We start from the raw sequence: 56517 nt of genomic DNA on the forward strand, positions 1-56517 counted from the left end.
CGGGAATAGCTCAGTTGGTAGAGCGCAACCTTGCCAAGGTTGAGGTCGCGAGTTCGAGACTCGTTTCCCGCTCCATTAAATCATGCATCCGAATACGCGGGAATAGCTCAGTTGGTAGAGCGCAACCTTGCCAAGGTTGAGGTCGCGAGTTCGAGACTCGTTTCCCGCTCCAGTTTCAATACTACAAACACTCCAAAGTAGTTTATTTGGCGAGATAGCAAAGTGGTTATGCAGCGGATTGCAAATCCGTCTACGCCGGTTCGATTCCGACTCTCGCCTCCATCCCTTTCATGGCGGGGTGGCAGAGTGTTTATGCTATAAGGGGTGCAACCCTTATACAGGCCGGTTCAAATCCGCGCCCCCGCCTCCAATTTATCAATTTATTGTCTACGCCCGGGTGGTGAAATAGGTAGACACAACGGACTTAAAATCCGTCGGCCCTAAACCGGCCGTGCCGGTTCGATTCCGGCTCCGGGCACCAATAAATATCTGAACTTATTGAAAAACCTAAGATTCTAAATTTCTAATTGACAGCTTATTTGTAAGTCTGTCTTTTTTGTTTGTGCCTGATTTGTGTCTAACTTGCCCCATTTGTGTCAAATGTGACAAGCTCGTGCAAAACTTGAGCATGTTGATGAAGATGCTCAGGAGCCAAATGTGCGTATCTCTGCACCATCCTTAACGTCTTCCAACCACCCATTTCTTGCAACACTCTCCGCTGAACTAACCAACTTGCCCAAGTGTGCCTTAAATCGTGCCAAATAAAGTCTTCTATTTCTGCCAGTTCTAACGTCTTCTTCCAATATCGGCTGTTAATGCCGCTAATTGGTTTATTCCACTTATTCACAAAAACAAATTTCTTATGCTTGCCTATCTGCCGCTTTAATACTTCAACAGCAGTATCATTCAAAGCAACACCCAGTACATTTCCAGCTTTCATTTCATCAGGATGATACCAACAGACCTTCCTATCTAAATCAACCTGATTCCATGTCAAACCCAAACCATTTGCCTGTCGCAAGCCGGTATTTATACTAAATAATTAATTATCATATCAATACTCAAAATTGAAAATGTTTGAAGGTAGTAAAATTGACTTTTCCTCCTTTTTATATTTGCCTATCAATATACCTTTTTGGACAACTACGCTTTATGGCCCGCTGGCTCGATGGCATTAAACAAAGGCCGTCTGAAACGGTTTTTCTATTTTCAGACGGCCTTTTGAATTCATACAAGCTATGGCTTGGCTTGCTTATATTTATAATTGGCTAAATTTCCAATAATCTCGTCCTTCAATTTTCCAGTAACAGAATTCGTCCGGTATTAAATACCCAAAATCCATTGCCTTTGAAAACCAGCCATCATAGACATAATCTTCATGACATCTGTCCCAATCCATATGCAGATACACTTCCGTATCAAAATTGATATAGAACAAAGGCAGCCTCGAAGAAATCTGATTGATTTTTAAGAAATCACTTTGCTGGCCAGAGTCTGAGATAGGATCATTGTACGACAGCTTGTTCTCGACAACGGAATATAACCTTACCGCTTCATCAGAAGTAAACCCCTGAAACATCAGTTCCTTCAATTCATCTTTTTTTAATACAATGACTGAATCTGATTGAAGATAGCTTTCAAAATTGTCCTTTGTTAACTGCCAGATACCGTTTCGGTAATAATAACTATTCATTTCATCCTGATATTGTTCTAACGTAATATTACCGTTTTTAAAATCCAAATCTAGATCTAATTTCATGTTTAATATGAAATTTTCTTTATAATCAATCAAATAATATATCTTTTTCTTATAGACAAAAATAGATATGCATTGAGTATATTGAAAGATGGCATTTAATAATTCAGATTTAAATTTCTCAATTTTTTCCATATTTGACAAATTCCTTAATAACTTTATCTTCAGCAAGTCGTAGCCCACATTAAATCTGCAGCGAAGGTGTGCGCGGTACGCACGCGGGCTTTGAGTGTGATAAAAAAGATCGTCTGAAACATTTTTCCAGCTTTCAGACGACCTTTTGCCAAATATTATCGGCAGCGGCTCAATGCCAACTTTAAACCTGCTCCTATTTCTTCAGGACTGTTATCCAATGATAAAATTACATCGTCTGCATCAATGGCATCCCACGCTTCCAGCTTGACATGGCGGCTCGGGCTGATTTTCAGGCAGCCGTTGTGCAGCCAAATATCCACGCTCATCATGTTTTTAAATAGGGCGCGTCTGGTTTTATAGCCCAAGTTCCCGCATAGGTTGGCAACCCAATCCTCATAACGTGGTTTAAAACTTTCCTGTTTTAAAAAATCAATACGTTCAGCTTCGTTGTCTAACGTCCTGCTGTTCGCCAATGCTTGTAAGACTGTCGTGCCTAAAGTTCCATTGTCGATATCCAATGGCAGGATATGGGGGGGATATAGGTGGTCTATTGCCGTTAACCCCAAACCTGAACATGTTTGAACAATCAGAGCTTCTTCATTAGCATAAAAAACTGCCCAATAATTTTGATCCTGTTTAAAAATCATTATTTGATCTCCGTAATTTTGACTGTAATGTTTTGACTCTTGCCATACTCTACCACACGTTGTAACTGCAATCTTTACTCCTTATTAGTTTGTGCGGGTATGGCCAGATGGATTTCGCGCTGTTTGATCATGTCGTCCCTTAATGTCATACCCGAAAGGCTATGACGTTCAAAATTTGTCGTCTTAGAGTTGTCTCTACACCGCTTCGGATGGTGGTTTTGCCGGCCGGGCTGCCGATATGGGTGTGGCGGCGGGTTGCTTTTGTCTGATTGCTGTGGTGGCTTGTTGAAAGAAAGGCCGTCTGAAACCGTATTTGTTGTTTCAGACGGCCTCTTAGCTCAAACCTTGAGAACCGCATGCGTGCGTTCCGCACACATCCTACTTGTTGAGTTTAGGTTTCATATGGGCTACAGCTTGCTTAACGCTCTATCGGCTTGGGTTGTGGCAAACATACTCCAAGCCATATCAGAACTCCCTGCTCCCCAAACGAGTCCTAATCCTGAATCCTAGGCGGTAATGACGACGGATAGTTTTACAAAAGTTTCGGCCTACAATTTATAGGTTTATAATAATAAAAATATCCATCAAAAAAATGTGATTTTTCTTTTTTTAAAAGTTGCATCTTGCCATTCTTGTAATCACATTCGTAATATTCAACATTTTTCAAATCTGAATCAAATAGATATTGAGGTAAAACATTCCCTTCCCTATCTAGTTCTATTAATTCCTCAAAAACTATCTTACTTTTATGATAAAAAACAATTTTTTGGAAATCTGTATTAATTATATACAGTTTTACATAATCCCAATTAAAATTCGTTATATCACTAATTAAGAATTCTTTTTTATTATAATTAAAACTTATTTTTCTTATTACATTCTTTTCAAATATAAAGAAAATAACAATAGTGATTAATAAAGAAAATATATAAAGTATATTTTTATTCATCTTTTATCTTCTCCATTGTCTGGCTGAAATTTGTGCTCTAATTTGTTTTCTCCTCTGCTGAATTTTAAATCCGGCACCAGTATTATCTAAGTGAATCAATATATTGCTTGTATTTTGGTAATCTTTTTCAGATAATCTTTTTCTTACAACATCATAATTTCCATTACTGTTTCTTTCTGCTTGATAAAAACCATTATTTTTATAAGTTTCCAGAATTAATCCAACTAACTCTTTTGTGTTTAACCTATTGGTATTTAATGCTATTTCTCTTCCTATTTCGTTATTTAGTTGATCAATAATTTCATCTGCTTTATCTAATGAAAGATTACGTCTTATAGAATAATTAATTTTTTCCCCACTTTCATGACTATTTCCTACTTTAACAGCAATATCTTTGCCAAATTCTCGTGTGATGATTGCTTGCCATAAAACGTGCCTGAATGCATTGCCAACTCCACCTTCACCACCAAATTCACTATTAGGAAATAAATTTAATTGAAAAGTTGAAGTAATTGTTGAAATATTAGGCTCTAATGTAGAGCCAGGATCTTTATGTACAGATCCAATTGCAATAGCAATTCTAGGGTGCCTAAGAGCAAATTTCACTTGCTCTACAGTATCATTGTATTTGTTGTTTCAGACGACCCTCTTGGCTTAAACCCTGAGAACTGCATGCGTACGTTCCGTACACATGCTACTTGTTGAGTTTAAGTTTTATATGGGTTACGGCTTGCTTAATTGGCTTTGGGGAGTTTTAAGCCTGTGTACGTAATGTAATTAGGGTTTACTTACTCTAAAATATAATTAAATTTTTCTTCGAATCCATAATCCTCATCTTGTTTCTTAACTCTTTCTAGAACCTTTACTATTTCAATAAATATATTTTCTAATTGATTTTTTGAGAACATAGCATCTTTCCATACCAAAGTAATCGGTCGTTCTAAATTTGTGCTTAATAAATCCCACAGAGCATCAAGATTGTTCCCATAATAATCATGTATAGAAAATATTTTTGAAATTTGATTATGAAAATCTTGTTCCGTATAAATTTTACTGCCGATAATCTCTAATTGCATAAGTTATACTCCTATTTCCAAGTTCCAATTTGTATTGCAGAGATATAATGATCAGTTGTTATATAGCAATCCATCATTGGAATATAACAATCTAGTACCAGCCTGATTCGATCTTGACATAGTGTTTATTAAGCTAATGTTCGCTTCATACCATATCCTACCCTGTTTAGCAGGTAAAATATTTGTAGAATTTACAAAATATCTCCCCTATGTTGCCTATATGGATGTGGAGGTAGGCTGCTTTTGTCTGATTGCTGTGGCAACTTATTAAAAGAAAGGTATTTGTTGTTTCAGACGGCCTTTTGGCTCAAACCTTGAGAACCGCATGCGTGCGTTCTGCACACATGCTACTTGTTGAGTTTAAGTTTTATATGGGCTATGGTTTGCATTTCCAAATGCGCTTGTTATTTAAAAAAAGAAAAATAAACCTGTCTGTTTGGAAATAGCCAGCTGAGTTAAAAATAAAATATTTTGATATATTCTAAGAGGGATATCTGTCAATGCCTGATGGGAATTATCTTGTAAAAAATTTTTTAGAATAATTAATTTTCTTAAATCAATTATTTTTTCATCCTCATAATCATCTATATATGTATCTATTATCTCATTTATTTTATCGAAGAAATTTTTCTCAAATAACAAATTAACCTATTGTTTTGAAAGTTTAAATACATATAGTTCATTATCATCAGCTTGATCGTAATCTAATTTTTTCATGGCTTCAACACTTAAAGGGACAACTATCTGTTTCATATCAATGACTCCTTATCTTAAAATGTGTTATTTCATTATATTCAGCTTGAGTGCGTCCCTGCTGCTTACCATTCGTATTAATTTTAGGGGCTTTACTAGATTAGCAGATATGCTACCCTTGAAATATGATGATAACACGCTGAAAATTAAAGAAAAAAGTACAGAGGGATAATCTAGTACAGCCCCTAAATATAAATAGACTAAAAAACTTCCAGTCATTTTTATTTTACTGGTTATAGCATCGTCTCATTTCATCTATTCACACCTATAATATCTCAACAGCTTTTACAAATACTCCAGCAGATCCACTGCTACCCTACTAAGCCTTTTTGAAACCTTTGTTGTAAAAAACGCTATTTCCATTCTTATCGAATAAAGGCAAATTTATAATTTTAAAGCCTCCCAAAATGATGAGGCCGTCTGAAAATCCTTTTTCAGACGGCCTTTCTTCATTTAAGCCAAGAAGGATTAAACCAAGTTTTCCAGCATCCATTTAACGTAACGGCTGACGCCTTGTTTTACATCCAAGAATTCTTCTTTATACCCGGCTTCGCGCAGCTTGGTGATATCCGCTTGAGTAAAGCTCTGATATTTGCCTTTAAGCGCATCTGGGAATGGGATATAACGGATAAGTTCTTCTTCAACCAACTCTTTCAAACTCATTTCAGGCTTGCCTTCGGCTGCACGGCAGGCGTTGACGGTGGCAGCGGCAAGATCGTTAAACTGTTGGCTGCGGCCTGTGCCAAGATTGAAGATGCCTGAAAGCTCGGGATGATCGAAGAAGTAAAGGTTAACTTTGGCAACGTCTTCTACGCTGACAAAATCGCGTGTTTGCTCGCCGTTGCCGTAGCCGTCATTGGCGCCGAATAGGTTGACATAACCATGCTCGCGGTATTGGTGGAAATGATGGAAGGCGACTGATGCCATACGCCCTTTGTGCTGTTCCTGTTGTCCGTAAACATTGAAGTAGCGGAAGCCGACAACTTGGGCGGTCAAACCTTCTTTCATGCGGCGGCGCAATACTTGGTCAAACAAGAATTTAGAGTAGCCATATACATTGAGCGGTTTTTCCAGTTCGCGCTCTTCTCGGAAGATTTCGCCCTTGCCATATACGGCAGCGCTGGAAGCATAAAGGAACGGAATACGTTCATCCTGACACCAGTCCAAGAGATCAAGCGTGTATTGGTAGTTATTGTCCATCATATAAAGGCCGTCATGATTCATGGTATCGGAACATGCGCCTTGATGGAAAACGGCTTCGATATCGTCGTAAGGCAGAAGATGGCCGCGCACTTGGCGGATAAATTCGTGTTTATCGAGATAGTGGGCAATTTCACACTCGGCAAGGTTTTTAAATTTTTCGCCTTTACTCAAATTGTCGACGGCAACAATGTCGGTAATACCGCGCTGGTTAAGTGCTTTGACGATGTTGCTGCCGATAAAGCCGGCCGCGCCTGTTACGATAATGGTCATAATGAATTTCCTTTATTTTGATTTTTCAGACGGCCTTGAAGAAATCATGCCGTCTGAAAATAAAAACTTGTCTGTCTGGATTATATTCCAACTCTATTTTCAGACGACATTTAGAATTTTAAGGCCGTCTGAAACAATCATTATTGCTCTTCCAATGCCTTATTCAACTCTGAAAACGAGCAAACCGCCGTACCAAGTTTCGCCACGACAACGCCCGCTGCCGTATTAGCAAGGTGCATCGCTTCGGGCATGGTATAACCAGCGGCCAACCCTAAGCCCACTCCGGCAATAACGGTATCGCCCGCACCGGATACATCATAGACTTCTTGGGCCCGTGTAGGCTGATAAATCGGCTCACCCTCATTGAACAGGGTCATACCCTCTTCGCTTCGGGTTAGCAAAATAGCGGTCAAGTCGAGATGGCGGCGCAGATTTTGGGCTTTCTCGGTCAAGTCGTTTTCGTTTTTCCAGCTGCCCACCACTTCTTTCAATTCTGCACGATTCGGCGTAATCAGCGTAGCGCCGGCATATTTTTCGTAATCGTCGCCTTTGGGGTCGATTAAAACAGGTTTACCGGCCTGTTTCGCCCAATCGATCATATCGGAAATATGCGACAGGCCACCCTTGCCGTAATCTGAAAAAATAATGGCATCGTATTCAGGCAACACTTCGCGGTATTGATGCTTGATTTGTTCCAATACCTCACGATGCGGCGGCTCCTCAAAATCAAGTCGGATAAGCTGCTGATTCCGGGCAACAACGCGCAATTTGACAGTAGTCGCAATTTGCTTGTCGCGCATCAGATAGGAAGAAACGCCGTCTTGCACCATCAATGCGTCCAGCGCATCTGCAGCTTCATCATCGCCGGTAACGGACAACAGCCCCACTTTACCGCCTAATGAGGCGATATTGCGGGCAACGTTTGCTGCCCCACCCGCGCGTTGGTCGATACGGGAAATTTTCGCCACCGGCACAGGGGCCTCAGGAGAAATACGGGATACATCGCCAAACCAATAGCGGTCGAGCATCACATCGCCGACGACAAGGACTTTGGCTTGTGCAAAACGTGATTTTAGGGTTTCTTGTTGGAACTTGGTGGACATATTGCCTCCGTTGTGTTTTTTTCAGATGGCCTCAACCTGTAAGGTCGCCTGAAAATCAGTTTGCTTCAAGGTTTACCACGCGGTTCACTTCACGCAATACGGCTACCGGATCGGCAGCTTTGGTTACCGGACGCCCCATTACCAAATAGGTTGAACCGGCAGCCAATGCTTCGGCCGGTGTCATAATACGGCGTTGGTCGTCATTATTGCCGGCAACGTCCAAGCGGATGCCCGGTGTTACCAAGACAAAATCCTGTCCCAATTCACGGCGCAATGGTGCGGCTTCTTGAGCGGAACATACCACGCCGTCCAAGCCTGAACTTTGCGCCAGTTTCGCCAAGCGGATGACTTGTTCTTCAGGGGCGATGTTCAAACCGATTTCTGCCAAGTCGCTTTGTTCCATGCTGGTCAACACGGTTACGCCGATCAAAAGCGGCTTGGTTTGATATCCGGCAACGGCTTCTGCTGCGGCTTCCATCATGCGGCGGCCACCGGAGGCGTGCATATCGACCATCCAAACGCCCATATCGGCAGCAACTTTACAGGCCTGAGCAACTGTGTGGGGAATATCGTGATATTTCAAATCGAGGAAAAGTTTGAAACCTTGATTGATTAAGCTTTCTGCCAAATTACGGCCAGTTGCGGTAAACAGCTCTTTGCCGATTTTGATTTGACACAATGCTGGGTCAAGATTGCGGACAAATCCGAGCGTATCTTTTTCGTTGGCAAAATCAAGGGCGACGATGACGGGAGTACGTTGTTGCTGAGTTTGGAAGTCGGAGATCAAGGGATTCATAAGATGCCTGCGGATAAACGGTTATAGCTTCGATTTTAACAGCTTTTGTACACAAAAGGCCGTCTGAAAATATTTTTTCAGACGGCCTCATGATTTTACTTTGGCAAAACTTATTTGCCCAAACCTTTCAATACTTCGGCTTTCACGGCTTCTACTGCTTGGGTGCCGTCAACTTTGATGTATTTCGGCGCGTGTTCGCCTTCCAGTTTGCTGTAGAAATCAACCAAAACTTCGGTTTGCTCGTGGTAAACGGCAAGGCGTTTTTTCACGGTTTCTTCTTTGTCGTCGTCGCGTTGAATCAAGTCTTCGCCGGTTACGTCGTCTTTGCCTTCGACTTTAGGCGGATTGTAGGTAACGTGGTAAGTACGGCCGGAGGCCAAATGCACGCGGCGGCCGCTCATGCGGTCGACAATCACGCTGTCAGGTACATCGATTTCAACCACGGCATCCAAATCCACACCAGCTTCAACCATGGCTTCGGCTTGTGCCAATGTACGTGGGAAACCGTCAAACAGGAAACCGTTTTTGCAGTCGTCTTGGGCAATACGCTCTTTAACCATGCCGATAATGATGTCGTCGCGCACCAAACCGCCTTCATCAATGATTTTTTTTGCTTCCAAACCCAACGGAGTGCCTGCTTTGATGGCTGCGCGGAGCATGTCGCCGGTAGAGATTTGAGGAATGCCGAATGCAGCAGTGATGAATTGAGCCTGTGTGCCTTTGCCGGCGCCTGGTGCGCCCAACAATAATACTTTCATGATGAGTCCTTTTGGTTGACGGATTTAATGTTCAGATAATTTTACACGGCTTGTGTTTATCGTTCAAAACTTCAGACGGCCTCTTTCGGGCCGAAATGCTTCCATGCATCGTCGCGCATTCCGATAAACCATGCGTCTTCAGGGAATCGCTCTATCGCGTCTTTCAAAGTGGAAAGCAAGTTTTGCGATAAGGCTTTCGCCAAATATTCTTCCTCATTGGCTTCGGCCGCTTTGTCAGGCTGCTGCGCCAAACCGATTGCACGGGTTTGATGGCCATGAGCCAAATAGTTGAGCGCAATGATTTTTTGTGCCCAAAGCTGAGGAATATCGGGATTGTCTTGCAGCAATACCGACAAAATCGATACGGCAACAGTCAAGCGCCCGCCGTTCATACGCAAGTCCAACGACTGGTTAGGCGGCAAAGTGCTGAGCATTTCTGCCATGCGGAACCAGAACTCGCCGCTGGCCTGCTCCGGCGCTTCTATTTTCAGCATGTCATAGTTGAATTCTTGCTCATCTTCTCTTACCAGCTTCGCCACGTCGGCAAGCAATTTTTGTTCTTCACGGCTCAAATGGCGGAAATCATTCATGTCTTTTCCTTTCAGACGGCCTCGAACACAGCCCTTACCCTGTCCAAATCTTCCTGCGTATCCACACCGGCAGCAGGCGCTTCTTGGGTGATTTCAACAGCAATCGGATAACCGTGCCACAGGACGCGCAACTGTTCCAGCGATTCGATGGTTTCCAAAGGAGAAACATCCATTTCCGAATAGCGTTGCAGGAAACCTGCACGATAGGCATAAATGCCGATATGGCGCAAAACGGCTGTTTCGGAAGGCAATTCACGTTTTTCGGCACGCATCACATCGCGCGGATAAGGAATCGGGGCGCGGCTGAAATAGATGGCGTTGCGGTTTTTATCGAGGATGACTTTGACGACATTGGGATTCATAAACTCGTCAAAATCGTGCAATTCGTGAGCGGCGGTTGCCATTTGCACATTATTTTCAACCAAAACTTCCGCCGTACGGTTGATGAGCTCGGGATCGATTAAAGGCTCGTCGCCTTGTACGTTCACAACAATCAGGTGCTGCGGCAGTTTCAGCGTATTGGCCGCTTCGGCAAGGCGCGTTGTACCGCTTTCATGTTGATTGGAAGTCATGACCACTTCGACGCCATGCGCCTGACAGGCCGTCTGAATATCGGGATGGTCGGTGGCAACGACAACACGCGCAGCCTCGCTTTTTGCCGCCTGTTCGGCGACGCGTACAACCATCGGTTTACCGTGAATATCGGCCAAAGCCTTACCCGGCAGACGTGAAGAATCCAGCCGCGCCGGAATCAATACGACAAATTCGGTCATGCTTTCAGTTCCTCTTCGCTCAACGCTCGTGCTTCGTTTTCCAACATATAAGGGATGCCGTCACGAATTGGATAAGCCAGCTTCGCCTGACGGCTCCACAATTCCTGTTTGTCTTGATGGTATTCGAGTTTGCCTTTGGTCACAGGACAAACGAGGATGTCTAAGAATTTTTTTTCCATGGGGTTTCTTTCGGGTTTGATGGTTTTAGCGAAGCTCGCTTCGCTCGTTTTGGCGAAACTTGCTTCGCTCGTTTTCAGACGACCTCAAGCGGCATTATTTTTTCCGTGCCGGTTTTTGGGGTTGCGTTGAGCAGGCTGGGGCAGGATTTTTGCCGCCACACATAATCTGATGAATTTCTCGAGTTAATTCTTTGTTATAACCTGATTTTTCATATTTTTCATTAATGATGTTTATCATCGGGCCCATCGTTGTCTCAAGATAGCGTGGCATTTTATCGAGTATCGATTGCCCCACTGTCGTACCGTAAAAGTCAATCAATGCGTTGACTTCTTCCTGAGTATAAACCGTCTTTATGCCATCCAACGTCGCTTTATGTAACTGGGCATGTACTTGCGGTGTATTAATTTCAGCAATCAATTGAGTTGTATATTTCTTTAAGACCGCTTCCAACTGAGGACGTTTGTCTTCCGGCGCATTTTTCAAAAAATCCTGTACCTTTGGATCAGAGAGCACAATACCCTCGACACTTTGGAAGGTCTGATCCAACAGAGCATCCATCTTCTGTACTTGATACAAACGCTCCAGCGACTCATCGCTAGGTGGCGCGGCAAACGCATTGGCACACAAGGCCAAAGCAGCAAAAGGCAACAATAAAGTTTTTAATTTCATTTTTTCTACCTACTTAATAAATATCAATATTTTCAGACGGCCTGCTCATTATTTGGCACATTCCGAAGAATGTTTATTGCCCTTACACAAAATATCGCGCGTTTGCGCCTCAAAAGCGGGCGTATATTTCCTGCTTGCGTTGATATAGTTGTTGCTCATTGTCTTTTTAACAATCTCATCATTCAATTTGTCGAAACGTTCCATCTTTTCAAATGCAGACTTACCAGCCCCATGCTCAAACAATTTTGCCATGCTGTCCACGTCTGCTTGGCTCAGCACATTATCAATATCTCCGCCATGCTGTCTGAGATGATTGACTTTTTTCAAAATACCCTTGCCCCGAGGGGAAGAGAAGAAGCTGTTGAGTACATCGACTTCTTCTTGTGTAAATACTTTCTGTACGGCACGCTTTTCTTCATCCAACCATTGTTTTTTCAACTCAGGGCGGCTCAAATCGTCTTGCATGTTTTTCATATAACGGCTGATGACCGCCTTCATCTGCGCTTTTTGAGCTTTGGGCGTCATCGTTAACAAGCGCTCATTGTCCTCTTTATTCACCATCTCCAAAGAACGTTGCACTTTCTCGCTATAATTACTGCTTATGCCTTGAATCTCCAACCATTTCATTGCAGATTCATCACTTGGTTTAGCAGCCAGGCTTTGGGTGGATACAAATAAAGCTGCGCAAGCAACCAACAAATATTTTAACTTCATGATTTACTCCTATCGCGTAGTTTGAAGATCATCTTTAAAACATCTGTGAAACATCTATAAGCATTTAGATTGAAACATTCGCGGATACGAACGCCGCCAAGTCCGGCTCAATTATCGCATAAACAGGCAAGACCCACACATGATTCAGGCCGTGGCCGTCTGAAAATTTGACCGCATCCTTTTCCGTGATAATCACCACATCTGCGTCCGGCAAATCCGCCGCCGTAATATCTGCATGATCAGGCAAGGCAACGGTTTGTTTTAAAGCGATATTCATGCTTCGCAACGTATTGAAAAAACGCTCCGGCTTGGCGATACCGGCGACGGCGGCGACGGTTTGATTTCCCAAACCTGCCAAATCCAATTTTTCAGACGGCCTGTTCAAACGGTAAATCCACCCTGTTTCAATATGGCTGGCAAACATATTTTCAGACGACCTGAATGTCACATCTGCTTGCCCACCGCTGACGACGACTGCATCAACGGAAGCTAATCGTGACAAAGGTTCGCGCAAACTGCCGTTGGGCAGTAAATCCAAATCCGTCCGACCAGTATCCGCCGCCGGGAATACGGCAATTTCCATATCGCGTTGCAAGGCATAATGTTGCAAGCCGTCGTCGGCCACAATCAATTCAAGCTCCGGATGCGCCGCAAGCAATGCCCTGCCTGCTTCTGCACGGCTGCTGCCTACCGCCGTCGGCGCACCGGTTTGGCGAAACAGCAATAAAGGCTCATCGCCTGCATCTGCCGCGCTGCTGGCTGTATTCAATACATGAACCGCCTTACTCTTGCGCCCGTAACCCCGGCTGATGATGCCGACCTTAACGCCCTTTTCCTGCAAGCCCGACACCAGCGCGGCGACTATCGGCGTTTTCCCTGTTCCGCCTGCATGGATATTACCGACCACCACCACAGGCACAGGCAATTTTTCGCTTTTCAGACGGCCTGAAACAAAATCATCGCGCCGTTTCGCTGCAATTTTGGCAAACAGCTTGGACAATGGTTTTAACAGCAAAGACAAAAACGGATTGGGGGATTGCCAATGGCGTTCGATAATTTGGTGGAGTTTGGGCATACGCACGGCTTTTGAAGCGAAAATCAAACGATAATATAACACAAGCCCGACCAGACAAGGCCGTCTGAACATTCGGCTTTGATAATATTAAAACAAAGGGCGAAAGTTTCATAAAACGAATACAACGAATCGCTCTAAAACCCTTATAATTCAGCTTTCCCAAATTTTTCCTGTTTCGCAATGTCCGAACTCTTCGCACCCTCCTCCATTTCCGTATCCGAGCTCAATGCCCTCGCCAAAGCTTTGCTGGAAGACCATCTCGCAGGCTTGTGGATTGCCGGTGAAGTATCCAACCTGACCCGTGCCGCCAGCGGACATTATTATTTCTCGCTCAAAGACAGCCGCGCGCAGGTGCGTTGCGCGATGTTTAAGGGTGCGGCCATGCGCTTGGCGAAGCCTTTGAAAGAAGGCGACCATATCGAAGTATCAGGGAAAATCAGTATTTATGAAGCGCGGGGGGAATTTCAGATTACGGTAAACGAAGTACGGCTTAAAGGCTTGGGGCAGCTTTACGAAGCCTATGAGCGATTGAAGGCGCAGTTGCAAGCGGAAGGCGCGTTTGCGGCGGAACGCAAGAAACCGTTGCCCGCCCGCCCGCAATGTATCGGCATCGTCACCAGCCTGGCAGCAGCGGCTTTGCGCGATGTTGTGACCACCTTAAACCGCCGCGCGCCCGAAATTCCCGTTATCGTTTATCCGACGCCCGTACAAGGCACAGGCAGCGAGTTGCAAATTGCTCAAGCAATTAAAACCGCTTCGCAACGCGCCGAATGTGACGTGCTGATTGTCTGTCGCGGCGGCGGCAGCATTGAAGACTTGTGGGCGTTTAATGAAGAGCCGGTTGTGCGTGCCATTGAGGCCTGCGCAATTCCCGTTGTCAGCGGCGTAGGACATGAAACCGATTTCACGCTTGCCGATTTCGTCGCCGACGTTCGCGCACCGACACCGACCGGCGCGGCAGAATTGGTCAGCCCCAACCGCCAAGAATCGCTACATCGTCTCGCCCAAGCGCAAGGCCGTCTGAAAACCGTTTTGGAACAACGCTATTTCGATGCCAGCCAAAAACTTGACTGGCTGGCGCGGCAAATCCGTCATCCGCGCCAAAAACTTGACGAGCAACGCGCTTCAATCAGCAAACTGGCGCAAACGCTGTCTTATTCGATGATGCAAAACCTCCGCGCTCACTCCGCCCGTTTCGAACGCCAAACCCAAGCCCTGAAACATTGCCGCCCTGATGTTTCCGTTTACAAAAACAACATCGACCGCTTTCAGACGGCCTTGTCGCATTCCTTCCGCCAGCTGCTTGCCCACCGCCGTCAAAGCCTGACCGCCCAAGCCGCATTACTCGAAGCCGTATCGCCACAGCATATTTTGGAGCGAGGTTTCTCCGTCGTCAAAAATACGCGCGGACAAGTCATCCGCAATGCCGATACGTTGAAACAAGGTCAAAAACTGCACATCACTTTTGCCGACGGCGAAACCGACGTACGCGTGACCAAAGAGCAGGCGCAGGGAGAGTTGTTTGACTGACAAAATAAAGGCCGTCTGAAACCTTATGCCGATAAAGTGAAACTATGTCTGCCTTTTAAAAATCCTTAACCAACCAATGCGGTATAATGCCTCATCTGCACACGCAGCATATACGGAAACATTATGGACAACGCACAAAATACAGAAAATCCGATTCCTCCACGCAACTCCATCCGCAAAAACAGCATTTACCTGCTGCCCAATTCCTTCACCATCGCCGCACTGTTTTGCGCGTTCTTCGCCATTACCCAGTCCATGCACGGACGTTATGAAACGGCGGCAATTGCAGTTTTTCTTTCCATGCTGCTCGACGGTATGGACGGACGCGTTGCCCGCTTGACCAACAGCCAGAGCGCGTTCGGCGAACAGCTCGACAGCCTTGCCGATATGGTCAGCTTCGGCGTAGCGCCTGCCCTGATTGTCTACAAATGGCAGCTTTGGCAGTTTGGCAAAATCGGTTATTCCGTCGCCTTTATCTACTGCGCCTGCGCCGCCCTGCGTTTGGCGCTGTTCAACACGCTTATCGGCAAAGTCGATAAACGCTGGTTTATCGGCGTTCCAAGCCCGACCGCCGCTGCGTTGATTGTCGGCCTGATTTGGGTCAATCACAGCATCGAACGTTTCCCCGGCGTGCATTGGTGGGCATTGGGTATCACCCTGTTTGCCGGCATTTCCATGATTGTGCAGATTCCGTTTTGGAGCTTCAAAGAAATCAACATCCGCCGCCAAGTGCCGTTTATGGGCATGGTGTTGGCCGTGTTGGTATTACTGCTCATCAACTGGAAGCCTTCGCTCGTCCTCTTCCTGTTTTTCCTCGGTTACAGCCTGTCCGGTTATGTGATGGCAGTCATCCGTTGGTTTAAAAAACGCCATAAAACACACAAACACGACAAGGCCGTCTGAAATGTGGTCTTGGGACATCATCCTTGCCCTGCTCGCCGTTGGCAGTGCAGCGGGCTTTATTGCCGGACTGTTCGGCGTAGGCGGCGGCACGTTGATTGTCCCCGTCGTTTTATGGGTATTGCAACTGCAAGGCATAGGCAGCCACCCCTATGCCCAGCATCTCGCCATCGGCACTTCCTTTGCCGTCATGGTGTTTACTACCTTCTCCAGTATGTACGCCCAACATAAAAAGCACGCCATTGATTGGGCGACCGTCCGCCGAATGACGCCGGGCATGATATTCGGCGTCCTCCTCGGCGCAGCAACGGCAAAATATATGCCGACGCTGGCTTTGCAGGTTTTCTTTATTGCATTTCTTGCCTTTATCGCACTCAAAACCCTACGCGATTCCAAACCCACACCTTCACGCACCCTGCCCGCCCTCCCCGGCCTGACAGCTGCGGGCACGCTTTTTGGTGCGGCTTCAAGCTGGGTCGGTATCGGCGGCGGTTCGCTATCCGTTCCATTTCTGCTGTATTGCAACTTTCCGGCGCACCGAGCCATCGGCACATCTTCAGGTTTAGCGTGGCCGATTGCGATTGCCGGCACCATCGGCTATTTTGCCAACGGTTTGCATATTGCCAACCTGCCTGAAGGCGCGGCAGGCTTTATCTATCTTCCGGCCGTGGCCATATTGAGCGTTGCCACCATCCTCTTTGCTCCTCTCGGCGTAAAAACGGCGCACAAGCTGCCCGCCCGAAAACTCAAAATCGCCTTCGGCATTATGTTGCTGCTGATTGCCGCCAAGATGGCTTGGAATTTAATACATTAAATCTTTCTTGTGAAAAAGGCCGTCTGAAATTCTTTCAGACGGCCTTTTTAATTGCAAAACAACAAACTAAATAAAACCTTTTTACCTTACCCGATTTGCCCCATCGCAAATACAGCCAAGCGCCATATCGCCCATCCTGCCACCAACAATCCGGCGCACAAACGAACCATGCGTTTTTGCAGAAAGGTTTTTAACTGCGCTGCAAATATGCCCATCGCAAGCAGGTTCGGCAAGGTCCCCAATGCAAACGCCAGCATATACAGCCCACCATGCAAAGCATTGCCGCTGCCCAAAGCATACAAAGACGCGCTGTACACCAAACCGCAAGGCAGCCAGCCCCAAAGCACGCCCACGCCGAAACAGGCAGGCACTGATTTAATCGGCAGCAATTTGTTCAGCAAAGGATTCAGGCGTTTCCAGATCGGTTTGCCGATGCCTTCGATTTTGGTTGCGGCAGTCGAAATACCGGCAAGATACAGACCGAGCAAAAGCAGCAAGACATTGGCGGCAATATACAAACCGTTTTGAACCGCGCGCGTATCGTCCAAGGAAATGCCGACCTGCCCGACCAAACCGACCAACAGGCCAATGACGACATAGCTGCTGATGCGCCCCAAGTTCAACAATACAATCAGCCCGATTCGGTTTAAATGTGGCGGTAGCTGCAAAGCAAATGCGCTGCTCAATCCGCCGCACATGCCGACGCAATGCGTTCCGCCGAAAAAGCCGAGTAGAAAAAGAGTAAGAAATGTGATTTCTTGATTCATGATTTTTAATGATTCAAACGAATGGATGAGGCCGTCTGAAACTTTTCAGACGGCCCTAAGAATGCAGGACAGGCTTTGCCGCCCATCCTTTTCACGCTTTAGAAAAGCAATTAACTGCGTGCGCGTACGTCAAATGCCTGACGCAAACCTTCGCCGATCATGACCAGCAAAAGCAGCATTACCGTCAGTGTAGCAACGGCAGACATGCCAATCCACCATGCGTCCAAGTTGTCTTTGCCTTGCGCCAGCAACTCACCCAAACTTGCCTGTGAGGCAGGTACGCCCAAGCCCAAGAAGTCCAAACTGGTCAGGGCAAGTACGGCGCCAGAAATACGGAAAGGCAGGAAGGCCAATACCGGCGTCAAGCTGTTGGGCAGGATATGGCGCCACATGATTTCACGGTTGCCCACACCCATCGCGCGCGCCGCCAAAACATAATCGGCCTGACGGTTTTTCAAAAACTCGGCGCGGACATAGTCGGACAAGCCCATCCAGCCGAAAAGCGACAGCAACACCAGCAAAATCAACAGTCCCGGATTAAAGAACGAAGACAGGATAATCAGGAGGTACAGCTCCGGCATACCGCCCCAAACCTCGATAAAACGCTGCATCAGAAGGTCGGTTTTACCGCCGAAATAACCCTGCACCGCGCCTGCAACCACGCCAATAACGGTAGTCACCACGGTCAACACCAAGGCAAACAACAGCGAATCACGGAAACCGTAAACCAAGCGCGCCAGCAGGTCGCGGCCACGGTCGTCCGTTCCCAAGATATGCCGTTCGGACGGTTTGGCCGGATCGGGTACCGTATCAAAATCGTTCAAGGTATCGGCATCGTAAGGATTGGGCAGGTAAAAGGCAAAATTGCCGTCTGAAGTAATGTTGTGGCGGATAAGCGGATCCAGATAATCCGCCGGCGTATCGAAATCGCCGCCAAATGCGGTTTCGTTGTATTCGTTTACCAAGGGGAAGAAATACTCACCCTGATAACGTATCCACAAAGGTTTGTCGTTGCTCCACAAAGGTGCAAGCAAAGTGACGACAAACAAAACGGCCAAAATCCGCAAAGCCAACCAACCGCGCTTATGCTGTTTAAAGGCTTGCCAAGTAGGGTTTGAAGTAGATTTTTTCTTTTTCATGGTTTGAAACATTCTTTAATAATGGATTGAAGACATTTTCAGACGGCCTTATTTCTGTCCGCCAAAGTGAATGCGCGGATCGACCCACGAATACGAAATATCCGACACCAATTTAGCCAACAACCCCATCAGCGTGAACACATACAGCGTACCCATTACGACAGGATAATCGCGTTTCATTACTGCCTCGTAAGACAACAAACCCAAACCATCCAGCGAGAACAGCGTTTCAATCAACAGGCTTCCGGTAAAGAATGCGCCGATAAATGCGGCCGGGAAACCGGTAATCAGAGGAATCATGGCGTTGCGAAAAATATGTTTCCACAGAATCTGTTTCTCAGGCAAGCCCTTGGCTCGCGCGGTATAAACATATTGACGGCGGATTTCTTCAAGGAACACGTTTTTCGTCAATACGGTCATGACCGCCAAGTTGCCTGCCACCGAAGCGGTAATCGGCAAGGCCATATGCCACAAATAATCTTTGACTTTACCCGCCCAAGAGAGCGTATCGAAATCATCGCCGACCAAGCCGCCCTGCGGGAACCAGGCAAAAAAGCTGCCACCGCCAAACAACACCAGCAACACCAAACCCAAGACAAACGGCGGTACGGTATAGCCGACCAAAATGATCATACCCGTAACCGTATCAAACCGGCTGCCATCCCTGACCGCCTTGGCTATACCCAACGGAATACATATCAAATAAGTTAGGAAGAATGTCCACAAACCCAAACTCATCGACACCGGCATTTTCTCTTTTACCAACTCAAATACGGTTTGATGGTGGAAAAAGCTCTCGCCCAAATCGAAACGGGCGAATTTCCATACCATATCCACAAAACGCGTCACAGGCGGCTTGTCGAAACCGTATAAAGCATTCAGCGCGGCCAAATCTTCCGCACTGATGCGGTTGCCGTTTTTAGCCAAAGTTCCAGGCATACTGCGTCCTGCTGTTTCGCCACCAACTGCGCCCTGCGTCAGCTGCTGAACCATCTGTTCCACCGGACCGCCGGGAACAAACTGAATGACGGCGAAGGTAATCGCCAAAATCCCCAACAACGTGGGAATCAAAAGGAGCAAACGATGAAAGATATAACGCCACATGATAAAGTGTTCCTCTATTTTTTGATTTGAAGGCCGTCTGAAACCACTGACCTCAGACAGCATATAGTAACGGATTAATAAGCGTTTGGCCGATTATTTACTTCTCTAAGGCCTCCTGCAATTTCTTCTCAATTAAATCCGCGTCAAACGATTTGGCAATCAGCTCAAAGCGCGAGTCACGGCGCCACGAAACTTGGTTTGCGCCCCATTGACCGTCCACCCAGTTGAGCCATACCCATGTACCGAGCACTTGGAACACGCCTTTGGCGCGCACAAGGCCGTCTGTAAATTTAGGCAGGTCGTTGAAGAAATCGGTCAGTTTTTCACCGTCGAAATCACGTCCGGCAGGAAACGTGAAGCCTTGAGACTGGAAGCCCATGGTGTTGTCCGGCAGGGCTTTAAGGCGGTAGCGCGATTTTTCGACAACGGGAATATCAAGCCATTGGATGTCGAGTTGCGCATTTTGAACTTCAACCACTTTGGCTTTAGGCGGGAACAGCTTGGCCGCTTTATCGTGAAACTCGGCCAGCTGCTCGGGCGTGCACAAGTCTGTTTTGCTGGCGACCAATACGTCGCAAATGCCGATTTGGTCTTTATACAAGGCTTGTTGAGCGTAATCGGGATTAATGAATTGGCGTGGATCGACAACGGTAAAAACAGCGCCGATTTCCAACATGCTGTCGAGCGGCTTGGCTTTCAATTCGTCGATAACACTGGCGGCGTGCGCCAGGCCGCTGGCTTCAATCATCAAGCGGTCGGGTTGGGCATCGCGCAGCATTTTTTGTACGGTCGTACCCATTTGTGCGCCGGCAGTACAGCACAAACAGCCGCCGGCGATTTCTGCGACGGGAATGCCGTTGTCGCTCAAGACAGCGCCGTCAATGCCGATTTCGCCAAATTCGTTGACGATGATGACCCATTTTTCATTCGGATCTTTTTGCGCCATCAGACTTTTGAGTGCGGTGGTTTTGCCTGTTCCGAGGAAGCCTGAAATCAGGTGGACTTTAGTCTTTTTTACTTCTGACATTTTTTACAAATTCCTGTTAAAACAACATGTTCTTCTTTTAATGAGAAACCGGTTTCGGCCACGCCTGCACGCAATGCCGCCCATTCTTGGCTCAAGGTCTGCTCATCTGCCGTACCGCATTCGGTACAAACCAAAATAAACGCGCTGTGGTGCGCTTCGGCTTCTTCATGGTCATGGCAATGGTCGTTGCACTCATGCTGCGCATGGCTGCACAGAATATAGCCGTTGACCGCCGCCACTTTGTGCAAAACGCCCTGTTCCGCCCAAAAATCAAGGGCGCGGTAGGCCGTCGGCGGCGCAACCACGCCCTCGCTTTGCTGCTGCATCTGCGACAGAACGTTGTAGGCTTTAATCACGCCGCTTTGTTTCAAAACAATATCAAGCACTTGCTCGCGCAAAGCGGTTACCTGCACACCATCGCGCTGCGCTTGTTCTAAGATTTTTTGTTTGATTGCGTTCATAACTGAAACAGCCTTTCAGACGGCCTTGTTAATAAAAAATTACATTATAACGTGTTTGTTCAATTTCAGATAACAAAGAGGCCGTCTGAAACGTTCAGACGGCCTGATGCCCATCACTTAAACCAAGATTTAATTTTTCCAAACAAAGACATACTTTGTTTTTCAAACGTTTCTTTCTTCACCGGAGCAGGCGCGTCACGGTAAACTTTCATGCCTGCAAAGGTCTGGGCAACCGGCATGATTTCGATGGAATTGACGTTCATCCGCGCAGGACGTTGATAGAGCCATAAAGCGGTATCGGCAATATCTTGCGGCTGGATAAACTCGACATTCTCATAAACCTCGGCCGCACGCTGGTCGTCACCTTTGAAACGGACGTTGGAAAACTCGGTATCGCCGCACAAACCCGGTTCGATGTTGGTAATGCGGATATTTTTATCTGCCAATTCGGCGCGCAGGTTCATACTGAATTGGCGCACAAAAGCCTTGGTCGCGCCATAGACATTACTGCCGGAATAAGCATAACTGCCGGCAATCGAACCCAAATTGATGATATAGCCCTGTTTGCGCGCTACCATCTGCGGCAAAATCTGGCGGGTTAGAAAAGTCAGGCCGATGATATTGGTTTGAATCATGGTTTCCCAATCGCCAAAATCGGCTTTATCAGCGGAATCCAGACCTAAAGCCAAACCGGCGTTGTTGATCAGGCAATCGATTTCGGATAAATGCTCGGGCAGGCTGTTTAAAGCGTTTTGAATCGACTCTGTACGCGAAACATCCATTTCCAACGGGTAAAACTGCTCGCCCAATTCTTCTGCCAACTGCTGCAATTTGTCTTCGCGCCGTGCCGCGCCGATGACATGATAGCCTGCCGCAACAAAGGTTCGGCACATCGCCGCGCCGAATCCTGCCGATGCCCCGGTAATCAAAATTGCCATATCGTTTCCTTTCTATACTCGTTTCAGACTTGGGTTTAAGGTATGATAACGCCTTATCAGACGGCCTGAGTGTTTGGCCGGCTGATTTTAAATTTAACGATAATCATATCATCACAATAGGACACACTCCATATGAAAACCCGTTTTCTCCCTGTTGCTTTGGCAGCAGTGGCGCTTACCCTTTCCGCCTGCGGCGGCAGCGGCGCGCCTTCCCAGCCTAAAGGCCCTATTTCCGAAGACCGTACGGCCGCGTTCAAATCCATGATGCCCGAGTTTACCCGCATGGGCAAAATGGTCAAAGACGAAGAGCCTTACGACGTAGAAAAATTCAAACAAGCCGCCGCAACCTTCACTGAAAACAGCAAAAAACCATTCACCCTGTTTGAATCCGATCCTCAAGGCAATGGCCGCGCCCTGCCTGCCATCTGGACAGACACAGCAACATTCAAAGCCGAAGAAGAAAAATTCGTCGCTGCGGTTGAAAAACTCAACGCCGCTGCCCAAACCGGCAAATTGGAAGAAATCAAAGCCGCTTACGGCGAAACCGGTGCAAGCTGCAAATCTTGCCACGACACATTCCGCGGTCCGGAATAAGGCTTAAAACAATAAAGGCCGTCTGAAATATCATTTTCAGACGGCCTTTTCTTCAACTGACTTCAAACCTTTCTATATCAACTTTATATTTTGTATTTCATGTTTTTTTACCGGTTTCATTTGAAACCGACGGCTCAATTCACATATCGCAATCAAATTTTCTTCTTCCGGCTGTTTAAATTCAATTAAACCTCCCTTCTTCTCAACCACCCAAATTCAAATTCAGACCTGCTTTATCTTTTCAGCCAGATGAATCATATGCGGGTGGATTATCTTCTAAAACAAAATTTTACTTTATTTTTTAATAAATAAAAACCATTATTAAAATATTTGTAAAGTTTAATAATATGTTATAAAGTAGCGGCTTCGTTTCTGAGGTAACTATCATGAATCCGAATTTCAAATTAAATCTACTAACATTATCTTTACTGGCTATAACAAGTATCGCACACGCAGAAGAAGAGTTTTCAACTCAAGAGCTTGATGAAATTCAAGTCAAAGGTAAACACATTGCCAAAGAGAAAAAAGTTTTTACCGAAGGCCAAGCCAAAAGTTCGCGTGAACGCGTTTATCAATCCAGCGAAAACATCGATACCATCGTTCGGAGCATGCCCGGCGTTTTCACCCAACAAGACAAGGGATCGGGGGTATTGGCGGTCAATATCCGTGGCGATAGCGGTTTGGGACGTGTCAATACGATGGTTGACGGCGTAACCCAAACCTTCTATTCCACTTCTGCCGATGCCGGACGCAGTGGCAGCTCCTCACAATTCGGTACGGCACTGGATCCCAATTTTATTGCCGGCGTGGATGTAACCAAAGGTAGTTTCACAGGTGCCAACGGCATCAATACCTTATCCGGTACAGCCAATTTCCGTACTTTACGGGTAGACGATGTGGTACACGGAAACAATACCTTCGGCCTCTTGACCAAAGGATTGACCGGCACAAACAGCACCAAAAGCAACTTTATGGCAACCGGAGCAGTACAAAAATGGTTTGACAGCGGTGCGCGCCTTGGCGCGTTATATGGCTACAGCCACCGTAATGTCGAGCAAAACTATAAAGTAGGCGGCGGCGGTCAGCGTATCGGCAATTTTGGCGAAGAATATTTGGACCGTAAAAAACAAGAATATTTTGAACGCAACTTATTAAAATTCGACCAAGGGCAAAATCGTTGGGTTCGCGACTTTTCCAAGCGCAATGCGGTCGGTAAAAGCTATTGGGACTACCCTTTCTCCAAAAAATATAACGATCCTGAAGTTTTGCAAAGAGATTATGTCGATGACTTGGAAAGAGGCTGGAAAGAGAATTTGGCACCGCAATGGGATCTGACTCCAATCGACCCGACCAGCCTGCAACAACGCTCAAACAGCCATTTGGTCAAAGTGGAATACGAAAACGACAACAACAAGCTCGACCTTCAGCTTCGTACCATGAACAACCGTATCGGCAGCCGCAAAGTAGAAAACCGCAACTACCAAGCCAATTACAACTTAAACATTGGCGATTATGTCGATTTAAACGTGTTGGCCGCCCATAATTTGGGAAAACAAAAATATCCGAAAAACTCACGTTTTTCAGGATGGGGACTGCTTGATTATTTGGAAACCAAAAATACGGCCAATCTTTTGGATATCAACAACAGCTTTTCTTTCAAACTTCCCCAAAAAACAGATTTAAAAACTACTGTCGGTTTCAATTTCTTTAAAAACCAATACAGTAAAAACCGCTTTCCGGAAGAGCTGAGCCTGTTTTACGACGGCCCGGATCAAGATGCCGGCCTGTACAGCTTTTTAGGCCGCTTCAAAGGCGACAAAGGAATATTTCCTCAAAAATCAACCATATTGCAACCTTCAGGCCAGCAAAAATTCAATACGTTCTATTTTGATACTTCCTTGAAAAAAGGCATTTATCAATTGAATTACAGCGCCAATATGGTCAACTACCGCTACAAGGGCGAATATACCGACTACTTCAATACCCAAGAAGACTTTAAAAAAGCATTTGGAGAAGATTCTGAAATTTATAAACAGCATTGCACGCCAAGCTGCGACCTTTACGAACCGGTTTATACCAAATCCGGTAAAAAGCATGCGGTAAACCATTCGGTGGCATTAAACATCAATGTCAACGACTACTTTATGCCGTTTATCAGCTATTCGCGTACGCATAGAATGCCGAATATTCAAGAAATGTATTTTTCACAAATCGGCGACTCGGGCGTCAATACTGCCCTTAAGCCGGAACAGGCCAATACTTACCAAATAGGCTTCAATACCTTCAAAAAAGGGATTTTCAAGCCGGACGATGTATTGGGTTTCAAACTGGTCGCCTATCGCAGCAGGATAAACAACTATATCCACAATGTTTATGGCAAATGGTGGGATTTGGATAAAGCACCCAGCTGGGTAACCAGCACCGGCCTGCAATACTCTATCCAGCATCGAAACTATGCCAAACCTGTTCATAAAAATGGTTTGGAAGTGGAAATGAACTATGATTTCGGCCGCTTTTTTACAACCCTGTCTTACGCATATCAAAAAACCAACCAGCCGACCAATTATAGCGATGCCAGCGAATCGCCCCGCAACTCTTCTAAAGAAGACCAAATTAAACAGGGCTACGGCTTAAGCAAAATTTCACGCTTACCCCGAGATTATGGCCGTTTTGAATTAGGATCCCGATGGTTGGGCAACAAATTGACCATCGGCGGCATTATGCGCTATTACGGCAAAAGTACACGGGCGACGACTGAGGAGGAATTTGTTGACGGTACAACCGGCGCCAATACCTACTCTTCACATCAAATGGGCAGAAGAGTGATCAAAAAAACAGAAAGCATCAACAGACAGCCAATGATTTTTGATTTCTATGCCAATTATGAACCAAAGAAAAACCTTATTCTTCGTTTCGACATTCAAAATGCGTTCAATAAACGCTATGTCGATCCTTTGGATGCTGCAAACGATGCCGCAACCCAGCGCTATTTCAGCGTATTTGAAAGAAAAGGCGGTTGGGATGATGAAGAGGTCGAATGTGATGCCAACGGTTTATGCAATGGCAAATATGGCGGCACGACACGCTCCGTCTTGAACAACTACGCGCGCGGCAGGACTTTGCTGTTTACCATCAGTTATAAGTTCTAAACCTATCTATCAGTATTCTTAATATTGCACTGATTAAAAAGCCGACAAACACAATGTTTGCCGGCTTTTTTCAATATATTCTCAAAATTTTTTTCATCTATACACAACAAAAAACCTACCCTTGCGGGCAGGTTTTCAATAATGACGGATTACAGGCCGCTAAGACGGGCTGTATCGTGTGCAATCATCAATTCTTCATTGGTAGGAATCACAACGGCAACAGCTTTGCTGTCGGCAGTGGTAATCACACCGGCATTGCCGAAGCGGGCTTTCAGGTTGGCTTCTTGGTCGATGTACAGACCGAGGAAACCCAAGTAGCCCAATACACGTTCGCGGATGATGTCGGAGTTTTCACCGATACCGCCGGTGAAGACCAATGCGTCCAAACCGCCTGCCGCGACTGTCATGCTGCCGATGTATTTAGCCAAGCGGTAGATGAACATTTCCAAAGCCAGTTTGGCGCCTGGATGACCTTTTGCAGCTTCTTCTTCGATAGTACGGCAGTCATTGGACAAACCTGAAATACCGAGCAGACCTGATTTTTTGTTCAGCATGTCGGTGATTTGGGCGATGGTCATGTTGGCATTTTCAGCCAAGAAGCTGAAAACTGAAGGGTCGATATCGCCGCTGCGGGTACCCATGACCAAACCTTCCAGCGGAGTCAGACCCATGCTGGTATCGCGTGATTCGCCGTTGGCGACGGCGGTAATAGATGCGCCGTTACCCAAGTGGGCAATAACCATGCGCAAATCTTTTTTGTCTTTACCGAGGAAGCGTGCGGTTTCGTCGGCAACGAAGCGGTAGCTGGTACCGTGCGCGCCGTAGCGGCGCAAGCCGTATTTTTCATACAATTCATGTGGAACAGCGTATTTGTAAGCGTGTTCAGGCATGGTTTGATGGAAGGCGGTGTCAAATACGACAACGTTCGGCAGACCTTTGAAAATGGTCTGTGCGGCACGCAGGCCCAAAAGGTGGGCAGGGTTGTGCAAAGGAGCGAGCGGAATGCATTTTTCAATACCGGCAATGACTTCGTCGTCAACCAAAATAGATTCTTTATACAATTCGCCGCCGCTGACGACACGGTGGCCGATGGCGCCGATACGGCTGTCGAGGCCGTGGGCTTTGAGCTCGTCCATCAGGGCTTCTACCGCGCCGGTATGGTCTGGCTTGGCAGCCAATTCAACTTTATGTTTTTCGCCGTTGAATTTGAAGGTGATGTAGGCATCAGGCAGATTGAGTTTTTCTGCCAGGCAGCTCAGCAATACTTCGCCGCTGTCGTTATCCAATACGGCACCTTTAAGGGAAGAGCTGCCGCAGTTCAAAACCAAGATTAACTTTTGTGTCATTTTTATGCTCCTTGAGGTTTCAGACGGCCTTTTGGTCGGGATCTTACTGCTGCTCCGGCTGGGTTGCATCCGCTGAGGGACGTAGTGGGTAGCGGTCTGAACAGATTAACAAAGTAAACGACCCATTCTATCAAAAAATGTAATCGGCTGCTTGACTTAATATTTGATGTAAAATGGACGGAATTTTATTTTAGGCCGTCTGAAAAAATGACGGCGGTTTTGAAGATTTCCCGATATGCATTATTTCAGTATCCACACTCAAGACGGCGAACACGCCGGATTTTTTATTATGTTGGCAGACGATGAGTCGCAAAATCCGCCGCAAAGCGGACGCTTTGTAATCAAGCTGCAAAGCGAAGATGCAGCCGAAGCGGCGGTATTGTCGCCTTTTGAGCAAACCGATATCCCGCAATACTGGCGAGTGGTTAAAGACCGTATCGAATTGTTTTTTGACGATAAAAACATCGGTGCGTTGCGCAACGAGTATCTAACCATCAGCGGTAAAACCTTTATCCTGACCGATTTGACCGGAGCGATGTAATGGAAAGTATGTTTATCCTTGTCCCCATCAGCATTATTTTGGCCTTTATCATCGGCTGGTTTTTCTGGTGGTCGGGTAAAAACGGACAGTTTGACGACCTTGAAGGCCCTGCGCACCGCATTTTGATGGACGACGACTCCACTGAAAAACTGATCGAAAAAGACGAAGACAAAGAATCCGAACAATGAGCCTTAAAAAAGACAATCTGAATTTCCACACGACCCGCCGTTTTGCGCCGCTCTTTGGGACGCAGTTTTTGGGCGCGTTTAACGATAATGTGTTCAAAACCGCATTATTCGTGATGATCAGTTTTTACGGTTTGGGCAAAAACGACTTTCTGCCGTCCAGCCAAATGCTGAACTTGGGCGCGATGCTGTTTATCCTGCCCTATTTCCTGTTTTCCGCGCTGTCAGGACAGCTGAGCAACAAATTCGACAAAGCCGTTTTGGCGCGCTGGATCAAGCTGTTGGAAATCATCATTATGGCAGTGGCGGCATATGGCTTCTACATCCAATCCGCGCCTTTACTTTTAATCTGCCTGTTTTGCATGGGTACGCAATCAACCTTGTTCGGCCCGCTGAAATATGCCATTTTGCCCGATTACCTCAACGACAAAGAGCTGATTATGGGCAACAGCCTGATTGAATCGGGTACGTTTATTGCCATTTTGCTCGGCCAAATTTTGGGCACGGCAGTCGCAGGCGTTCCACCGTATATTGTTGGCAGTTTGGTGTTATTGGTCGCTATCGGCGGCACGATGACCAGCCTGTTTATGCCGTCTGTAGCCGCTAAAATGCCGGACACAAAAATTGAATGGAACATCATCAAAGGCACGAATTCGCTGATTCGTGAAGCTGCGGCCGACCGCCCTGTATTCACTTCCATCATCGGTATTTCATGGTTTTGGTTTGTCGGCTCGGTTTATACCACCCAACTGCCGACGTTCACGCAAATCCATTTGGGCGGCAACGATAATGTGTTCAACCTGATGTTGGCGTTGTTCTCCATCGGCATCGCCATCGGCTCGGTGTTATGCGCCAAACTCAGCCACGAGCGCCTAATTTTGGGCTTAGTCACCATCGGCACCCTGGGGCTAACGGTCTGTGGATTATTGTTGGTATGGCTGACCCAAGGCCAACGCTTTACCGAATTAAACGGCATTATTTGGTTCTTATCGCAAGCCAAGGCGTATCCGATTATGCTCGTCATGTCGGCCATCGGCTTTTTCGGCGGCTTTTTCTCCGTACCGCTCTACACTTGGCTGCAAACCGCCAGCAGCGAAACCTTCCGCGCCCACGCCGTCGCCGCCAACAACATCATCAACGGCGTGTTTATGGTGTCGGCCGCTATTTTGAGCGCGGTTTTGCTGATGTTGTTCGACAGCATTACCCTGCTGTATTTGATTGTTGCCGTGGGTAATCTTCCGTTGATTGTTTACCTCATCAAACGGGAACCGAAATTTATCGGGGATTTGACCGCCTTGTTGAAAATCAAAAAATAAGGCCGTCTGAAATGTATCCCCACCATGCACATTTTCCCTGTTCAATCGCGTGGACAGCTTGTGCATAAATCAGATTACTGTCTGATTTAACATTAAAAAACAGGACTGACTAAATTTTAAGCACAACTTTACCGCCGGACAGAATACACATTTTCCCCAAACAAGCGTGTGCAAAGGCTGTGAATAAGTCGGCTTAATGTTTGATATTTCAAAACAAAACGATATTTGATTAATTTTTAGGCAGTTAATAAAAGGCTGTCTGAAAACTTTTTCAGACGGCCTGAGCGTATAATAACTACCTACCTTATAGTTCCCAAACGATATGATTTATCCATGGCATGAAACCCAATGGCAACAGCTCGCCGCTCATTGGCAAAACCGACCTAACGCTTGGCTGTTTACCGGCAAAGAAAATACCGGCAAAACCGAGTTTGCCCGCTTTGTCGCGCAGGCATTGCTGTGCGAATCACCCAAGTCCGGACATGAACCCTGCGGCGAGTGCGCTTCGTGCCATTTATTCAGCCAAAACACGCATCCCGACTTTTACGAACTCACGCCGGAAATTCCCGAAGGCGAGGCAATAGGCCGCAAACTCCTGCAAATCAAAATCGATGCCGTGCGCGATATTGTGGAAAACATTTATCTGACCGCTGTCCGAGGCGGCCTGCGCGTGGTATTGGTACATCCGGCTGAAAGCATGAATACACAGGCGGCAAACGGTTTGTTGAAAGCTTTGGAAGAGCCGCCGCAACACGTTGTTTTCCTGCTCGTTACCCACGCGCGCGACAAACTCCTGCCCACCATTAAAAGCCGTTGCCGCCAGATGGTGCTGCCCTCGCCGACCCATGAACAAGCTGCGGCATATCTGCGTCAACAGGGCGTGGAAAATGCCGAAGCCTTGTTGGCATTCCACAGCGGCGCGCCTTTATTCACACCGACTCCCGAATTGGACGCATTGCGCGAAGAGTTGCTGACGCTGCTGGCTGCCCCGCGCCTGTTGGCCATACTCGACTACGCCGCTGCGTTCGACAAACAAAAACAACCGCTGGCCGTTTTCATCGACTGGCTGCAAAAGTGGCTGACGGATGTCGGCTTGGCACAACAAAGCATGGCGCCGCTTTATTATCCGCACCATGCCCAAGCCCTGCTTCAGACGGCCTCCAAAACCGATTCACGCAGGCTGTTTGCCCTATTGGGCCGTCTGAACGCGCTCAACCCTTACGGATACCATACCTTGAGTGTTAAAATGCAGCTTGAGTATCTGCTTATCGAATATTTAGATTTTTGGCAAAACAAACCCTAACAGGTAATAAATGATGAATAAAAAAGACATTCCGGCGAAGATGTTGGCTTTGCAACTCAAAGACCCCAATCTGTTGTACAACTGCTATATGCCGTTTTTAGAACACGGCGGCCTGTTCGTGCCGACCGATGACGTATTCTCCCTAGGCGAAGACATTCTCTTGGCCGTCGAAATCGCCGACTATCCCAAACGCTTCCTGCCAACCAAAGTCGTTTGGATCAATCCGGCGCGCACCTCGGCCCACCGCCCCAAAGGCGTAGGCCTTGCCTTTTCCGAACACGAAAGCTGCCTGCAGGCAAAAAACCTGATCGAAGCCGAGCTCGGTCCGCGCCTGCGCAGCGACCGCACTACTTTTACCCTGTAATACCATGCATTTAATCGATTCACATTGCCATCTCAACTTTGACGGCCTAAAAGACCGCCTGTCCGAAGTCTTTGCCAATATGGAAGTGCAAAGCGTCAAACAGGCGCTTGCCATCAGCGTCAGCAAACAAAGTTTTGCCGAAGTTTTCGACATTGCCCAGGCGCACGACCACATCTATTGCACCATCGGCGTACATCCCGACAGCCAAGAAGCGGAGGAATTTACCATTGCCGAAATGGTAGAAGCGGCCAAACATCCCAAAATCGTCGGCATCGGCGAAACCGGTTTGGACTATTACTGGTGCAAAGGCGATTTGTCATGGCAGCATCAACGCTTTGCCGACCATATCCAAGCCGCCAACGAAAGCGGCCTGCCCGTTATCGTCCACACGCGCGATGCAGCCGAAGACACGTTGCGGATTTTGAAAGAATGCCACACCAACTCCGGCGTGATTCACTGTTTCTCCGAAGATATCGCCTTTGCCAAAGCTGCTTTGGATTTGGGCATGTATATCTCCTTCTCCGGCATTGTGACGTTTAAAAACGCGCCTCTGATTCAGGAAGCCGCCAAATACGTCCCTACCGATAGAATCTTGGTAGAAACCGATGCGCCTTTCCTCGCGCCGGTTCCCAAACGCGGCAAACAAAACGAGCCTTCCTACGTCCGCTATACGGCCGAGTTCTTAGCCAATCTGCGTGGCGAGAGCTTGGAAACATTGGCACAAAACACCAGCGACAATTTCTATCGCCTGTTTAAGAAAGTACCCGATGGCCGTCTGAACAATGGCTAGGTCTCAAAGTCTCTAAACATTGGCTCTGCCAATCCGTCATCAGGATTCTGCCTCAAACTCAACGGTAAACTCAAAATGGCTTGAGACAGAAACGCAATCGGCTTGCGCTATCTTCCGAACGGCAGACTTTTGAAGAATGGGAATATTCCCATCAACAGAATAAATAAGTTTAAATTCAAAATATTGCTTTCCTAAGCCCAGCAAAGCGCAAGGCCGTCTGAAAGTATTTTCAGACGGCCTCTTGCTTATTTTACCGATAGGATGTAAAACCTATCCTTCGAAATAAACGGTTCATCGAAACCGTACATCAATCGACACAATATGGACACAAACTCCGAAATGCACACCCACCCTAATTTTTACGCTATGCTGACTGCAGCCTGCCAAAAAAACGGTAAAGGCACAGTCATTTTCAACGACAAAGAAAAAATCAGCTATTCCTCCCTCAAACGCGAAGTAGAAACCGTCGCCGCCTATCTGCAACACGAAGGCGTACAATATGGCGACAGGGTTGCCCTTGTCGTTTCCAATTCTCCCGAATTTATTGCCGCCTATTTCGCCATTACTTCCATCGGCGCGGTAGCCGTCCCACTCAACGTCTTTTTGAAAAGCGAAGAATTTTCCTACATCCTCAATGACTGCGGCGCACGCTTCATGTTTGCCTCCGCGCCGTTGGCCAAAGAACTCAAAAACATCAAAGCCAAAACCAAAGTCAATAAAATCATCTGGATTGGCGAAACCAAAGCTGCCAGTAGTGATGACAGCTATTTCGATGCCGCGCGAACATTCCCCGGCAAACCGAATCTGAGCCGTCAGCCGTCTGCCAACGATTTGGCGCACATTATCTACACCTCCGGCACAACCGGCCACCCAAAAGGCGCATTAATCAGTTACAGCAACCTGTTTTCCAACCTTTCAGGCATCGAACAAATTTTCCAAATTTCGCAAAAAGACCGCTTCGTCGTCTTCTTGCCCATGTTCCACAGCTTTACGCTGACCGCCATGGTTTTGCTGCCGATATATCAAGCCTGCTCGATTATTTTGGTCAAATCCGTCTTCCCGTTCTCCAACGTGTTGAAACAGGTTTTACTCAAACGCGCTACCATTTTCCTCGGCGTACCGGCCATTTACACCGCCATGAGCAAAACTAAAATCCCTTGGTATTTCAGATGGTTCAACCGCGTCCGTCTGTTTATTAGCGGCGGTGCGCCTCTGGCCGGACAAACCATCGACGACTTTAAAGCCAAATTCCCGCGCGCCAAATTGCTGGAAGGCTACGGCTTGAGCGAATGCTCGCCCGTTGTGGCCGTCAATACACCCGAACGCCAAAAAACCGCCAGCGTCGGCGTCGCCCTGCCCGGCCTGACCGTGAAAGCCGTCGATGACGAATTGGTCGAAGTGCCGCGCGGCGAAGTGGGCGAACTCATCATCAAAGGCGGCTCGGTCATGCAAGGCTACCTCAATATGCCTGACGCCACAGATGAAACCATTGTCAACGGTTGGCTGAAAACCGGAGACTTCGTCACCATAGACGAAGACGGCTTTATCTTCATCGTCGACCGCAAAAAAGACCTGATTATCTCCAAAGGCCAAAACGTCTATCCGCGTGAAATCGAGGAAGCCATTTACAAACTCGAAGCTGTGGAAGCCACTGCCGTAATCGGCGTGAGAGACCAATACGCCGATGAAGAAATCATTGCCTTTATCCAACTCAAAGAAGGCATGAAACTGGAAGAAGCCGAAGTCCGCAGCCACCTGCGCGGCCTGTTGGCAAACTTTAAAATCCCCAAACAAGTCATCTTCCAAGACGAGCTGCCGCGCAATGCCACCGGCAAAGTATTAAAACGCAAACTCAAAGAACAGTTTCAAGACTAAACCGCTGTTTCAGACGGCCCCTTGATTCATGCAGGCCGTCTGAAAATCTGTCATCAACAAACTTTTCAGACGGCCACGACCATGACTACACCTATACTCGAAATCGAAAACCTAAACGGCTCCTTTCCGAGCAAACAAGTTTTGTACGATATCAACCTTACCCTGCAACCCGGCCGCAAACTGGCATTGGTCGGCGAGAGCGGCAGCGGCAAAACCGTATTGTCGCAAGGCATTATGCGCCTCAATCCGATGGTTAGCTTTGAAGGCAGTCTGAAATATTGCGGAACCGATCTGCTGACCCAGCCCGAACGCGCCCTGCAAAAACTGCGCGGCCGCGAAATCGGCATGGTATTTCAAGAACCCATGACCGCCCTCAACCCCGTCATGCGCGTCGGCGAACAAATCGCCGAAGTCCTGACCCTGCATTTGGGTTTGGATAAAAAACAGGCATGGGCGCGCGCTATCGAACTCTTGGACGAAACCGGCATCCACCAGCCCGAGCAAAAAGCCCAGGCCTACCCTTTCCAACTTTCCGGCGGCCAACGCCAACGCGCCATGATTGCCATGGCCGTATCAGCCCAGCCTAAGCTCCTGATTGCCGACGAACCGACCACTGCTTTGGACGTTGCCGTCCAAGCCCAAATCCTCGACCTGCTCTCACGTCTGCAGGAGGAACACGGCATGACCATGCTCTACATTACGCACGACTTGAACCTTGTGCGCCGTTTTGCCGACGATGTCGCCGTTATGCGCAACGGCCGTATCCTCGAAACCGGCAAAGCAACCGAAGTCTTCGCCAATCCGCAGCACGAATACACCAAAATGTTGCTCAACGCAGGCACAACACGCCGAGTGGCTCCTTTGCCTGAAAACCCTGCTACCGTCCTTAAGGCCGAACAAATCGCCTTCTCCGTCAAAGAATCAGACGGCTGGTTTAAAAAACGAGACAAAACCATTCTCAACCCCGTTTCTTTCGATCTCAAATCGGGGGAAACATTGGGTATCATCGGCGAAAGTGGTTGCGGCAAAACCACGCTGGCAAAAGCCGTTATGCACCTTATCGATTCCGAAGGCAGCCTACACATCAACGGCGAGCAATGGAGACATGAATTGCGCCACGAAATCCAAATGGTATTCCAAGACCCGTTCGGCGCATTCAATCCGCGCATGAACGTCTTCGATACCGTTTCCGAAGCCTTGCGCGTTCACGAACCTGAAATGCCGCGCGAAGAAATGCGCCGTCGCGTCGAAGAAGTCCTTAAACAAGTCGGCCTGCCCGAAGATGCACTCGAACGCTATCCGCACGCATTCTCCGGCGGCCAGCGCCAACGCCTCGCCATCGCCCGCGCCATCATTGTCCGCCCAAAAATCCTCGTATTGGATGAACCAACCAGCGCGCTTGATGTCCAATGGCAACAACAAATCCTTGAATTGCTCAGCAGCCTGCAAAAAGAATACGGCCTCGCCTTCATCATCATCAGCCACGACCTCGCCGTCATCCGCGCCATTTCCCACCGCGTGATGGTGTTGAAAGACGGCAAAGTCGTTGAGGAAGGCGAATGCGAAAACGTGTTTGCCAATCCAAGCAGCGACTATACGCGCCATTTGATTGCACACTCCGGCCACATGGTTCAAGAGGCCGTCTGAATCTTTAAGGATTACGATAGGCACATTTCAAAAAAACTATTACCGGGTGGCGGCACTTGAAATTTTCCCTGTCTGCCACTATTCTGAACAACGTATTTATTAATCCCGATTTAAAAGGAAACAAACATGAGCAGCGAATTGATTATCCACGCCAGCGATGCCAGCTTCGAACAAGACGTTTTGAAATCCGACGTACCTGTATTGCTGGACTTCTGGGCACCATGGTGCGGCCCTTGCAAAATGATTGCCCCAATCTTGGACGACATCGCCTCCGAATTCCAAGGCCGTCTGAAAGTCGTTAAAATCAACATCGACGACAATGAAGCCACTCCTGCCAAATTTGGCGTTCGCGGCATCCCTACCCTGATGGTGTTCAAAAACGGCGAAAACGTTGCCACTAAAGTCGGCGCATTGGCTAAAGGTCAACTGACTGCATTCGTTGAAGCTTCTATCGCTTAAGGCTTTAAGCATATAAAAAGGCCGTCTGAAAATTGTTTTCAGACGGCCTTTTTTGTATTCATTAAGCAGCCAATGGTTTCAAAGTCAGGCTGATATTGTCAGCTTTCACTTTAAACAGCAAATCAATATTCGGATGTTTACCCGGATTGGCTTCGGCATCGGCAACATGTTCGGCAAACCATGCCAGGCCGCGTTCTGCTGCCGCTGCATCCAGCTTGCTGTCAAACTCTTGTGCCAAAGCATAGTAAAGCTTGAGCGAGCCTTGTTTACCGGTCGCATTGGGAATGTGATGAACCACATTGCCCTCTTTATCGAGAATATCCAAGCCACTCAAATGGTCGATGGCAGGCATAGTGGCCAGATTATCTTGGAAGCTCATGATTGTCCTTTCTGATGTGGGTTTTAAAACAAACCATATAACAAGGCCGTCTGAAAGTTGATGTTTGACACTTTTCAGACGGCCTTAAACATTTCAATTAACGTGTACCGAAAATCTTATCGCCGGCATCGCCCAAGCCTGGGATGATGTAGCCGTGTTCGTTCAAGTGGCTGTCGAGCGCGGCAGTGTAGATGGTTACATCAGGATGCGCGTCATTAACGGCTTTCACGCCTTCCGGAGCGGCAACCAATACCAATGCTTTGATATTGCTGCAACCTTTGGCTTTCAGAAGGTCGATGGTCGCAACCATAGAGCCGCCGGTCGCCAACATTGGGTCGATAATCAGTGCGGGACGTTCGTCCATGCTGTCGACAAATTTTTCAAAATAAGAAACCGGTTTCAAAGTTTCTTCATCGCGCTGCAAGCCGACAACGCTGATTTTGGCAGTCGGAATCAGGTCGAGTACGCCGTCGAGCATACCCAAACCGGCACGCAAAATCGGGACGACGGTCAGCGTTTTGCCTTTGATGCGGTCGCCTTCAATAGAGCCGCACCAGCCGTCAATAATGTATTTTTCGGTTTCAAAGTCACGGCTGGCCTCATATGCCATCAGACGTGCCAACTCGGTGGTAAGCGTGCGGAATTTGTAAGTGCTGCAATCCGCTTCACGCATCAGCGTGAGTTTGTGGCGGACTAAAGGGTGGTTGATAACGGTAACGTTCATGTTGATTTTCCGAATTGCGTTGATGGAGGGGGATTATACTTTTTTTCGCATGGCGCGCAAAGTGCGTATTTATGCGAAAGGCCGTCTGAATCAGGGTTTCAGACGGCCTTTGTCAACAATTTTACATTACGGAATATTGTAGATGATTAAGCTTTCAGCAATTCTTGCAGTTCGCCGGCTTCGTACATTTCCATCAAAATGTCAGAACCGCCGACAAATTCGCCGTTGACGTACAGTTGAGGAATAGTCGGCCAGTCGCTGTATTCTTTAATGCCTTGGCGTACGGCATCGTTTTCCAATACGTTGACAGTCACATAGTCGGTGCAACCTGCCGCATTCAGGATTTGTACGGCGCGGGAAGAGAAGCCGCATTGTGGGAACTGCTTCGTGCCTTTCATGAACAATACGACGCGGTGGGTGGTTACGACTTCTTTGATTTGATCGTGGATAGAGGACATGTGTGTTCCTTTTACTAAATCGGTTGTTCGGGGAAAATCAAATTTCCCGCCATTATACGCAAATTGATGGAATTGAGGGGGTGTTTCTCAACGTCGGATCTGACCGTTGCCGTTGATATAAAATTTGGTCGAAGTCAGCGCTTCCAAACCCATCGGGCCGCGGGCGTGCATTTTTTGGGTGGAAATACCGATTTCCGCGCCCAATCCGAAAACAAAGCCGTCGGTAAACCGAGTGGACGCATTGACATAAACCGCCGCTGCATCAATGCTTTCTTGAAAAAACTCGGCATGGGCAATGCTTTGGGTCACAATCGCTTCCGAGTGATGCGTCGTATGGTCGTTAATCCAATCGACGGCTTCTTCCACCGATTTCACTGTCTTGACCGACATAATATAGTCAAGAAACTCGGTACTGTAATCTTCCTCGGTTGCCAAAACAGTATTTTTAAACATACGCAGTGCTTCCTGATCGGCTCTAAATTCGACCGGATGCACTTTGGCAACTGCTTCTTCCAGTTTGGGCAAAAACGCCTCCGCTATCTTTTCGTGGACAACCAAAGATTCAGCTGCATTGCACACGCTCGGACGCTGCGTTTTGGCGTTCACGACGATATCGACTGCCATCTCCAAATCGGCACTGTCGTCCACATAAATATGGCAATTACCGACTCCGGTTTCAATGACGGGAACTTTCGATTTCTCTTTCACCGTCTGAATCAAGCGCGCGCCGCCGCGCGGAATCAGCACATCAATATAATCGATTGCCTGCATCAATTCCTCGGCAGCGGCATGACTGGTATCTTCAACCAGCTGCACTACATCGGCATCCATTCCCGCTTTTACCAAAGCCTGCCTGATGACGGCAATCAATGCGGTATTTGAATGGATCGCGTCGCGACCGCCACGCAAAATAATGGCATTGCCGGTTTTAAAGGCCAGAGAGAACGCATCAACTGAAACATTGGGGCGGCTTTCAAAAATCATGGCAACCACGCCCAAAGGCACGCGTTTCTGAACAATCTTCAAACCGTCCAGATTGGTATAGCCGCGGACAACCTGCCCAATCGGGTCCTGTAAATCGGCAACCTGCCCAACGCCTTCCGCAATGCCTTTGATGCGTTCATGATTCAAGCGCAGCCTGTCGAGCATAATGTCCGAAATGCCGTTTTCTTTTGCAGCGGCCAAATCGCGGGCATTTTCCGCCAAAATTATCTCAGCCTGTTCAACCAACGCCGTTGCGACCTGACGCAGCAGATTGTTTTTTTCTACGCTTCCCAAGCTGATTAACGTTTTACTGGCTTTTTGGGCATTCTTGCCCAACTGTTCGATATAGCTCATCAAACCTCCCTATTTCTCTTGTGCAAACCAAGTTCCGATAGGCGCGCCATCTAAAACCTGAAGAATATCGCGCGGATTAGCGCTGTTCATCAACACCATCTGGCCGTGATGTTCAAACATCATCTGCGCGCTCTTAATCTTACTGAGCATGCCGCCCGTACCAAACTTACTGCCCGAGCCGCCGGCAGAAGCAATAATTTCTTCGGTAATATCTGCAACATGGCTGCGCAGCTTGGCATCGGCGTGAACGGCCGGATTTTTATCAAACAAACCGTCGATATCGGACAACATAATCAGCAAATCGGCTTTAACGATTTTCGCCACGACTGCCGACAAACGGTCGTTATCGCCAAATTTGGTCGCATGGTCCATCTCGTCCACGCTGACCGCGTCGTTCTCATTGACAATAGGGATGACGCCGATGGAAAGCAGGGATTCAAAAGCATTGGTAACGTTTGCCAAACTTTCCGGATATTCGACCACATCACGCGTCAGCAGGATTTGCGATACCGTCATCCGATAATGGGAAAAAATCTGCGAGTAAAGGCTCATCATGGCCACTTGGCCGACGCTGGAAACAGCCTGTTGCTGCGACATTTCCGCCGGACGTTTTTCCATGTTGAGGACATTCAGCCCGAAGCCCATCGCGCCGGAAGACACCAGCACAATTTCTTTGCCCTTACTGACCAAGCTGGAAATGACAAAGGCCAGTTGGTCGATTTTTGCCAAATTGATTTGGCCGTTTGGCAACACCAAAGAACTGGTTCCAATCTTAATGACAATGCGTTTTACTGCTTCAAAATCTCGTTTCATTATTCTCCTCTGCTTTCTATTTTTATGATTGCGTGCGGCATTATTTCAGCCAAACGTATCCACATCATAACTGCGTAGCAATAGAAAATACAGACAAAATTAAAAATGCTCCCTTTAAAAGCCGTATTTTCAGCTCTTATCCGAATCCGTTAACAACAAAACAAAAGGCCGTCTGAAACCCTATTTCAGGTTTCAGACGGCCTTTTACCGATTGTTGAGAATCCGGCCTGCCACGAAAAATACAGGCCGTTCCCTACAAACGCTTATTGGTGTTCAGAAATAATTTTCAGCATTTGCGCCAATACTTTAGGATTGGCCGCAACGATGTCGCCGCTTTCCAACCAGCCTTCATTACCGGACATATCGGTAACGATACCGCCTGCTTCTTGGACAATCAATGCACCGGCGGCAATATCCCAAGGTTTGAGGTTAAACTCGAAGAAACCGTCCAAACGGCCGGCCGCAACGGCACACAAATCCAAAGAAGCCGCGCCTTCACGACGGCCGCCGGCGGTTTTGGCCAAGAAGTCTTTCAAAATCGCCAGATACTTGTCCATCATGCTTTGATCGACAACAGGGAAGCCGGTACCGATCAGGCAGCGGTTCAATTCGATGCGGTTGGAAACGCGGATGCGGCGGTCGTTGAGCAACGCGCCTTTGCCGCGGGAAGCCATGTACACGTCGTTGCGCTCAGGTGCGTACACCAAAGCTTCTTGCAACACGCCTTTATGCAGGAGTGCCATAGAGATGGCGTATTGAGGATGGCCGTGGAGGAAGTTGGTTGTGCCGTCGAGCGGATCGATAATCCATTCGTATTCGGCAGTGGCTTTACCGTGGGAGCCGCCTTCTTCGCAAGTGATTTTGTGATGCGGATAGGCTTCTTTCAGCGCTTCCACCAAAATCATCTCAGAGCTGCGGTCAACATCGGAAACGAAGTCGTTGAATGCTTTGCTGTCTACTTTGACGGCATCCAGATTGCCGGCGGCGCGAATCATCATTTGCCCTGCTTTACGGGCGGCTTTGAAAGCGGTATTTAAAAACGGATTCATGGTTTTCTTTCTAATTCAGGTAAAATACGCCCTAATGCGCCGAACAAGGCACACAAGAGGCTGTTAATCGTTTCCGATGCTGTTAAAGAACATTTCAGACGGCATGGAAAAAGGCCGTCTGAAAACAAAAAGATGGCGCATTATACCTGATTCCCGTACAAACAGAAAACAAAACATGACTTCCGAAAAACCCGCCCTGCCCGCTTATCTGGACAACATCCGCATCATCCTCACGCGCACCAGCCATCCCGCCAATATCGGCTCCGCCGCGCGTGCCATGAAAACAATGGGCCTGCACAAACTGACCATCGTCGCCCCCAATCTGATGGCAACGCCGATGACGGAAAATCCGCCCATATTCGATCCGGAGCATCCGCAATCGTTTAAATTACCGGAAGAAAGCTTCACCCTCGCTTCCGGCGCGGCAGACGTTTTGGAAAATGCCACCATTGCTGCCTCTTTGGACGAAGCCCTTGCCGACACCACCATCGCCTGCGCCCTGACCAGCCGCCGCCGCGAAATCACCGCGCCGCTGCAAACCCCGCGCGATTTGGTGCCCGAATTACTGCAGGCCGCCAACCGCGGCGAGAAAGTGGCGCTGGTCTTCGGCAACGAGACTTTCGGCTTGAGCATCGAAGAAGTCCAAGCATGCAACCGACTGATGACCATCAACGGCAATCCCGACTATTTCTCGCTCAACCTTGCCCAAGCCGTGCAGGTCGTGTGTTACGAAATCTTCAGCCAAACCGATTCGCCCATGACCCACTTGCAACAAGAAGACCACACCGCAACCCACGAGCAAATTAAAGGCATGGTCGCCCACATGGAAAGCGTGATGAACGACATCGGCTTTTTCAACCGCCGCAACGGCGAGCGCCTGATGCGCCGCATGCAGAGCTTGTTCGGACGCGCTAACACGCAAACTGAAGACATCGATATCCTGCGCGGTTTTTTCAATACCGTCAGCCACCGTATCCATAAAAAAGACTGATTAAGGCCGTCTGAAAACGTTTCCAGCTTTTCAGACGGCATGACTGATATTCGGATAAGCATGAATTACGCCCTAGACGCATTATGGTGGAAACTCACCAGCCAACCCGTCCGCGACCTCGCCTCGCTACTGACTGCGCCGCCTTTGTGGCAAAGCGGTTGCGAATTGAGCGTGCGCGAACTACTGGGAGAACAAGGTTTCCGTTACCTTTTGGCATTGGATGCCGATCCCGCACCGCTGATGGATCACCTTGCCCAACGTTCCCCATTCGGCCACCGTCTCGGCATTTATGCCGAAGAGCTGCTGGCTTTCTGGTTTGCCAACGCGCCGCACACCGAACTGCACGCATACAATCTGCCCGTTTTTTCAGACGGCCAAACCTTAGGCGCCGCGGATTTTGTCGTTTCCCTCAACCAACAGCCCTACCATATCGAGCTGGCGTGTAAATACTACGGCGGAGACCAAGTGCAAAACCTGCGCGGTCTCAACCCTAAAGACACGCTGACGGACAAGGCCGCCAAATTGGTGCAGCAATCCCAGCTGCTACATACACTGCAAGGCAAAGCAGCCTTAACCGCACAAGGCCTGCCGGAAAATCCGCTCCCTGCTTCCATCGTGCGCGGCATTGGATTTTTTCCACAAGGTTTCCATGCTTTTGAGCCGCCGCTTAATCCATACGGCTGGCGCGGCATCTATATTCAAGATTGGGCGGAATACGGGTTTGAACGCCAAGAAGCGCGTTATCACTTGCTCGACCGCATGGCCTATCTTGCACCTGCGCGTATTGCCGAAACCGAAACATTAAACGCAACCGAAATCCACCGTATCGACCAAGGCTTGATTGCCGTTTTGGAATTACGGCCGGACGGCTTTTGGCATGAAATCGAACGCATCATGAAGGCCGTCTGAAACCATTTACCAACTTTAAGAGAACCCATTACATTATGAACGCCGCACAACTCGACCATACCGCCAAAGTTTTGGCTGAAATGCTGACTTTCAAACAGCCTTCCGATGCCGTCCTCTCCGCCTATTTCCGCGAACACAAAAAGCTCGGCCGCCAAGACCGCCACGAAATCGCCGAAACCGCCTTTGCCGCGCTGCGCCACTATCAAAAAATCAGTACCGCCCTGCGCCGTCCGCACGCGCAGCCGCGTAAAGCCGCTCTCGCCGCACTGATTCTCGGCAGAAGCACCAACATCAGCCAAATCAAAGACTTGCTTGATGAAGAAGAAACAGAGTTTCTCGGCAATTTGAAAGCCCGTAAAACCGAGTTTTCAGACGGCCTGAATACCGCCGCAGAATTGCCGCAATGGCTGGTGGAACAACTGCAACAGCATTGGAGCGAAGAAGAAATCCTCGCCTTCGGCCGCAGCATCAACCAACCTGCCCCGCTTGACATCCGCGTCAATACCTTAAAAGGCAAACGCGACAAAGTATTGCCATTGTTGCAAGCCGAAAGTGCCGATGCGGAGGCAACACCTTATTCGCCTTGGGGCATCCGCCTGAAAAACAAAATCGCGCTTAACAAACATGAGCTGTTTTTGGACGGTACGCTGGAAGTCCAAGACGAAGGCAGCCAGCTGCTTGCCTTATTGGTGGGCGCAAAACGCGGCGAAATCATTGTCGATTTCTGTGCCGGTGCCGGCGGTAAAACCTTGGCTGTCGGTGCGCAAATGGCCAATAAAGGCAGAATCTACGCCTTCGACATCGCTGAAAAACGCCTTGCCAACCTCAAACCGCGCATGACCCGTGCCGGACTGACCAATATCCACCCCGAACGCATCAGCAGCGAACACGATACCCGTATCGCCCGACTGGCAGGTAAAGCCGACCGTGTGTTGGTGGACGCGCCCTGCTCCGGTTTGGGTACTTTACGCCGCAATCCCGACCTCAAATACCGCCAATCCGCCGAGACCGTGGCCAACCTTTTGGAACAGCAACACAGCATCCTCGATGCCGCCTCCAAACTGGTGAAACCGCAAGGTCGTTTGGTGTACGCCACCTGCAGCGTGTTGCCGGAAGAAAACGAGCTGCAAGTCGAACGTTTCCTGTCCGAGCATCCCGAGTTTGAACTCGTCAACTGCGCCGAACTTCTGCAAAGCCTAAAGGTCGATTTGGATACCGGAAAATACCTGCACCTCAACTCCGGAGAACACCAAACCGACGGCTTCTTTGCCGCCGTATTGCAACGTAAGGATTAAGGTTGAAAAAGGCCGTCTGAAATCCTTTCAGACGGCCTTTTTGATAGATTTTTTACATTAAAATCATTAGATACGATAGTCGCGCTCTGCAATAATATACTTTAAGGCATGTATCTCGACCTTTCATCAGAATATTGTGAAAAGCTGGAAAAAATGCTTTATGCTTTGTAAATGTATGTGTTCTCGTTCAAAATTCGCCCGGCCATGCCTCAAGCGATACCCGATACGGACAACGATAATATATAAATCATTTGGTTAAAATCATGTCGCATATTTATTCTTCCCCCACAAAGCCCCGTTTATTGTCATCGGCCGTTGCCGTCGCCTGCTGTCTGCTGCCGTTTCAGACGGCCTCTGCATACAGCCTGCAAGACATCCTCAGGGACGCTTTAATCAGCGATCCGATTGTGCGTGAAGCCAAAGCCACTCAAGAAGCTGCGCAAAGCACGACCAAAGCCACGCGTGCGCGCCATTATCCTGTCGTTACCCTGACCGGCACGAAAGTGCTGGCGCAACACAATAAATACAACAGCAACGACATGGATGACGGTATCGGCGTGCGCGGCAGCGTGAACATCTACTCATGGGGTGCGATTGAAGCCGCCGTCCGCCGCGACCGCAGCCGCGAAGAATACTATCAACACAAATACACCGAAAGCCAAGAGCAGCTGGGCAGCGATATCGGCCGCCTCTATCTGAGCGCATTGCGTGCAAAAGAAACCCTGATCCTCAACGAGCAGACTTTGGCGCGCCACAACAACCTCTTAAAAGACTTAAATACCATTGTCAAATATGATGCCGGCCGCCGTTCCGAGTTGATTGAAGCGCGCGCGCGCCAATTACAAGTGGCCAACATCATCGCCCAGCAACGCCGCACCATGGATTTGGCCCTGAGCCGCCTGTCCCGCTATACCTCACGCCAGCTGACTGCCAACGATTTGGAAGATCCGTTTAAAAACGACACGGCAAAATCCATCAGCGAACGCTTCAACAACCCCAACCGCAACAACAATCCGTCCTATCAGGCGCAATTGTCCGAGCGCGACAGCGTCCGTGCAGATTTGGATGCGTCCAAAGCCGAACGCCTGCCTGCCCTCAATTTGGAAGGCAGTGCAACGCGCAACACCAGACAGCTTTATTTAAACGTTGCATGGAATGTGTTGGATATTGCCGCACGCCACAATGTAGAGCGCAATGCCAAATCATTGATTGCCGCAGAAGCCAAGTCCGAACAAATCCTGCGCGACATGAACGAACGCGTTCAAACGTCTGCCATCGATATGCAGGAAAGCGAACAACGCACCGCGTTAACAGCTCAACATATTCTCGCTCAAAAAGATGTTATCAAAGCCTATGAAATGCAATTTAGAGTTGCAAGACGTACGCTGACCGACGTTTTGAGCGCATACAGCGAGTTATCCTCCATCGAGCAGGATTACGTTGCCGCCCGCAACGATTTCCGCGATGCGGCACTAGACTATTTAAATACTCAGGCCAAAATCTCCGCTTGGGTCGGTTTGGCAAAAAAATAAAGCCATATCCGCCGGTTAAATCAAAAACATTACGCGAAAAAATATGAAAGCCATCATTGAACACATCGTTTTAGTGACCCGCCTTTTGGGTGCGCCCGTATCCGAAGCCGCTTTGTCTGCCGAAGTCGTGCGCGACAAAAAGCTCAAGGTCAACTATCACTCGCTGGTCGAAGTCCTGCGCAGCCACGGCTTTGAAAACACCTTATCCAAACGCAATCTAGAAGACATCCCCTCGCTCGCCGTGCCGGTCATGATTATCCTGCACAACGAAGAGGCAGCAGTCATCACCCAAATCGAAGGCTCCGGCCAAGAGCGCAAATACCATATCCGCCAGGTTGACGGTTTGGAACAGGAACTCAGGCACGAGCAGCTTTCCGGCCTGTATTTGGGCTACTGCTGGTTTATCAAACCCAAAATGGCTACCGATATGCGCTCGGAGCTGCCTGAATACCATTTGCCCAAAGCATGGTTTTGGAAAGTCATTTGGCGTTTCCGCAGCTACTACTACCAAGTCATCTTGGCCACCATCATCATCAACTTCCTTGCGCTCGTCAGCTCCCTGTATGTGATGAACGTGTACGACCGCGTGATTCCCAACCAAGCCTATGAAACCTTGTGGGTATTGAGCATCGGCGTGGTCTTGGCGATTTTGTTTGAGTTTGCCGCCAAGATGATTCGCGGTCATTTGACCGATATTGCCGGCAAAAAAGCCGACCTGATCATCAGCTCCTCCCTGTTCCGCCGAGTGATGGCATTGCGTCTGGCAGACCGTCCAGCTTCTTCCGGTTCATACGCCAGTAATTTGCGCGAATTTGAAGCCGTGCGCGAGTTTATGACCAGTGCCAGCTTGTTGACTATTGTCGACTTGCCTTTCCTGTTGCTGTTTATCTTCGTGATTTCCATGGTCGGCGGCAAACTGGCACTCGTTCCCCTGATCATCATTCCGATTGTCGTGATTGTCGGTTTTGTCGTACAACGCCCGCTCTCTCGCCACATCAACGAATCGATGAAAGAAGGTTCGCAACGCTCCGGCCTTGCCGTTGAAGCCATCGAAGGCATCGAAACCCTGAAAACCAACAACGCCACATCTTGGGCGCAACAACGTTGGGACGAATACACTGCCAAAACTTCCGCTTCTTCCATCAAAGTCAAAGACACCAGCAACTTCATGGTCAACTTCGCCGTTGCCATGCAGCAGCTCAATACTGTCTTTTTGGTCGTTGTCGGTACCTATCTGATTCATGCCGACAACCATGCGGAACGAATTACCATGGGTGCTTTGATTGCCTCCGTGATTCTGTCCGGCCGCGCCTTGGCGCCGTTGGCACAAATCGCTGGTTTGGCCACCCGCTTCCAACAGGCCAAACTTGCCCTCAAAGGCGTAAACGACATCGTTACCCGCCCTATCGAGCGCAATCCGGAACGCAAATACATTACTTTGGACAACGTTCAAGGCAGCATTACCTTTGAAAACGTATCGTTCAAATATCAAGCCGACAACAACAGCGCGGTCGAAGATTTGCGCCTGACCATCAAACCGGGCGAAAAAGTCGGTATTTTGGGCCGTATCGGCAGCGGTAAAAGTACCATGCTCAAACTGGCCAGCGGTCTGTACGACACTGAAAAAGGCAACGTTACCCTTGACGGCGTCGATATGCGCCAGCTTGACCCCAACTTCCTGCGCGATCAAGTCCTGCTGTTGAGCCAATCACCACGCCTGTTCCTCGGCACATTGCGTGAAAACATGGACTTAGCACGTACCGGCAGCTACTCTACCGACCAAGACTTACTGACTGCGCTCAACCGTTTCGGCCTCGACAAAATCATCCGCAACCATCCACGTGGTTTGGATATGCCTTTGGGTGAAGACGGCTTGGGCTTGTCCGGCGGTCAAAAACAAATCATCGCCTTGGCACGCATGACCTTGCGCAACCCGAAAGTCGTCTTGCTGGACGAGCCGACCACCAGCCTGGACCAAGCTACCGAACGCATGGCGCTCAATGCCATTGCCCAATGGGGTCGCAACCGCACCATGCTTTTGGTGACTCACCGTCCGCAAGTGCTGCAAATCGTCAACCGCATCATTGTGATGGACAATGGTAAAGTCGTGATGGACGGCCCGCGTGACCTGGTATTGCAAAAACTCATGCAAAACGAACAGGCCAAAGCAGCCAACGTCAAACAACAGCAACAAGCTGCTGCCTCTCAATCAGCAGCACGATAAAGCAAAAGGCCGTCTGAAACCTACTTGCCCTTTCAAACAGCCTGCCCTAATGGTTAAAATCCACCAAACACAATAAAGACACACGATTATGAGCCGCGAAAACAACGTCAAATCCAAAGATCTCGACCTTATCAATGACCTCAACGCCGCCCTTCAAAAAGAAAAACACAGTGGCCAGTTTATTGTCATCATCCTGTTTTTTATTCTGATGATTGTCTTCGTTATTTGGGCTTACAACAGCCCTGTCGAAGAAGTTACCCGTGGCAACGGCAATATCATTCCCAGCAGCCGTGAGCAAGTAATCCAAAGCCTGGATCCCGGCATCGTAACCGAAATCATGGTTAAAGAAGGCGATATGGTCGAGAAAGATCAGATTCTGATGAAACTAGACGACACACGCAGCTCCGCCGTTTTGCGCGAAAGCGAAGCCAAAGTCGCAAACCTCGAAGCCACTATTGCCCGCCTTAAAGCTGAAGCCTACGGAACCAAGCTCTCCTTCCCAGACAGCGTGAGCCCTGAGCTTCGCCGTCGCGAAATTGCCGCCTACAAAGCACGCCGCCAAGTCATGGTGGATGCCATCAACGGCCTATCCCAAAGCAAGGCCGCACTTGATCGAGAGATTGCCATTACTGCTCCTCTTGTTTCCGAAGGTTATGTTTCCGAAGTCGAACTTTTAAGAATGCGCCGCGATTCCGCAGACTTAGCCACCCAAATCTCCGAACGCCGCAACCGCTACAAAGCCGATGCCAACAACGAACTTTTGCAAGCCGAATCTGAACTGGCGCAATCCAAAGAAAACGTTGCCATGCGTGCCGACCCGGTTGAACGCTCGCAAATCCGTGCTCCTATGCGCGGCATCGTCAAAGGCATAAAAGTCACCACCATCGGCGGCGTTGTGAACGCAGGCGAAGACATCATGCAAATCGTCCCGGTTGACGACAAACTGCTGGTCGAAGCCTATATCCGCCCGCAAGACATCGCCTTTATCCGCGTAGGCCAACCTGCATTGGTTAAAGTCAGCGCATACGACTACTCCATCTACGGCGGCTTGGAAGGCAAAGTTACCCTCGTTGGCGCCGATACCGTCAGCAACTCCATGCAAAACCGTGCCAACGACTTAAAACTTGACCCAAACCAAGTCTATTACCGTGTTCTCGTCCAAACCGAAAATAACTCCCTGAAAGACAAAAACGGCAAACCTATGCCGATTATTCCGGGTATGGTCGCAACGGTAGACATCAAAACCGGTGAAAAAACCATCTTCCAATACCTGATCAAACCGATCACGCGTATGAAACAAGCGTTGAGCGAACGCTAATCGATAAAACGATAAAAGGCCGTCTGAACGTTTTCAGACGGCCTTTGATTTATGTTTTCACTATGCCTGCTTATCTGGCAGATAAATTATTTCTCCTTAAACGTAGCTCCGACAAACGTCCTTTTCGGATTGCCGCGCTCAACTTGATAGAGTTGCGCGTGCTGCTCCTGTGCAAAACTTCCAGCTTGTCCGGCATGATGCTCCGCCAGCTTTTGCGCCAATGACATTACCGCCAATTTTTTATTGGCGTGCTGGCTGCGTTCGCTCTCGACCCGCACGGAAATGCCGCTTTCTTTATGGGTGGCGCGGACGGCGCTTTCGGTTTTATTGACGTGTTGCCCACCCTTGCCCCCTGAGCGGCAGGTTTGAAACTCGATTCCGTTTTCAGACGGCATTTCATACATCTGCGGCATATCGGGCAAGCGAAAAACGCCTATATACCAATTTTTACGCGGATGTTTCGGACGGACAGGGCTAGGACATATCCATTGGAGCGTCCCCTGCCAAGTTTGCACCAAGCTTTCGGCTTTCTGCCCTTCCAATTTGAGTGTTGCCGACAAAATACCGTACTTATCGGCGGTTTCGGTAACAAGTTCGGCATCAATGCCTTTGGCTTGAGCTTCGGCAAGCAGCTTGCCCAAGACGAAACGGGCAAATATTCGGCACTCTGCCGGCCCTTGCGCGGTGGAAATTTGCAGATAAATCAATGGTGTATTCTGTTTCATCTTTACGCTCCACACTCGCCGCCGGTTTTATAGGTCAAAACAGGTTTAAACCGCGCAACCAATTCAATCAAACCTGCATTTTTCATGGCGGCAATAACGCTGTCGATGCTTTTATAAGCCTGCGGTGCTTCTTCAAAAATCAAGGCCTTATCCTGACAAACGACCACACTTCCGAATTCGGTCTGGCGCAGGCTGTCGGCAGTATATTTGTGCGACAGCCTGCCTTTGCATTCGCCGCGCTGCCACTTCCGACCTGCGCCGTGAGCCAAGGTATTCAAAGAAATTTGGCAGTCTTCGGCAGGTCGAACCAGATAGCTGTAATCGCCGCGCGAGCCGGGTATCATGACCAAGCCTTTATCAGTGGGCGTTGCGCCTTTTCGGTGCAGCCAACCGGTTATGCCGTCAATCTCGGTTTGCTCCAAAAAATTATGGTGGACATCGAGCAGGCATGTTCCTTCTGCACGCCAACGGTCAAGCATTCTGGCCGCAATCAAACGGCGGTTAAGGCTGGCAAATTCAAGGGCTGCTTGGTGTTCGGCAAGATAGGCTGCCGCCGCTTCGCCCTCTTCCGCCAAACCTTGATGCCCAAAGGCGGCAATATGGCGTTGCAAAATCTGCTGGCCCAATCCGCGCGAACCGCTATGCACCAACAGTTGCAGATGGTTTTCATCGAAATCTGTCGGAAGCAAATCGGCGCAATAAACGTTATCAACGGTTTGCAACTCGGCAAAATGGTTGCCGCCGCCAATCGTACCTACGGCAAGGCCGTCTGAAAATTGGCGTATATCGACAGCGTCGTCTAATAAATCGACCTGTTCGTCTTTATCCAACGGCGTATCGATATTGCCCAGCTGTTTGGCGAGTTTGGCCGGTTTGAGTTTGGCTGCGCGTAAATCGGTCTGCCAAAACGCCATGCCGCAACCGATGTCGTTCCCAATCAGGGCAGGATAAAAATGACGGTCGCTGAAAAATGCCGCACCAACCGGATAACCGCGCCCTGCGTGTAAATCCGGCATTCCGGCAACGCGTAGCATATGCGGTAATCGGGCGGTGGTTTCGAGCTGTGCGACAGCGTTGCCTTCAATCCATGTATTTGAATCGGCAATAATTTGAATATGATGGGGATAATTGCCCATGTGTTTATGCTTTCTTTAAAACGGATAGAAACCGGCAACTGATGACAATAAATATCCACCGTCTGCGAAATGTTCAGACGGCCTGGTTTCTAGCCGATAATCGTAGGGAAAGCAGCCCAAAGCGGGCGACATGGAATGCGAAAAGCGTTATCCGAAAGTCAGACCGACGCTTGGGCTGCAAAGAATGTGATTGAGCGGATTGAAGTATTGCGTGTCATGGCTTGCTCCTTTCTTTGCATGAAAATATTAAAAACGTTCGGATTATAGAGTGTTCATTTCCAATCATGCAAACTTACTGACATCAATCTGCCAATGATGTTGTATAAATGGCAACTATTGAGAACATGATTTAGGCCGTCTGAAAACTTTTCAGACGGCCTTTGATACCCAATAATCCTTACAAAACAACGGTCGGATAAGAGCCGACAACTTTCACGAAGGAAGCGCGTTCGCTCAAAAGCTGCAAGGCTTTTTGGACATTTTCATCGCTTTGGTGGCCTTCAATATCGATGAAGAACAGGTATTCCCACAAAACCGATTTGCTTGGGCGGCTTTCAAATTTGGTCATGGAAATGCCTAATTCAGTAAAAGGTTGCAACAAAGAAGTAACGGCACCGGCACGGTTGGGTGCGGAGACGACCAAAGAAGTTTTGTCGTTGCCGCTGCGGCCGGTTTCTTGATGGCCCATCACCAAGAAGCGCGTGGTGTTGTTCGGTTCGTCTTCGATACACTCGGCGGCAAAGCTCAACTGATAAATTTCCGCGGCGATACGTCCGGCAATGGCGGCCACATTCGGGCTGTCAGACTCGGCAACCAACCGCGCTGCTTCGGCATTGCTGGCTACGGCGATACGTTCAGCATTGGGCAGATTGCGGCCAAGCCAGTCGTTGCATTGCGCCAAGGCTTGGGCATGGGCGAAAACTTTGGTAATGCCGCCGATTTCGTGGCTGTCTTTACGCAGCAGATTGTGATGAATGCGGACAACCACTTCGCCGCAGGCTTTCAACGCAGTTACGGCCAGCAAGTCCAAAGTGCGCCCCACTGAGCCTTCGGTCGAATTTTCTACCGGCGCCACCAAATAATCGGCTTGGCGCGTTTCGACTTGTTTGAAGCAGTTGTCGATGGTGGTACACGCCATGGTGTGTGCGGCGTGTCCGAAATGTTTGATGGCGGCTTGCTGGGTAAATGTCCCCTTCGGGCCCAAATAGGCAATCGTCAGCGGACGCTCCACCGCCAAACATTCGCTCATAATCTCGCGAAACAGCCGAGTAACCGATTCATCAGGCAAAGGGCCGCGGTTCAAATCCTGAATCCGGCGCAAAACGGCTACTTCCCGTTCAGGACGGTACACCGCGCCTGTCCCTTTCAATTCGCCGATAGCATGCGCATGACCGGCGCGCTCGTTGAGCAAACGGAGGATTTCCGCATCGATGCTGTCGATGGCATTGCGGTGCGGCAATAATTGTTCGTCTATGGATAAAGGCATAAGCTGTCTCGCAATTTTGTGAGGGATATTTTCATTTTAACATTAAAGGCCGTCTGAATTCCGTTTTCAGACGGCCTCAACACTATCTTTATCTAACTTTATCGTCTATCAGGTTTGCAAACGCCGCCAATTCCATCATAATTAAGCCTTTTGAACGACAAGGCCTATTCCATGCACTCAAACGGACTTTACACCCGTTTTCTGCCCGATGAAGAAGCAACCCTGAAACTGGGTGAAGAATGGAGCAAGCAGCTTTCCGCTCCGCTGACCATCTATCTTGAAGGCGGGCTGGGTGCAGGCAAAACCACGCTGACACGCGGGATTTTGCGCGGACTGGGGCATACGGGCGCAGTTAAAAGCCCGACTTACACCATTGTCGAATCTTATCCGCTGGATGCATTCACCCTCCACCATTTCGACCTCTACCGCTTTACCATACCCGAGGAATGGGAAGATGCCGGTTTGGACGAATTGTTTGCGCCCGACAGCATCTGCCTCATCGAATGGCCGCAGCAAGGCGGGGAATTCACGCCTCCGGCAGATATTACCATTACATTGACGTATACCGATAAGGGCAGAACCTGCACCTTTTCCGCCCACACAAACCAAGGCCGAAAAAGTTTAGAATCATGGTCAAATTAACTAGAAGACACATTCTCCGTCAAGGCACAGGACTATTTCTCACCCTCACGCCCGTTGGTGCCGCATTGGCCAAACCGGCCTCTCCTGCGCAATTCCTTGCCGTCCGCATTTGGCCGGCGCACGCCTACACACGCGTTACCCTTGAGAGCAACCACTCGATGAAATACCAACATTTTATGTTGGACAACCCCAGCCGGTTGGTCGTGGATATTCAAGGAGCGGAAATCAACAGCGTCCTGCAAGGCATTTCCAGCAAAGTGCTGTCTAACGACCCTTTTATCCGCAGCATTCGCGCCGGTCAAAATACGCCCAGCACCGTGCGTATCGTCATCGACCTCAAACAAAGCACCCATCCGCAAGTCTTTGCGCTCGCTCCCGTCGGCAACTTCAGAAACCGCTTGGTTATCGACCTCTATCCGCACGGCGCAGATGCCAACGACCCGATGATGGCCTTGCTCAACGGCAATATCCCCAAACAACGTCCGAATACCAATATCGCATACGATACCCCTGCCCCTAAAAGCAATCGCAGCAGCAGCGGCAACCGCCGTCCCGTGATTATGATCGACCCCGGGCATGGCGGCGAAGACCCCGGCGCAATCGGCCCGAGCGGCCTCAAAGAGAAAAACGTCGTACTCTCCATCGCACGCGAAACCAAAAAACGCCTCGAAGCCTTGGGTTACAACGTATTCATGACGCGCAACGAAGACATCTTTATCCCATTGGGCGTACGCGTTGCCAAAGGCCGTATGCGCAATGCCGACGTATTCGTATCCATCCACGCCGATGCCTTTACCAGCCCGTCCGCTCGCGGTACCGGCGTATATATGCTCAATACCAAAGGCGCGACCAGCTCGGCGGCAAAATTCCTTGCCCAAACCCAAAACAACGCCGACGCCATCGGCGGCGTACAAACCAGTGGCAACCCCAATGTCGACAACGCCATTTTGGACATGACCCAAACCGCGACCCTGCGCGACAGCCGCAAGCTCGGCCATTCCGTCTTGACCGAATTGGGCAAACTCAACCAATTACACAAAGGCCGCGTTGACGAGGCTAACTTTGCTGTCCTCCGCGCGCCGGATGTTCCGTCCATTTTGGTGGAAACCGCCTTCCTCTCCAACCCTACCGAAGAGCGGCTGCTCGGCAGCGAATCCTTCCGCCAACAATGCGCCCAAGCCATTGCAACAGGCATTCAAAAATACATCAATACCGCCGTTTTACGACGCGGATAATGGTTTAATGAAACAAAGGCCGTCTGAAAATTTTTCAGACGGCCTTATCTTTTCAAGCAATCTATTTAACCGCACTTCCCTACTGCAGCCGGATAGACAGATACCTTCGTCTGCGTCAATGCAAATAAGTTTTCCAATTGCGTTTGCGCCTGACGGTTGGCATGTTCCAAAATCTCAGCCTTGCACGCGCTTTGCAATACCTGCCGTTTCGCCTCTTCCTGCACCGTCTTAAATACAGACTTATCCATAGGCAGCAAATTAAACGAGCCGGTCTGAATATCGTACACTTCGATATTTTCCAAATCCACGCTCAAGATTTCCACCGCCGGCAGACTGATAATTACCTTGTCGTCCACAATATTGACATTGTCCGCGCCTAACTTGTCCAAATCCAAACCGGCCAACACCTTACCGCGCACAATAAAAATACCGCTTTGCGAATCCTGCCACAGCCTGCGCCAATCCCCTTTTTTCTCCGTACGGATAATCGTATCGATATAAAATGCCGTACTTTCCAAGCGGTTCATCTGCTTAATCTGCATCAAAACCCCCTCACGGGACAAAACCTGATGTTCTTCGTTCTGACCATGCAGGGCATAAAACCAGCCGCCCGCAGCCGTCAGCGCACACAACACCAGCACGACCAATCCGCGCCCAAACATTTTCATTTCAAACATCCCCCGTTAAAATAATCATCAAAACATTCCCCATATTCTCCCAAAACCGTCAATTTCAAGCCATACCCAGGCCGTCTGAAACAATAAATTTCATTACTAAAAAGTAATAAAAAAATCTCAACAAACAAAGTTTGCCTTTTGGTAAAGACAAGACTACAATCCATTACACACAATTCAATTTCATCTCATCATGAATACCACCGACCTGCGCCGCCACAACCTGCGGCAATGGATAACACAACACCACAACGGCCAGCAGACCAGGTTTGCACAAGCCATCGCCATCAACCAAGGCGAGCTGTCCGCCCTGCTGAAAAACAAATCTTTCGGCGAGAAAAAAGCCCGAAAAATCGAGCAGGCAGCCAATATGCCTGACATGTGGCTGGATCAAGACCACCAAGACCGCCACGCCCCCACCATCAGCCAAGAAAGAAATACCATGTCCCACATCTCCACCATCCCCGAAATCCTAGCAGACATCAAAGCCGGCAAAATGGTCATCATCACCGATGCCGAAGACCGCGAAAACGAAGGCGACTTGCTGATGGCCGCCCAATTCGTTACCCCCGAAGCCATCAACTTCATGATCAAAAACGCACGCGGCCTAGTCTGCCTGCCGATGGACGGCGAAATGGTCGAAAAACTCGGCCTGCCCATGATGACCCAGAAAAACGGCGCGCAATACGGCACCAACTTTACCGTCTCCATCGAAGCCGCCCACGGCATTACCACCGGCATTTCCGCCGCCGACCGCGCCCTGACTATTCAAACCGCCGTTTCCCCATCCGCCAAACCTGAAGACATCGTCCAACCCGGCCACATCTTCCCACTGCGCGCCCAAAAAGGCGGCGTACTCGTCCGCGCCGGACACACAGAAGCCGGCGTTGACCTGGCACAAATGAACGGCCTGATTCCTGCCGCCGTCATCTGCGAAATCATCAACGACGACGGCACCATGGCGCGTATGCCCGAACTGATGAAGTTCGCCGAAGAACACAATCTCAAAATCGGCACCATTACCGACCTCATCGAATACCGCAGCCGTACCGAAAGCCTGCTTGAAGACATGGGCAACGCCCCCGTACAAACCCCATGGGGCGAGTTCCAACAACACGTTTACGTCGACAAACTCTCCGGCGAAACCCACCTCGCCCTCGTCAAAGGCACACCAACCGCCGACGAAGAAACCCTCGTCCGCGTCCACGAACCCTTCAGCGTGATGGACTTCATCCAAGCCAATCCGCGCCATTCATGGTCATTACCTAAAGCCCTTGAGCGCATCCAACAAGCCGAAAGCGGCGTAGTCATCCTCCTGCACCGCACCGAAGACGGCGCCACCCTGCTCGACCGAACCCTGCCCAAAGGCGCAAATCAAGCCTACAAATGGGACAGCAAAAGCTACGGCATAGGCGCACAAATCCTCGCCGGCCTCAACGTCAAAAAACTGCGCGTCCTCGGCCAGCCATCATCCTTTACCGGCCTCACCGGCTTCGGCCTCGAAGTCGTCGGCTTTGAAGAAGCTGAAAAATAATCTTGCTTGATTGGTTCTCAAAGCAGATGAAACAAAAGGCCGTCTGAAAATTTTCAGACGGCCTTTTAAGTTTGTTATCCAATTCAAAACAGCGAATATAAAAAAGCCGATACACCTTTCCGATGTATCGGCTTTCGTTATCTGCTTAACGCTTAATTTCTGCCGGGCAATTCTTTTTCGCTCAATGGTTTGATGTACCAAATATCGCGGCAGTAGTCGGCGATGGAGCGGTCGGATGAGAAGAAGCCCATGTTGGCGATGTTGATCAAGGCTGATTTGCGCCATGCGGATACGTTGCGGTAGTGTTCGTCCGCTTTGTATTGCGTGTCGATGTAGCTGCGGAAATCGGCCATCAGTTG

At 48.7% G+C, this 56517-nt stretch carries 58 protein-coding genes and 4 tRNA genes (1 of these 62 running past the window's edge); 27 read left to right on the top strand and 35 right to left on the bottom strand.

Annotated features, from left to right (window positions below; translation table 11 throughout):
- Positions 1-96 precede the first annotated feature (96 nt).
- The 4 genes from ACTHR7_RS07010 (at position 97) to ACTHR7_RS07025 (ending at position 481) form a co-directional block, all read left to right on the top strand.
- Positions 97-172, top strand: a tRNA-Gly gene (locus ACTHR7_RS07010).
- A 36-nt stretch (positions 173-208) separates the two neighbouring features.
- Positions 209-282 (top strand) — tRNA-Cys (locus ACTHR7_RS07015).
- A gap of 10 nt (positions 283-292) precedes the next feature.
- Positions 293-370 (top strand) — tRNA-Cys (locus ACTHR7_RS07020).
- A 21-nt stretch (positions 371-391) separates the two neighbouring features.
- Positions 392-481, top strand: a tRNA-Leu gene (locus ACTHR7_RS07025).
- 96 nt (positions 482-577) lie between these two features.
- On the opposite strand, the gene ACTHR7_RS07030 is transcribed toward ACTHR7_RS07025, so the two are convergent.
- From ACTHR7_RS07030 to lpxK, 17 genes are all read right to left on the bottom strand, one after another.
- Entirely contained in the window at positions 578-1003 is a 426-nt protein-coding gene (locus ACTHR7_RS07030; RefSeq protein WP_234395475.1) for a site-specific integrase, read from the bottom strand.
- A 255-nt stretch (positions 1004-1258) separates the two neighbouring features.
- Entirely contained in the window at positions 1259-1891 is a 633-nt protein-coding gene (locus ACTHR7_RS07035) for a hypothetical protein (RefSeq protein ID WP_293208413.1), read from the bottom strand.
- Positions 1892-2046: 155 nt separating this feature from the next.
- Positions 2047-2538 carry a contact-dependent growth inhibition system immunity protein gene (locus ACTHR7_RS07040; protein WP_440370570.1) on the bottom strand — a complete coding sequence of 164 codons (492 nt, stop codon included), beginning with the start codon at positions 2536-2538 and terminating at the stop codon, positions 2047-2049.
- A gap of 74 nt (positions 2539-2612) precedes the next feature.
- The gene (locus ACTHR7_RS07045) at positions 2613-2687 is read right to left on the bottom strand and encodes a hypothetical protein (protein WP_336623257.1); all 75 of its coding nucleotides are present in this window, start codon (positions 2685-2687) and stop codon (positions 2613-2615) included.
- 383 nt (positions 2688-3070) lie between these two features.
- Positions 3071-3487, bottom strand: a complete 417-nt coding sequence (locus tag ACTHR7_RS07050) for a hypothetical protein (protein WP_107867643.1) — start codon at positions 3485-3487, stop codon at positions 3071-3073.
- Positions 3488-3490: 3 nt separating this feature from the next.
- A complete protein-coding gene (locus tag ACTHR7_RS07055; protein WP_293207964.1) occupies positions 3491-4093 on the bottom strand; it encodes a DUF6973 domain-containing protein in 603 nt (200 codons plus the stop codon).
- Between the two features lie 182 nt (positions 4094-4275).
- The gene (locus ACTHR7_RS07060) at positions 4276-4563 is read right to left on the bottom strand and encodes a barstar family protein (RefSeq protein WP_070644911.1); all 288 of its coding nucleotides are present in this window, start codon (positions 4561-4563) and stop codon (positions 4276-4278) included.
- Positions 4564-5784: 1221 nt separating this feature from the next.
- A complete protein-coding gene (rfaD, locus tag ACTHR7_RS07065; RefSeq protein WP_263341505.1) occupies positions 5785-6789 on the bottom strand; it encodes an ADP-glyceromanno-heptose 6-epimerase in 1005 nt (334 codons plus the stop codon).
- A gap of 140 nt (positions 6790-6929) precedes the next feature.
- Positions 6930-7892, bottom strand: a complete 963-nt coding sequence (gene rfaE1 / locus ACTHR7_RS07070) for a D-glycero-beta-D-manno-heptose-7-phosphate kinase (RefSeq protein WP_285071508.1) — start codon at positions 7890-7892, stop codon at positions 6930-6932.
- Between the two features lie 55 nt (positions 7893-7947).
- Positions 7948-8688 carry an orotidine-5'-phosphate decarboxylase gene (gene pyrF / locus ACTHR7_RS07075; protein ID WP_107867646.1) on the bottom strand — a complete coding sequence of 247 codons (741 nt, stop codon included), beginning with the start codon at positions 8686-8688 and terminating at the stop codon, positions 7948-7950.
- A 110-nt stretch (positions 8689-8798) separates the two neighbouring features.
- Positions 8799-9446, bottom strand: a complete 648-nt coding sequence (adk, locus tag ACTHR7_RS07080) for an adenylate kinase (RefSeq protein ID WP_003746105.1) — start codon at positions 9444-9446, stop codon at positions 8799-8801.
- Positions 9447-9517: 71 nt separating this feature from the next.
- Positions 9518-10036 (bottom strand): 3-deoxy-manno-octulosonate cytidylyltransferase, encoded by a 519-nt coding sequence (locus ACTHR7_RS07085; RefSeq protein ID WP_070461494.1) that lies wholly within the window; start codon positions 10034-10036, stop codon positions 9518-9520.
- Positions 10037-10047: 11 nt separating this feature from the next.
- Positions 10048-10809, bottom strand: coding sequence for a 3-deoxy-manno-octulosonate cytidylyltransferase (gene kdsB / locus ACTHR7_RS07090; RefSeq protein WP_293207947.1), 762 nt, complete (start codon positions 10807-10809; stop codon positions 10048-10050).
- Positions 10806-10988 (bottom strand): Trm112 family protein, encoded by a 183-nt coding sequence (locus ACTHR7_RS07095; protein ID WP_003679524.1) that lies wholly within the window; start codon positions 10986-10988, stop codon positions 10806-10808. Before ACTHR7_RS07095 ends, kdsB begins: the two co-directional genes overlap by 4 nt.
- A 94-nt stretch (positions 10989-11082) precedes the next feature.
- Entirely contained in the window at positions 11083-11658 is a 576-nt protein-coding gene (locus tag ACTHR7_RS07100) for a DUF2059 domain-containing protein (RefSeq protein ID WP_107792487.1), read from the bottom strand.
- 48 nt (positions 11659-11706) lie between these two features.
- Positions 11707-12372 carry a DUF2059 domain-containing protein gene (locus ACTHR7_RS07105; RefSeq protein WP_070585742.1) on the bottom strand — a complete coding sequence of 222 codons (666 nt, stop codon included), beginning with the start codon at positions 12370-12372 and terminating at the stop codon, positions 11707-11709.
- Positions 12373-12436: 64 nt separating this feature from the next.
- Entirely contained in the window at positions 12437-13447 is a 1011-nt protein-coding gene (lpxK, locus tag ACTHR7_RS07110) for a tetraacyldisaccharide 4'-kinase (protein WP_285071506.1), read from the bottom strand.
- Positions 13448-13627: 180 nt separating this feature from the next.
- Between lpxK and xseA the strand changes: the two genes are divergently transcribed.
- The 3 genes from xseA to ACTHR7_RS07125 all read left to right on the top strand — a co-directional run bounded on the left by xseA (position 13628) and on the right by ACTHR7_RS07125 (position 16691).
- Entirely contained in the window at positions 13628-14977 is a 1350-nt protein-coding gene (gene xseA, locus ACTHR7_RS07115) for an exodeoxyribonuclease VII large subunit (protein WP_285071505.1), read from the top strand.
- A 123-nt stretch (positions 14978-15100) separates the two neighbouring features.
- Entirely contained in the window at positions 15101-15880 is a 780-nt protein-coding gene (gene pssA, locus ACTHR7_RS07120) for a CDP-diacylglycerol--serine O-phosphatidyltransferase (RefSeq protein ID WP_107768783.1), read from the top strand.
- Position 15881: 1 nt separating this feature from the next.
- Positions 15882-16691: a sulfite exporter TauE/SafE family protein gene (locus ACTHR7_RS07125; protein WP_300481716.1), complete on the top strand. Its 810-nt coding sequence runs from the start codon at positions 15882-15884 to the stop codon at positions 16689-16691.
- Between the two features lie 86 nt (positions 16692-16777).
- Here the strand turns inward: ACTHR7_RS07125 and ACTHR7_RS07130 are convergent, their stop codons facing one another.
- From ACTHR7_RS07130 to ACTHR7_RS07155, 6 genes are all read right to left on the bottom strand, one after another.
- Positions 16778-17458, bottom strand: coding sequence for a sulfite exporter TauE/SafE family protein (locus tag ACTHR7_RS07130; RefSeq protein ID WP_003680951.1), 681 nt, complete (start codon positions 17456-17458; stop codon positions 16778-16780).
- A 110-nt stretch (positions 17459-17568) separates the two neighbouring features.
- Positions 17569-18609 (bottom strand): ABC transporter permease, encoded by a 1041-nt coding sequence (locus ACTHR7_RS07135; protein ID WP_293206080.1) that lies wholly within the window; start codon positions 18607-18609, stop codon positions 17569-17571.
- 36 nt (positions 18610-18645) lie between these two features.
- Positions 18646-19701 carry an ABC transporter permease subunit gene (locus ACTHR7_RS07140; protein ID WP_070461485.1) on the bottom strand — a complete coding sequence of 352 codons (1056 nt, stop codon included), beginning with the start codon at positions 19699-19701 and terminating at the stop codon, positions 18646-18648.
- A 97-nt stretch (positions 19702-19798) separates the two neighbouring features.
- Positions 19799-20728, bottom strand: coding sequence for a CobW family GTP-binding protein (locus ACTHR7_RS07145; RefSeq protein ID WP_003682934.1), 930 nt, complete (start codon positions 20726-20728; stop codon positions 19799-19801).
- Entirely contained in the window at positions 20716-21189 is a 474-nt protein-coding gene (locus ACTHR7_RS07150; RefSeq protein WP_049329244.1) for a Fur family transcriptional regulator, read from the bottom strand. The genes ACTHR7_RS07145 and ACTHR7_RS07150 overlap by 13 nt, the downstream gene beginning before the upstream one ends.
- Before the next feature lie 113 nt (positions 21190-21302).
- Entirely contained in the window at positions 21303-22127 is an 825-nt protein-coding gene (locus tag ACTHR7_RS07155; protein ID WP_440370571.1) for an SDR family oxidoreductase, read from the bottom strand.
- 132 nt (positions 22128-22259) lie between these two features.
- On the opposite strand from ACTHR7_RS07155, the gene ACTHR7_RS07160 reads away from it, so the two are divergent.
- On the top strand, positions 22260-22721 hold the full coding sequence (locus ACTHR7_RS07160; RefSeq protein ID WP_070712045.1) for a c-type cytochrome: 462 nt from the start codon (positions 22260-22262) through the stop codon (positions 22719-22721).
- Between the two features lie 386 nt (positions 22722-23107).
- Positions 23108-25870 carry a TonB-dependent receptor domain-containing protein gene (locus tag ACTHR7_RS07165; RefSeq protein WP_107867659.1) on the top strand — a complete coding sequence of 921 codons (2763 nt, stop codon included), beginning with the start codon at positions 23108-23110 and terminating at the stop codon, positions 25868-25870.
- A 149-nt stretch (positions 25871-26019) separates the two neighbouring features.
- Here the strand turns inward: ACTHR7_RS07165 and ACTHR7_RS07170 are convergent, their stop codons facing one another.
- Positions 26020-27216: an acetate kinase gene (locus ACTHR7_RS07170; RefSeq protein ID WP_440370572.1), complete on the bottom strand. Its 1197-nt coding sequence runs from the start codon at positions 27214-27216 to the stop codon at positions 26020-26022.
- A 235-nt stretch (positions 27217-27451) separates the two neighbouring features.
- Between ACTHR7_RS07170 and ACTHR7_RS07175 the strand changes: the two genes are divergently transcribed.
- The 9 genes from ACTHR7_RS07175 (at position 27452) to trxA (ending at position 35696) form a co-directional block, all read left to right on the top strand.
- Entirely contained in the window at positions 27452-27757 is a 306-nt protein-coding gene (locus ACTHR7_RS07175) for an HLGFF motif protein (RefSeq protein WP_440370573.1), read from the top strand.
- On the top strand, positions 27757-27945 hold the full coding sequence (ccoS, locus tag ACTHR7_RS07180) for a cbb3-type cytochrome oxidase assembly protein CcoS (protein ID WP_049323541.1): 189 nt from the start codon (positions 27757-27759) through the stop codon (positions 27943-27945). Before ACTHR7_RS07175 ends, ccoS begins: the two co-directional genes overlap by 1 nt.
- A complete protein-coding gene (locus ACTHR7_RS07185) occupies positions 27942-29258 on the top strand; it encodes an MFS transporter (protein ID WP_440370574.1) in 1317 nt (438 codons plus the stop codon). Before ccoS ends, ACTHR7_RS07185 begins: the two co-directional genes overlap by 4 nt.
- Positions 29259-29580: 322 nt before the next feature.
- Positions 29581-30561: a DNA polymerase III subunit delta' gene (locus ACTHR7_RS07190; RefSeq protein ID WP_004520841.1), complete on the top strand. Its 981-nt coding sequence runs from the start codon at positions 29581-29583 to the stop codon at positions 30559-30561.
- A 10-nt stretch (positions 30562-30571) separates the two neighbouring features.
- Positions 30572-30925 carry a PilZ domain-containing protein gene (locus tag ACTHR7_RS07195; protein ID WP_003682949.1) on the top strand — a complete coding sequence of 118 codons (354 nt, stop codon included), beginning with the start codon at positions 30572-30574 and terminating at the stop codon, positions 30923-30925.
- Between the two features lie 4 nt (positions 30926-30929).
- Positions 30930-31715, top strand: coding sequence for a TatD family hydrolase (locus tag ACTHR7_RS07200; protein WP_440370575.1), 786 nt, complete (start codon positions 30930-30932; stop codon positions 31713-31715).
- A 321-nt stretch (positions 31716-32036) separates the two neighbouring features.
- Positions 32037-33590, top strand: a complete 1554-nt coding sequence (locus ACTHR7_RS07205; RefSeq protein WP_070824000.1) for a fatty acid--CoA ligase — start codon at positions 32037-32039, stop codon at positions 33588-33590.
- 81 nt (positions 33591-33671) lie between these two features.
- Positions 33672-35237: an ABC transporter ATP-binding protein gene (locus ACTHR7_RS07210; RefSeq protein WP_440370576.1), complete on the top strand. Its 1566-nt coding sequence runs from the start codon at positions 33672-33674 to the stop codon at positions 35235-35237.
- Between the two features lie 126 nt (positions 35238-35363).
- A complete protein-coding gene (gene trxA, locus ACTHR7_RS07215; protein ID WP_003681479.1) occupies positions 35364-35696 on the top strand; it encodes a thioredoxin TrxA in 333 nt (110 codons plus the stop codon).
- Between the two features lie 61 nt (positions 35697-35757).
- Here the strand turns inward: trxA and ACTHR7_RS07220 are convergent, their stop codons facing one another.
- The 6 genes from ACTHR7_RS07220 to ACTHR7_RS07245 all read right to left on the bottom strand — a co-directional run bounded on the left by ACTHR7_RS07220 (position 35758) and on the right by ACTHR7_RS07245 (position 40457).
- Positions 35758-36075 (bottom strand): DUF2322 family protein, encoded by a 318-nt coding sequence (locus tag ACTHR7_RS07220; RefSeq protein ID WP_293206102.1) that lies wholly within the window; start codon positions 36073-36075, stop codon positions 35758-35760.
- A gap of 97 nt (positions 36076-36172) precedes the next feature.
- A complete protein-coding gene (upp, locus tag ACTHR7_RS07225; RefSeq protein ID WP_070712287.1) occupies positions 36173-36799 on the bottom strand; it encodes a uracil phosphoribosyltransferase in 627 nt (208 codons plus the stop codon).
- A gap of 146 nt (positions 36800-36945) precedes the next feature.
- Complete coding sequence (gene grxD / locus ACTHR7_RS07230) at positions 36946-37257, bottom strand: Grx4 family monothiol glutaredoxin (protein ID WP_003681608.1); 312 nt, start codon at positions 37255-37257, stop codon at positions 36946-36948.
- An 87-nt stretch (positions 37258-37344) separates the two neighbouring features.
- On the bottom strand, positions 37345-38595 hold the full coding sequence (locus ACTHR7_RS07235) for a glutamate-5-semialdehyde dehydrogenase (RefSeq protein WP_293206105.1): 1251 nt from the start codon (positions 38593-38595) through the stop codon (positions 37345-37347).
- Between the two features lie 9 nt (positions 38596-38604).
- On the bottom strand, positions 38605-39408 hold the full coding sequence (proB, locus tag ACTHR7_RS07240) for a glutamate 5-kinase (RefSeq protein ID WP_440370577.1): 804 nt from the start codon (positions 39406-39408) through the stop codon (positions 38605-38607).
- Positions 39409-39671: 263 nt separating this feature from the next.
- Positions 39672-40457: an inositol monophosphatase family protein gene (locus ACTHR7_RS07245; protein ID WP_070461469.1), complete on the bottom strand. Its 786-nt coding sequence runs from the start codon at positions 40455-40457 to the stop codon at positions 39672-39674.
- Positions 40458-40632: 175 nt separating this feature from the next.
- Between ACTHR7_RS07245 and ACTHR7_RS07250 the strand changes: the two genes are divergently transcribed.
- The 6 genes from ACTHR7_RS07250 to ACTHR7_RS07275 all read left to right on the top strand — a co-directional run bounded on the left by ACTHR7_RS07250 (position 40633) and on the right by ACTHR7_RS07275 (position 48726).
- The gene (locus ACTHR7_RS07250; RefSeq protein WP_107810296.1) at positions 40633-41448 is read left to right on the top strand and encodes an RNA methyltransferase; all 816 of its coding nucleotides are present in this window, start codon (positions 40633-40635) and stop codon (positions 41446-41448) included.
- Positions 41449-41487: 39 nt separating this feature from the next.
- Complete coding sequence (locus tag ACTHR7_RS07255; RefSeq protein WP_440370578.1) at positions 41488-42357, top strand: DUF1853 family protein; 870 nt, start codon at positions 41488-41490, stop codon at positions 42355-42357.
- A gap of 35 nt (positions 42358-42392) precedes the next feature.
- A complete protein-coding gene (locus tag ACTHR7_RS07260; protein ID WP_440370579.1) occupies positions 42393-43652 on the top strand; it encodes an RsmB/NOP family class I SAM-dependent RNA methyltransferase in 1260 nt (419 codons plus the stop codon).
- Positions 43653-43915: 263 nt separating this feature from the next.
- Positions 43916-45184, top strand: coding sequence for a TolC family protein (locus ACTHR7_RS07265; RefSeq protein ID WP_440370580.1), 1269 nt, complete (start codon positions 43916-43918; stop codon positions 45182-45184).
- Positions 45185-45227: 43 nt separating this feature from the next.
- Entirely contained in the window at positions 45228-47408 is a 2181-nt protein-coding gene (locus ACTHR7_RS07270; RefSeq protein ID WP_440370581.1) for a type I secretion system permease/ATPase, read from the top strand.
- 88 nt (positions 47409-47496) lie between these two features.
- Positions 47497-48726 (top strand): HlyD family type I secretion periplasmic adaptor subunit, encoded by a 1230-nt coding sequence (locus ACTHR7_RS07275; protein WP_377072277.1) that lies wholly within the window; start codon positions 47497-47499, stop codon positions 48724-48726.
- 86 nt (positions 48727-48812) lie between these two features.
- On the opposite strand, the gene prfH is transcribed toward ACTHR7_RS07275, so the two are convergent.
- The 3 genes from prfH to pheA form a co-directional block, all read right to left on the bottom strand.
- A complete protein-coding gene (gene prfH, locus ACTHR7_RS07280) occupies positions 48813-49451 on the bottom strand; it encodes a peptide chain release factor H (protein ID WP_377072275.1) in 639 nt (212 codons plus the stop codon).
- A gap of 2 nt (positions 49452-49453) precedes the next feature.
- Positions 49454-50587 (bottom strand): RNA ligase RtcB family protein, encoded by a 1134-nt coding sequence (locus ACTHR7_RS07285; protein ID WP_377072273.1) that lies wholly within the window; start codon positions 50585-50587, stop codon positions 49454-49456.
- 397 nt (positions 50588-50984) lie between these two features.
- Positions 50985-52073 carry a prephenate dehydratase gene (pheA, locus tag ACTHR7_RS07290; protein WP_296186087.1) on the bottom strand — a complete coding sequence of 363 codons (1089 nt, stop codon included), beginning with the start codon at positions 52071-52073 and terminating at the stop codon, positions 50985-50987.
- A gap of 171 nt (positions 52074-52244) precedes the next feature.
- Here pheA and tsaE point away from each other — a divergent pair, with 171 nt between their 5' ends.
- Together tsaE and ACTHR7_RS07300 are read left to right on the top strand one after the other, a co-directional pair.
- On the top strand, positions 52245-52715 hold the full coding sequence (gene tsaE / locus ACTHR7_RS07295; protein WP_107792505.1) for a tRNA (adenosine(37)-N6)-threonylcarbamoyltransferase complex ATPase subunit type 1 TsaE: 471 nt from the start codon (positions 52245-52247) through the stop codon (positions 52713-52715).
- A complete protein-coding gene (locus ACTHR7_RS07300; protein WP_440370582.1) occupies positions 52703-53950 on the top strand; it encodes an N-acetylmuramoyl-L-alanine amidase in 1248 nt (415 codons plus the stop codon). The genes tsaE and ACTHR7_RS07300 overlap by 13 nt, the downstream gene beginning before the upstream one ends.
- A 65-nt stretch (positions 53951-54015) precedes the next feature.
- On the opposite strand, the gene ACTHR7_RS07305 is transcribed toward ACTHR7_RS07300, so the two are convergent.
- Positions 54016-54627, bottom strand: coding sequence for a DUF4230 domain-containing protein (locus tag ACTHR7_RS07305; RefSeq protein WP_440370583.1), 612 nt, complete (start codon positions 54625-54627; stop codon positions 54016-54018).
- A gap of 190 nt (positions 54628-54817) precedes the next feature.
- Between ACTHR7_RS07305 and ribBA the strand changes: the two genes are divergently transcribed.
- Positions 54818-56158: a bifunctional 3,4-dihydroxy-2-butanone-4-phosphate synthase/GTP cyclohydrolase II gene (gene ribBA, locus ACTHR7_RS07310; RefSeq protein WP_440370584.1), complete on the top strand. Its 1341-nt coding sequence runs from the start codon at positions 54818-54820 to the stop codon at positions 56156-56158.
- Between the two features lie 152 nt (positions 56159-56310).
- Here the strand turns inward: ribBA and ACTHR7_RS07315 are convergent, their stop codons facing one another.
- Positions 56311-56517, bottom strand: the end of a protein-coding gene (locus ACTHR7_RS07315) for a glycogen/starch/alpha-glucan phosphorylase (RefSeq protein WP_440370585.1). The gene runs 2274 nt beyond the window's last position; only the last 207 of its 2481 coding nucleotides appear in the window; its start codon lies off the right edge, out of view; its stop codon occupies positions 56311-56313.

This window comes from Neisseria sp. P0007.S010 (assembly GCF_051962875.1).
GTDB classification, from domain to species: domain Bacteria; phylum Pseudomonadota; class Gammaproteobacteria; order Burkholderiales; family Neisseriaceae; genus Neisseria; species Neisseria subflava_A.

Excerpts from the sequence above, each read along its gene's own strand:
- ACTHR7_RS07300 (WP_440370582.1), top strand. The coding sequence starts at position 52,703 with ATGGTCAAATTAACTAGAAGACACATTCTCCGTCAAGGCACAGGACTA.
- ACTHR7_RS07150 (WP_049329244.1), bottom strand. The coding sequence starts at position 21,189 with ATGAACGCAATCAAACAAAAAATCTTAGAACAAGCGCAGCGCGATGGT.
- ACTHR7_RS07105 (WP_070585742.1), bottom strand. The coding sequence starts at position 12,372 with ATGAAGTTAAAATATTTGTTGGTTGCTTGCGCAGCTTTATTTGTATCC.
- ccoS (WP_049323541.1), top strand. The coding sequence starts at position 27,757 with ATGGAAAGTATGTTTATCCTTGTCCCCATCAGCATTATTTTGGCCTTT.
- ACTHR7_RS07035 (WP_293208413.1), bottom strand. The coding sequence starts at position 1,891 with ATGGAAAAAATTGAGAAATTTAAATCTGAATTATTAAATGCCATCTTT.
- ACTHR7_RS07165 (WP_107867659.1), top strand. The coding sequence starts at position 23,108 with ATGAATCCGAATTTCAAATTAAATCTACTAACATTATCTTTACTGGCT.
- ACTHR7_RS07040 (WP_440370570.1), bottom strand. The coding sequence starts at position 2,538 with ATGATTTTTAAACAGGATCAAAATTATTGGGCAGTTTTTTATGCTAAT.
- ACTHR7_RS07160 (WP_070712045.1), top strand. The coding sequence starts at position 22,260 with ATGAAAACCCGTTTTCTCCCTGTTGCTTTGGCAGCAGTGGCGCTTACC.
- ACTHR7_RS07305 (WP_440370583.1), bottom strand. The coding sequence starts at position 54,627 with ATGTTTGAAATGAAAATGTTTGGGCGCGGATTGGTCGTGCTGGTGTTG.
- ACTHR7_RS07285 (WP_377072273.1), bottom strand. The coding sequence starts at position 50,587 with ATGGGCAATTATCCCCATCATATTCAAATTATTGCCGATTCAAATACA.
- ACTHR7_RS07130 (WP_003680951.1), bottom strand. The coding sequence starts at position 17,458 with ATGAATCAAGAAATCACATTTCTTACTCTTTTTCTACTCGGCTTTTTC.
- ACTHR7_RS07250 (WP_107810296.1), top strand. The coding sequence starts at position 40,633 with ATGACTTCCGAAAAACCCGCCCTGCCCGCTTATCTGGACAACATCCGC.
- ACTHR7_RS07270 (WP_440370581.1), top strand. The coding sequence starts at position 45,228 with ATGAAAGCCATCATTGAACACATCGTTTTAGTGACCCGCCTTTTGGGT.
- ACTHR7_RS07220 (WP_293206102.1), bottom strand. The coding sequence starts at position 36,075 with ATGAGCTTCCAAGATAATCTGGCCACTATGCCTGCCATCGACCATTTG.
- upp (WP_070712287.1), bottom strand. The coding sequence starts at position 36,799 with ATGAACGTTACCGTTATCAACCACCCTTTAGTCCGCCACAAACTCACG.
- pyrF (WP_107867646.1), bottom strand. The coding sequence starts at position 8,688 with ATGAATCCCTTGATCTCCGACTTCCAAACTCAGCAACAACGTACTCCC.
- ACTHR7_RS07275 (WP_377072277.1), top strand. The coding sequence starts at position 47,497 with ATGAGCCGCGAAAACAACGTCAAATCCAAAGATCTCGACCTTATCAAT.
- proB (WP_440370577.1), bottom strand. The coding sequence starts at position 39,408 with ATGAAACGAGATTTTGAAGCAGTAAAACGCATTGTCATTAAGATTGGA.
- ACTHR7_RS07060 (WP_070644911.1), bottom strand. The coding sequence starts at position 4,563 with ATGCAATTAGAGATTATCGGCAGTAAAATTTATACGGAACAAGATTTT.
- ACTHR7_RS07135 (WP_293206080.1), bottom strand. The coding sequence starts at position 18,609 with ATGTTTCAAACCATGAAAAAGAAAAAATCTACTTCAAACCCTACTTGG.
- kdsB (WP_293207947.1), bottom strand. The coding sequence starts at position 10,809 with ATGACCGAATTTGTCGTATTGATTCCGGCGCGGCTGGATTCTTCACGT.
- rfaD (WP_263341505.1), bottom strand. The coding sequence starts at position 6,789 with ATGACCATTATCGTAACAGGCGCGGCCGGCTTTATCGGCAGCAACATC.
- tsaE (WP_107792505.1), top strand. The coding sequence starts at position 52,245 with ATGCACTCAAACGGACTTTACACCCGTTTTCTGCCCGATGAAGAAGCA.
- ACTHR7_RS07095 (WP_003679524.1), bottom strand. The coding sequence starts at position 10,988 with ATGGAAAAAAAATTCTTAGACATCCTCGTTTGTCCTGTGACCAAAGGC.
- pssA (WP_107768783.1), top strand. The coding sequence starts at position 15,101 with ATGGACAACGCACAAAATACAGAAAATCCGATTCCTCCACGCAACTCC.
- pheA (WP_296186087.1), bottom strand. The coding sequence starts at position 52,073 with ATGCCTTTATCCATAGACGAACAATTATTGCCGCACCGCAATGCCATC.
- ACTHR7_RS07145 (WP_003682934.1), bottom strand. The coding sequence starts at position 20,728 with ATGTCAGAAGTAAAAAAGACTAAAGTCCACCTGATTTCAGGCTTCCTC.
- ACTHR7_RS07050 (WP_107867643.1), bottom strand. The coding sequence starts at position 3,487 with ATGAATAAAAATATACTTTATATATTTTCTTTATTAATCACTATTGTT.
- ACTHR7_RS07175 (WP_440370573.1), top strand. The coding sequence starts at position 27,452 with ATGCATTATTTCAGTATCCACACTCAAGACGGCGAACACGCCGGATTT.
- ACTHR7_RS07260 (WP_440370579.1), top strand. The coding sequence starts at position 42,393 with ATGAACGCCGCACAACTCGACCATACCGCCAAAGTTTTGGCTGAAATG.
- ACTHR7_RS07245 (WP_070461469.1), bottom strand. The coding sequence starts at position 40,457 with ATGAATCCGTTTTTAAATACCGCTTTCAAAGCCGCCCGTAAAGCAGGG.
- ACTHR7_RS07140 (WP_070461485.1), bottom strand. The coding sequence starts at position 19,701 with ATGTGGCGTTATATCTTTCATCGTTTGCTCCTTTTGATTCCCACGTTG.
- ribBA (WP_440370584.1), top strand. The coding sequence starts at position 54,818 with ATGAATACCACCGACCTGCGCCGCCACAACCTGCGGCAATGGATAACA.
- ACTHR7_RS07170 (WP_440370572.1), bottom strand. The coding sequence starts at position 27,216 with ATGACACAAAAGTTAATCTTGGTTTTGAACTGCGGCAGCTCTTCCCTT.
- lpxK (WP_285071506.1), bottom strand. The coding sequence starts at position 13,447 with ATGCCCAAACTCCACCAAATTATCGAACGCCATTGGCAATCCCCCAAT.
- ACTHR7_RS07205 (WP_070824000.1), top strand. The coding sequence starts at position 32,037 with ATGGACACAAACTCCGAAATGCACACCCACCCTAATTTTTACGCTATG.
- ACTHR7_RS07235 (WP_293206105.1), bottom strand. The coding sequence starts at position 38,595 with ATGAGCTATATCGAACAGTTGGGCAAGAATGCCCAAAAAGCCAGTAAA.
- rfaE1 (WP_285071508.1), bottom strand. The coding sequence starts at position 7,892 with ATGTCCACCAAGTTCCAACAAGAAACCCTAAAATCACGTTTTGCACAA.
- prfH (WP_377072275.1), bottom strand. The coding sequence starts at position 49,451 with ATGAAACAGAATACACCATTGATTTATCTGCAAATTTCCACCGCGCAA.
- ACTHR7_RS07195 (WP_003682949.1), top strand. The coding sequence starts at position 30,572 with ATGATGAATAAAAAAGACATTCCGGCGAAGATGTTGGCTTTGCAACTC.
- ACTHR7_RS07265 (WP_440370580.1), top strand. The coding sequence starts at position 43,916 with ATGTCGCATATTTATTCTTCCCCCACAAAGCCCCGTTTATTGTCATCG.
- adk (WP_003746105.1), bottom strand. The coding sequence starts at position 9,446 with ATGAAAGTATTATTGTTGGGCGCACCAGGCGCCGGCAAAGGCACACAG.
- grxD (WP_003681608.1), bottom strand. The coding sequence starts at position 37,257 with ATGTCCTCTATCCACGATCAAATCAAAGAAGTCGTAACCACCCACCGC.
- ACTHR7_RS07185 (WP_440370574.1), top strand. The coding sequence starts at position 27,942 with ATGAGCCTTAAAAAAGACAATCTGAATTTCCACACGACCCGCCGTTTT.
- ACTHR7_RS07100 (WP_107792487.1), bottom strand. The coding sequence starts at position 11,658 with ATGAAATTAAAAACTTTATTGTTGCCTTTTGCTGCTTTGGCCTTGTGT.
- xseA (WP_285071505.1), top strand. The coding sequence starts at position 13,628 with ATGTCCGAACTCTTCGCACCCTCCTCCATTTCCGTATCCGAGCTCAAT.
- trxA (WP_003681479.1), top strand. The coding sequence starts at position 35,364 with ATGAGCAGCGAATTGATTATCCACGCCAGCGATGCCAGCTTCGAACAA.
- ACTHR7_RS07190 (WP_004520841.1), top strand. The coding sequence starts at position 29,581 with ATGATTTATCCATGGCATGAAACCCAATGGCAACAGCTCGCCGCTCAT.
- ACTHR7_RS07125 (WP_300481716.1), top strand. The coding sequence starts at position 15,882 with ATGTGGTCTTGGGACATCATCCTTGCCCTGCTCGCCGTTGGCAGTGCA.
- ACTHR7_RS07085 (WP_070461494.1), bottom strand. The coding sequence starts at position 10,036 with ATGAATGATTTCCGCCATTTGAGCCGTGAAGAACAAAAATTGCTTGCC.
- ACTHR7_RS07200 (WP_440370575.1), top strand. The coding sequence starts at position 30,930 with ATGCATTTAATCGATTCACATTGCCATCTCAACTTTGACGGCCTAAAA.
- ACTHR7_RS07210 (WP_440370576.1), top strand. The coding sequence starts at position 33,672 with ATGACTACACCTATACTCGAAATCGAAAACCTAAACGGCTCCTTTCCG.
- ACTHR7_RS07155 (WP_440370571.1), bottom strand. The coding sequence starts at position 22,127 with ATGGCAATTTTGATTACCGGGGCATCGGCAGGATTCGGCGCGGCGATG.
- ACTHR7_RS07255 (WP_440370578.1), top strand. The coding sequence starts at position 41,488 with ATGACTGATATTCGGATAAGCATGAATTACGCCCTAGACGCATTATGG.